The sequence below is a fragment of the Lentzea cavernae genome (assembly GCF_014653695.1).
In the GTDB taxonomy this organism is placed as follows: domain Bacteria; phylum Actinomycetota; class Actinomycetes; order Mycobacteriales; family Pseudonocardiaceae; genus Lentzea; species Lentzea cavernae.
Window position 1 is genome coordinate 686,835 of record NZ_BNAR01000004.1, and the last position, 56,869, is coordinate 743,703.

A 56,869-nucleotide genomic window follows, 5' to 3' on the forward strand; every position below is an offset into this window, starting at 1 on the left:
AGCAGTCGTTGTGGTGTGGGCGATCCCGCCGCGGTGGTCGTGCCCGCGTAGCTCTCCACGTGGACGTGCTCGCGGGGAACACCGAGCTCGTCCAGCGCCTGCCGCGCGGTGTCCGTGAGGGTTTCGGGGCCACACAGGTAGAACCGGGCGTCCGGCGGCAGCGCCAGGTCCGTCGTCCACCGCCGGATGCCGGGGACGTCGAGCCGGGCGTCGCGTGACGTCACCACGTGCGTCAGCGAGAACCGGCCGGGGTGCTGCTCGGCCAGCGCGACGAGTTCGGTGGCGAAGATGGTCTCCTCGGCGGTCCTGTTGCTGTAGAGCAGGGCGATGCGGTCGCCCGCCGGCTCGGCCAGCAGGGTGCGGATCATGCTCATCATCGGCGTCACGCCGCTGCCCGCCGCGATCAGCACCACGTCCCGGCCCGTCTCCAGGTGGAAGGAGCCGGACGGGCCGCGCACCGACACCCGGTCGCCGGGCGCGAGCGAGCGGACGTGGCTCGAGAACCGGCCGCCCTCCACCCGCTTCACCGTGACCTCCAGGCGGGTGGAACCCGGTGCCGACGACGCCGAGTACGGCCGGCGCACCTGCTCGCCACCGACGTCGGTCACGAGCGTGAAGAACTGGCCCGGCCGGAAGTCGAACGGCCTGCCGTCCTCCAGCACCAGCGTGACGGCGCTCGGTGTCTCGTGGCGCACCTCGGTCACGCGCACCTCCCGCAGCGGGTCTTCCCGCGGCACGGCAACGGGAAGCGCGAAGTCGCCCTCGTACCCCTCCTTGCGCAGACCGGAGCGGTAGGCCAGGTTCATCACCGCCCGGAACCACTTCGCCGGCACCAGGTCGGCGACCTTGAGCAGGAGCGAGCGGCCCTTCGCCGTGTTCGCGGCCAGGTGGCGGCCCGCCAGCACCATCAGGTCCGGCACCTCGGTGCGTGCGGCCGGGTTCCACAGCCTGGCGCGCGTCACCGCGTCGTTCGCGGTCAGCTCGGCGGCGTCGACGGCGACGAGCACCGCGGCGTGCGGTGGCGTTCCGCGCAACGACAACGGTTCCAGCACCGCGGGGTCGGTGGTGATCGTTCCCCGGCCGCGGACGTGCAGCACGCCGTTGCGTCCGGGCACGAGCGCGGCGAACGAGAGCCGGTCGTCGCTCAGCAGGTTGTGCAGCGTGTCCGCCCGCCGGTTGCCCCTGCGGTCCGCGATCACGAGCGTGCGGCCGTCCAGGACCCTCGCGACCGCCTGCTGGTCACCGCGCGGGCTGGTGTCGCTGCCGCCGGTCGAGTCCCATGTGGACAGAACGAGGAACGGCGCACTGGCCAGGAAGTCCGCGACACCGGGCAGCGCGAGCGGGCCGTCGAGCACCTCGGGAGCGGGACGCACGGGGGACGGCGGCTGCCACAGCCCGGACCGCAGCACGGCCTGGGCGCAGTGCACGTACACCTCCTCGACGTCGAAACCGCCGCGGCGCACGACACCGTTGACCCGCAACGTCTCCCCTGTGCCCGGCAGGAGGAAGAGCAACGACGCCGGGCCGTCGGCCGCGTCGTGCAGGGGGAAGGAGATCCGCGTCGGTGAGTGCACGCGCGCGAAACCCGGTGTGCCGCCGACGAACGTCGTCCTGCCCGTGCCGTCCGCGTGCCGGTGGCCGAACCCCGCGATCGGGCTGCGGGCCAGCACGTCCACGCATCCGTCGTCGAGCGCGGCGAGCTGCTTCAGCATGATCATCGACGCCGGGCGCCCGACGACGGCTTCCACCCCCGCCACGGTTCCGATCCGGAACGAGCCAACATCTTCGCAGGTCATGACACTATTGTGAGCTATTGCTCACGTCCTGGATACTCGCTTTCGCAGCCCCTCGGAAAGGACGCCATGCCCTCGTCCAGCCGCGACGTCGAACCACGTCGCAAGCCCCGTCAGGTGCGCGCGGAGCTCACCCGCGACCGCATCCTGACGGCGGCTGCTCACGTTTTCTCCGAGCACGGGTACGCGGCGGGCACCACCAACCGCATCGCCGAGCAGGCCCGCGTGTCGATCGGCTCGCTGTACCAGTACTTCCCGAACAAGGACGCGATCCTCGCCGAGCTGATGGTCCGCCACATCGACCGCGGCACGTGGACGCACGCCGACCGGCTCGACTTCTCACCCGGATCGCTCGAGACCGTGGTGCGGGCGCTGGTCCGCGACGCGATCGACAACCACCGCGACGACCCGCGGCTGCTGCGGATCATGATCGAGGAGGGGCAGCTGTCCGGGGAGCTGCGGGACACGATCACCCGGCACGGCGAGCAGCGCGTCGCCGAGGTCCGCGCCGTGTTCGCCCGCCACCCGGACGTGCACGTGCGGGACCTGGACACCGCCGTCGACCTCGTCGTGTTCACCGTCGAGCTGAACACGCACCGGCTCGCCGCCTTCCAGCAGGCGGTCGACGTCTTCGAGGACGAGCTCGTGGACATGGTGACCCGCTACCTGCGCGGACCGTCCTCAGCGGACTGAGATCAGCCGGTGGGCGCCGGCCGCGAGCACGCGCCGGACCTCGGCGGCGGTCTGCTCCGCGTCGAGGTGCCCGCTGTCGACGACGTGGGCTTCGAGGTCGCCGAGCCGCGCGAACGCCGCGTGCATGCCGGTGATCGGCCCGACGTCCTTCAACTCGCCGTCGGCGCGGCCCCTCGCCCGTTCGAGGGTGGCGCCGAGCGCCGGCCTGAGCACCACCAGTTCGCCCGCCAGTGCCCGGAACGGGTCGAGGAACCACGGCCCGACGATCCCGTCGACCACGACGTCGTAACCGCCCCGCGCGTACGTCGCGGTGACCCCCGCGATCGCGTCCACGACGACCTCGTTCTGCCGCTGCGCCTCGGGCAGGAACGGCGGCACGAAGCCCGTCCGGATCGCGCGGTAGAACTGGTCGGTCACGAGGTGCACGGCCGGGCGCTCCGCACCGGTGGCGAGGAGCCCGGCCACCGTCGTCTTCCCCGCGCCGGGCGGGCCGGTCAGGACGAGCACGTCACCGTTCACGTCGGCAAAAGCTAGTCGCGGGCCGCTTCGAAGACCAGTCTTGCGTCCGCGGCGGGCATCATCGCGTGATCGGTCGAGAATTTTCGAAACATTCACGAACGGCGCGGTGAAAAACCACTGTCGATCAGGCCGCCCACTTGCGCATTCGACAGAAATTCGACAGTCGCCGGACCGGTCACCCGTGCTCAGAGCTGGGAGTCCAGCCGGGTGAACAGGTCTTGATCTGGCGAACCGCGTCGGTTGATACTTCCGGCGCCTGAGTCGAGCGGGTTGCGGATTTGGCGCAATCCCGCCCGCTCGAACCGGGGCCGAACGAATTGAAAACCGTCCCACCCGCAGTCGTGCGGGTGCTATTCAGAAAGCGCCACTATGACGCTGACAGCGAAGTCAGTCGCACGAGCAGCGCTCGTGTCCGCCATCGTCGCCGCGACCGCGGGTGCCGCGGTCATCGCGGCGACACCCGCCAGCGGCGCCGCCTCCACCCTCGGGGCGGCCGCCCAGCAGAGCGGCCGCTACTTCGGCACCGCGGTGGCCGCGAACAAGCTCGGTGACTCGACCTACGTGGGGATCTTGAACCGCGAGTTCGACATGGTCACGGCCGAGAACGAGATGAAGATGGACGCGACCGAGCCGAACCAGGGTCAGTTCAGCTACGGCAACGCCGACCGGATCGTGAACCAGGCCCGCAACCAGGGCAAGCGGGTCCGCGGACACGCGCTGGCGTGGCACTCGCAGCAGCCGGGCTGGATGCAGAACATGTCCGGCACCGCCCTGCGCAACGCGATGCTCAACCACGTCACCCAGGTCGCCAGCTACTACCGGGGCAAGATCTACGCCTGGGACGTCGTCAACGAGGCCTTCGCCGACGGCAGCAGTGGCGGCCGCCGCGACTCCAACCTGCAGCGCACCGGCAACGACTGGATCGAGGCCGCGTTCCGCGCCGCCCGTTCCGCCGACCCCGGCGCGAAGCTCTGCTACAACGACTACAACACCGACAACTGGTCGCACGCCAAGACCCAGGGCGTCTACCGGATGGTGCAGGACTTCAAGTCCCGCGGCGTCCCGATCGACTGCGTCGGCTTCCAGGCTCACTTCAACAGCGGCAACCCGGTGCCGTCCAACTACCACACCACCCTGGGCAACTTCGCCGCCCTCGGCGTGGACGTCCAGATCACCGAGCTCGACATCGAGGGCTCCGGCAGCTCGCAGGCCCAGCAGTACCAGGGCGTCACCCAGGCCTGCCTGTCCGTCGCGCGCTGCACCGGCATCACCGTGTGGGGCATCCGCGACAGCGACTCGTGGCGCGCCTCCGGCACCCCGCTGCTGTTCGACGGCAGCGGCAACAAGAAGGCCGCCTACAACTCGGTCCTCGGCGTCCTGAACAACGGCACGGGCACGACAACCCCGACCACCACGACGACGACGTCAGGCAACCCCGGCGGCGGGGGCTGCACCGCGACGTACTCCGAGGGCGAGAAGTGGAGTGACCGCTTCAACGGCAACGTCACCGTCTCCGGCACGGACAACTGGGTCGTCACCGTGACCGTCAGCTCGCCCCAGCGGGTCATCGCGACCTGGAACACCAGCGCCACCTGGGGTTCGGCCAACGTGATGACCGCACGGCCGAACGGCAGCGGCAACACGTTCGGCTTCACCGTTCAGCACGGTGGCAACTGGAACTGGCCGACCGTGTCCTGTCAGGTCGGCTGATGGACCGCGGGAGGCCTCCGGCGGCGGCCTCCCGCACCCATCAACTCAGGCCTTGCGCCCCACGGCGGCCAGCCCGGTGAACCGCTCCGGGTGGTCGTCCACGTCCTCCGGCGACACCGGCCGCCACTCCGGGAAGAACACCACACCGGGCTCGACGACCTCGAAGCCGTCGAACAACCCGGTGACCTGCTCCCGGGAGCGCATGGTCATCGGGGTCGCGGTGCGCTGGTAGAGGTCCTGGTGCGAGTCCGCCTGGTCGGGCTGCCCGTCCTGGCTCGCGTGCGAGAGCACCAGGTAGCTGCCGGGTGCCATGACCTCGCGGTACTTCGCGATGATGGCGGCAGGGTCGTCGCTGTCGGGCACGAAGTGCAGCACCGCGACCATCATCACCGCGACGGGCTCGTCGAGGTCCAGCAGGGCGCGGACGCCGGGGCTGGCGAGGACCTCGTCGGGGCGGCGCAGGTCGGCCTGCACGACGCCGGCGCGGTCGTTGCCGCGCAGGATGTTCTCGCTGTACGCGGCGGCGACGGGGTCGTTGTCCACGTAGACGACGCGGGACTCGGGTGCGGCGTCCTGGGCGACCTCGTGCACGTTGCCGACGGTCGGGATGCCCGAGCCGAGGTCGAGGAACTGGCGGATGCCGGCGTCGACGCAGAAGCGCACGGCACGGCGCAGGAACGCGCGGTTCTGCTGCATGATCAGCGGCAGGTCCGGCCAGAGCCCGATGGCCCGCTCGGCCATCTCGCGGTCCACGGCGAAGTTGTGCGCGCCGCCCAGGTAGTAGTCGTACACCCGCGCCGCGCTCGGGCGGGTCAGGTCGACACCACCAGTCTGCCCAGCAGTCTCGTCAGTCATACCCGCCCCCAACGTGATCGAGTTCGTGACGGCACGCTACCCGCTGGCGCGCGGAGATCAACCCGCCGGGCCATTCGGCCGCCTGGCGGGTGACCGGCGGGCCTGGGCCGGGTGCAATGGCAGTGGAGGTGGGTCATGCGAACTCGGCTCGTGGTCTCGTTGCTCGGACTGGTGCTCGTCGCGGGCGGCGCGCCCGCGCAGGCGGCCCCGGTGGGAGTTCCCGGCGACCAGCCGCTGCCGGGCTACACCGTCAGCAACCCGCCGTTGAAGCCCGAGGTGGTGAACGGGCAGCCGACGCGGGTGCTGCAGGGCGTCCACCAGCACTCGGCGTACACCGTCGAGGTGCCCGCCAACTGGAACGGCCGCCTCGCGATGTGGGCGCACGGCTACCGCGGCACCGGGACCGTGCTGACCGTGGACCCGCCGGGGTACGGGCTGCGCACCCGCATGCTCGGCCAGGGCTACGCGTGGGCAGCGTCCTCCTACTACAGCAACGGATACGACGTCCGGGCCGGCGTGCTCGCGACGCACGACCTCGCGAAGCACTTCGGCAAGCTCGTCGCGAAGCCGAAGCAGGTGCTGATCGCCGGGGTGTCGATGGGCGGTCACGTCATCGGCCGGTCGCTGGAGCAGTTCCCCGGCTTCTACGACGGCGCGCTGCCGATGTGCGGTGTGCTCGGCGACCACGAGCTGTTCGACTTCTTCCTCGACCACCAGCTCACGGCGCAGGCGCTCTCCGGGATCCGCGCCTACCCGATACCCGAGGACTACCTCACGACCGTGGTGCCGCGCATCCAGGAGAAGCTCGGCCTGGCCGGGCTCGTCCCCGGCGGCCCGGACGTCGTGACGGACCGGGGCGCCCAGTTCCGCGCGGCCGTCGTCGAACGCAGCGGCGGTCCCCGCCCCGGCGCGACCCCCGCTTTCGCTTACTGGAAGGACTTCCTGTTCGGCCTGGCCTCCCCGCCCGCCGACGAGGCCACGCTCGCGTTCGACCCCGCCAGGCTCGCGACCAACCTCGGCACCCGCTACCGGCCTTCCGAGCCCGTCGACCTCAACCGCGCGGTGCAGCGGGTGGCGCCGCGCGACTGGCGGTCGCGCCTGTCCCCCGCGCTCACCGAGATCCCGGCGATCGCGGGCAGGCCGGGCGTTCCGGTGCTGTCGCTGCACGGCCTGGGCGACATGTTCGTGCCGTTCTCGATGGAACAGGACTACCGGACCGACGTCGCCCGGCACGGCCAGTCGAGGTGGCTGGTGCAGCGGGCGATCCGCACGGTGGAGCACTGCGAGTTCTCGCCGGCCGAGGCCGGGGCGGCGTGGAACGACCTGGTGAAGTGGGCCGACCGCGGCACGAAACCCGCCGGCGATGCGGTCGGGGACCGCTCCACAGTCGCCTCGCCCGCGTTCGGCTGCCGGTTCACCGAGGCCGCCGCCTACACCGGTCCGGGTACGAGGAGGTTGTTCTCGCCCTGCCCGTGAGCCTGTCACGGGGTGCCTTGGTCGTCCGGTCTTCCTGGCCGGACCGACCGTCACCCCGAGAACAGGACCACACCATGACCAACTCCTCCCGTTCCGCCGCTCTCCTCGCGCTCTCGGCCGTCCTGGTCGCGTTGAGCGTCAACCCGGCCGTGGGCTCCGTCGCCCAGGAGAACCGGTCCCCCAAGCGGCCCACGATCGTGCTCGTGCACGGCGCGTGGGCGGACGCCTCCAGCTGGAACGGGGTCGTCACGAGACTCCAGCAGGAGGGCCACCAGGTCACCGCCATCGCGAACCCGCTGCGCTCGCTCACGAGCGACGCGGCGTACGTGAGGACCTTCCTGGAGGCGCAAACGGGGCCAATCGTCCTCGTCGGCCACTCCTACGGCGGCGCCGTGATCACCAACGCCGCCACCGGGAACCCGAACGTCAAGGCCCTCGTCTACGTCAACGCCTTCGCGCCGGACGCCGGTGAACGGGTCGTCTCCCTGGCGGGGCCGGACTCCGCGCTCTCGGGCGACCCGACGACGGTGTTCGACTTCGTGCCCGCCACCCTCCCGCCGACGCCCTCCACCGACCTCTACATCAAGAGGTCGGTCGTCCTCAGGGCGTTCGCCGACGGGCTGAGCACCGCCGACCGGGCGCTCGTGGCGGCCACGCAGCGACCGGCCGCCCTCGCGATCGACGAGCCGTCCGGTACCCCGGCCTGGCGGACCATCCCGTCGTGGAGCCTCGTCGGCACCAAGGACAAGGTGATCCCGTACAACGCCCAGATGGCCATGGCCAGGAAGGCCGGGGCCACGATCGTCGAGTACGGCGCCGGTCACCTCGGCCCGATGACGGACCCGAGGGCCGTCACGCGGGTCGTCGAACGGGCCGTGCGGGCGACCGTGCAGGCCCGCTGAGGCAAGCCCCTGTCACAGAACGCGCCGCCGTCCGGTCTTCGCTGAGGACCGGACGGCCACGTGTGCCTCCGGCGAACCGAGGGAGCTGCCATGACCGGCGACCGGTACGACCTGGAGCACGCGGTGCAGGACGAGCTCAGGCTCGTGGAGGCCAGTCGTCCCGGCGCGGAACTGGAGCCGATCGCGGACTGGCAGGTCGACCCGACCGAGGTCCAGCGCTACGAGATCGGGCTGCACAGCCTGCTCGACGCGGTCGAGGCGCCGGACGAGGGACAGCACCACGGCCCGCTCCTGGGGCCGTGACTGTCACGGCGGACTCGCGGGCCCGGTCTCCAGTGCAGACCTGAACGGTGACGAGTGCCGTCGGCGGATGGGAAGGCGTGACCATGGACCTGACCCTGTGTCCCAAGTGTTCCGAGGTGAGCGAGATCCAGTGGCTCGCCGTCCTGGACAGCACCGACGGCCCCGTCGAGCACGCCAAGATCTTCTGCGTGAACCGGCACTGGTTCTTCCTGCCGGTCGCGGCGCTCGGCCACCACTCCCCTCTCGTCGGGGACGACTGCCCGGCGGCGCGCCACCAGACCGTGCGGCAGGTCATGAAACCGCCGAAGATCACGATCGAGGCCGGCGCCCACCTCGCCGCCGCCGTGTTCCTCATGAGGCACGCCCGCGACTCGTCGCTCGTCGTGGTGGCCGACAACACCCGCGAACCCGTCGCGATGATCGCCGAGGCCGACATCGCGCACGCGGTGGCACGGGGCCGCGACCTCGAGGACGTGCGCGTCCGCGAGGTCGTCACGGCCAAGCTCGTGACGGTCCCCGCGGACGCCGTCGTCTCCGACGCGATCCGGCTGATGCTGCCCGAGGGCGCGTGGCACCTGCCGGTCGTCGAGCACGGGCGGCTCGTCGGCATGGTCGAGCTCGCGGACCTGGTGCACTCCTACCTGATGCCCGGTCCCGTGACCGTGGCGGAGACCTGATCAGCGGGCCGTCCCGGTCTCGGTCCACCGCCGGAACAGGTCGACCCGCTCGTCGGGCCAGGGCCGGTCGCACGGCATGGAGCCGTCCTGGAGCCGTTGCAGGACGGCTCCGGCATGCGCGCACACGTCGTCGTAGGACCACAGGTCGAAGAACCGCAGCATGGACTGGCGGTCCTTCTCCCGGAACAACGGCTTGATGTCGTGCGCGAACCCGATCTGCTCCTGTGCCATGACTTCCTCCATCGGCGTGGTGACGTTCAGGACGACGTGCGCGCACGCCGGTGCGACCGGGCGTCCTCGACGAGCAGGCGTTCGAGGTGCGGCAGAGCGCCGGTCCTGGCGGCGTCGACGACGGCGCCGAGCAACCTGTCGCAGGTCGCCCGCGCGACCGGCTCGTGCCGCAGTCCCGCCAGGTGCTCGCCGGATCTCCGGCGGATCTGCCGCGCGTTGGCCTCGGTCGTCCCGAGCACCTCGGCGATGTCGCGGAACGGGTAGCCGAACGCCTCGCGCAGCACGAAGACGGCGCGTTCGGCCGGGGACAACCGACCGAGCAGCAGCAGGACGGCCTGTTCGAGGTCCATCGACCGGTCCACGGCCAGCGCCGGGTCCTCGGAGATCGGCACCTGCCCCGGCAGCCAGCGGCCGACCGGGATCTCCCGGCGCACGCGGGCCGAGGCCAGGAAGTTGAGCGTGACCCGCGTCGTGATCGTCGCGAGGAACGCCACGCGGTCGCGCACCACCGCGCGGTCCGTGCTCTGCCAGCGCAGCCAGACGTCCTGGACGACGTCCTCGGCGTCGGCCGCCCGCCCGAGCATCCGGTAGGCGATGCCGAACAGGCGCGGGCGGACGCTCTGGAAGTCCGCCACCGCCTCGGCGTCCTCGCAGGACCGCGGAACGGGCAGGGCCTGCGGTGTGGCTGACGGGCACGCGGTGGTGCTGGTCGTCGAACGCATGACGGGCCCCCGTTTCGTCGTGGCCTCCACTGGCGTGGCAGAGCCACCGTCGTCCCGCGCACGGGGTGGACGCGCCCTTGACCACCCCTGGCGGACCACGGGTCGTGCGGGACCAGGGACACGGGTGCCACTGGCGCCCACCCGGTGGACGACGGTGCGAACGCCGCCGGGGCGGTGCATCATGGGGCGGCCCGGCGTTGATCAACGCCGGATCCCTCGGCACGCGCGGCGGTGGTGATGGCGGACAGCGGTCCTCGGCCCGGGCTGCGCGGCAGGCGCGGTGAGACCGAGGTCCTCGACCGGTTGCTGGTCGAGGCGAGGGCGGGCCGCAGCCAGGTGCTCGTGCTGCGCGGCGAGGCGGGGATCGGCAAGTCGGCGCTGGTGGACCACGTGGTGCGGGGCGCTGCGGGGTTCCGGATCGCGCGGGCCGCCGGGGTCGAGTCCGAGATGGAGCTGGCGTTCGCCGCGCTGCACCAGCTGTTCGCGCCGATGATGACGCACGTCGACCGCCTGCCCGAACCGCAGCGCGCCGCGCTGACCGTCGCGTTCGGACTGAGCACGGGCAGCGCGCCGGACCGCTTCCTGGTCGGGCTCGCGGTGCTCAGCCTGCTCGCCGAGGTGACGGAGGAGCAGCCGCTGGTCTGCGTCGTGGACGACGCCCAGTGGCTCGACCGGGTGTCCGCGCAGACGCTGGCCTTCGTCGCGCGCCGGCTGCTCGCCGAACGGGTGGTGTTCGTGTTCGCGGTGCGGTCCTCCGCCGGGGACGACCAGCTGGCGGGGCTGCGGGAGCTCGTCGTGCGGGGCCTGCCGGACCGCGACGCCCGGGACCTGCTCGACTCGGTCGTGCTCGGCCGGGTCGACGAGCGGGTCAAGGACAGGATCGTCGCCGAGGCCCAGGGCAACCCGCTGGCGCTGCTGGAACTGCCGCGCGGGCTGACCGGCGCGGAACTGGCCGGCGGGTTCGCCCGCCCGGACGTGCGGCCGCTCGCGAGCCAGATCGAGCAGAGCTTCCTGCGGCGCATCGGGTCGCTGCCCGACACGACCCAGCGGCTGCTGCTGGCGGCGGCCGCCGAACCGGTGGGCGACGTGTCGTTGCTGCGGCGCGTCGCCGAACGGCTCGGCATCGGCGCGGAGGCAGCGGCGGCGGCCGAGGCGGCGGGACTGATCAAGTTCGGTGCGCGGGTGCTGTTCCGCCACCCGCTGGTGCGCTCGGCGGCCTACCGCGCGGCGGACAGCGACGACCGGCGGGACGTGCACCGCGCGCTCGCCGCGGCGACCGATCCCGAGTCCGACCCCGACCGGAGGGCCTGGCACCGCGCCCACGCCGCGGTCGAGCCCGACGAGGCCGTCGCGGGCGAGCTGGAACTCTCCGCCGGCCGCGCCCAGGCCCGCGGGGGAATCGCCGCGGCGGCCGCGTTCCTGACCCGTGCGGCGGGCCTGACCCCGGATCCGGCCCGGCGCGGCGCGCGCGTGCTGGCCGCCGCCCACGCCACCTTCGAGGCCGGGGCGCCCGACGCCGCTCTGGAACTGCTCGCCGCCGCCGAGATCGGCCCGTTGGACGCGCTCCAACGCGGGCGGCTGGCCCGGCTGCGCGCGCAGATCGCCTTCGCGCGCCGGCGTGGTGGCGACGCGCTGCCGTTGCTGTTCGAGGCGGCCGGTCGGCTGGAGGACCTCGACGGCGGACAGGCCCGCGAGGTGTACCTGGAGGCGATCGGGGCCGCGGTCTTCGCCGGGCGGCTGGGCGAGAGCGGCGCGCTGGCGGAGGTGGCGAGGGCCGCGCTCTCCGCACCACCGGGCCCACTGCCCGCGCGCCCGGTCGACGCCCTGCTCGACGGCCTGGGCGCGCGGTTCGCCGGGAGCTACGGCGAGGGCGCACCGCTGCTGCGCCAAGCACTCCTGGCGTTCCGGCAGGAGGCGGCGCAGGACGGCGAGGAGACCATGCGCTGGCTGTGGCTGGCGTGGCTGACCGCCGCCGACCTGTGGGACGACGAGGCCTGGCACGACCTGGTCACGCACGCGGTCAGGACGGCCCGCGAGACCGGCGCGCTGCACTTCCTGCCCCTGGCGCTGTCCTACCGCGCCGTCGTGCACCTGCACGCGGGCGAGTTCGACCTGGCCTCGACGCTGGTCGAGGAGTCCGACGCGATCCTGAAGGTCACCGGCAACTCCCACCTCGGTTACCCCAGGGTGGCGCTGCTCGCCTGGCGCGGTGATCCCGAGACGCCCTCGGCGCTCAGGGCCGGCGCCCGGTGGGCGAGCACGTGGGGTGAGGGACGGGCGATCGGCGGGCGCGGTTTCCTGAACGCGGTGCTGTACAACGGACTCGGCCGGCACGAGGACGCACTGGCCTCCGCCGCCGAGGCGTGCGAGCACGACGACCTCGGCCTCTTCGGCTTCGCGCTCGTCGAACTGGTCGAGGCCGCCGCCAGGACCGGTGCGCCCGCCGCGGAGGCGTTGGCCCGGATCGAGGAGCGGGCGACCGCCAGCGGCACGCAGTGGGCGTCCGGTGTGCTGGCACTGGCGAGAGCCCTTCTGACCGACGACCCTGACGCAGAACCGTTGTACCGCAAGGCGATCGAGCACCTCGGACGCACCAGGGTGGCCGTCTACCTCGCCCGCGCCCACCTCCTCTACGGCGAGTGGCTGGCTCGGGAGGACCGGCAGCCAGACGCACGCGAACAACTGCGGACCGCGCACGAGATGTTGCACCGGTTCGGTGCGAACGCCTTCGCCGAACGCGCCCGCCGTGCGCTGGCGGCGGCCGGTGAGGCCGTGCACCAGCACGCGCCCAGGACGCGGGAGGAGCTCACCGCGCAGGAGGCCCAGATCGCCAGGCTCGCGAGCGACGGCAGGACGAACTCCGAGATCGGCGCCGAGCTGTTCCTGAGCCACCGCACCGTCGAATGGCACCTGCGCAAGGTGTTCACCAAGCTCGACGTCGCGTCCCGCAGGGACCTGCGGGACGCGCTGGCCGACGGCTGATCCCTGTCACACCCGTCCCGCCTGTCTTGTCCTTGTTGGTGCAGAGCCACTTCGGGACAGGGCCACTCCGGATCAGGGCCACATCGGGACAGGAGCACGAGATGGGACAGCGCAGAGACAGCAGTCTGCCGGTCGTCGCCGGCGTCGACGGGTCGTCCTCGGCCCTCGCCGCCTCCCGCTGGGCCGCCCGCGAGGCCGCGCGCCGCGGTGCGCCGCTGTACCTGGTCAGCGCGTTCGGCTGGTCGGGGAAGCGGCACCTCGGCGACCCCGGCCTCGGCCGCTACCGGGACGCGATGGTGCAGGAGGCCTGGAGGACGGTCGGCGCGGCGGCCGATGCCGCGCGGCACGCCGCGGAGGGTGTCGAGGTCTCCGAGATGACCGTCGACGGATTCCCGGTGCCGCTGCTGGTCACCGAGTCGCGCACCGCCGAGTTGCTCGTGATCGGGGACCGCGGGCTCGGCGGGTTCACCTCGCTGCTGGTCGGGTCGGTCGCGATCAGGCTGGCGGCGCAGGCGGAGTGCCCGGTCGTCGTCGTGCGGGGTGAGGACTCGGTTGACGCCGGTCCGGTCGTGGCCGGTGTCGACGGCTCCCCGATCAGCGAGGCGGCGCTGGGGTTCGCGTTCGAGGCGGCGGACGCGCGCGGGGTGCCGTTGGTCGCGGTGCACGTGTGGAACGACTACGCGGTCGGTGCCCCGGTGCCGCACCCGGGCGAGTGGGGTGCGGTCGAGGCCGACGAGCACCGGCTGCTCGCCGAACGGCTGGCGGGCTGGAGCGAGAAGTTCCCCGACGTGGTGGTGCGGCGGGAGGTCGTGCGCGACCGGCCCGCCCACGCGTTGATCGAGCACGCGACCAGGACCGGGGCCCAGCTGGTCGTCGTCGGGTCGCACGGCAGGGGCAGCGCCGCCGGTCTCGTGCTCGGCTCCGTCAGCCACGCCGTGCTGCACCACTCTCCCTGTCCAGTCGCGGTCGTGCGGTCGTGAACCGCCGGGAGCAGCGCGCGCTGCGCGAGATCGAGAAGAACATCAGCATCGACGATCCCCGGCTCGCCGAGGAGCTCCGCTCGTTCGGGAGCGACGACGGCGTGCGCAAGCGGTGGTACGCCGGTGCGGGCGCGGTCGCGTTGCTGCTCGTCGGCGCGAACGCGGGTTCGTCCGTGATCCTGCTGGCAGGGCTGGTCATGATGCTGGTGCTCGGTCTCAAGTGGACGTTGGAGGCGACGCGCTGACTGTCATTCCCCATGCGGCAGGGCGTCCCGCAGCTGCCGCCGAGAGGTGATCGACAGCTTGCTGAAGACCTTGCGCAGGTGCCACTCCACGGTCCGGGTGCTGAGGAAGAGCCGGGCGCCGACCTCCGGGTTCGACAGGCCTTCCCGCACCAGCAGGGCGATCTGCCGTTCCTGAGGCGTCAACCTCGCGCCCGGCGGCACCGCGGCGGCGCGCTCGTGGACCCTGTCACCGTTGGCGAGCAGCTCGCGGCTCGCGCGTCCGGCGAACGCCGTCATGCCGATCGACGCGAACATCCCGTGCGCGACGGTCAGCTGGTGCCGCGCGTCGGCTCGCCTGCCCCGCCTGCGCAACCACTCGCCGTACAGCAGGTGCGCCCGCGCGAGGTCGGGACGCAGCAACGTCCGCCCCAGCCGGTCGATCGCCCGGAGGTGGAGGTCTTCCGCCTCGTCCTCGCCCAGCAGCGCGCGGCAGCGGGCCAGGATCCCCTGAGCCCAGTTCGTGTCGCAGTCCTGCGCCGCGTCCGTCAGGCGTTCCAGCGCGTCGCGGGCGATCTCGGTGTCACCGACGCGCACGGCGGCTTCGACGAGTTCCGGCAACACCCACACCGAGACGATCAGCTGGGTGATCCGGGCGCTGGCCTGAGCGGCCGCGAGCGCTTCCTCGTAGCGGCCGAGACCGTTGTACAGCACGGCGGCGGCCCAGTGCGCGGTGGTGACTCCGGCCGCCCGGCGATCCGCGGTGGGCCGTTCGACCGTGGCGGCGACAAGGCGTGCCGCCTCCTCTTCCTTTCCCTGCAGTGCGAGGAGGATGAGCGTCGCGTACGGAGCGACGGGGACGCCTGTGGTGGCGGCGACGGCGTCGGCCTCGGCGATCAGCGTGGCCGCCGTGGTGAAGTCGCCGATCAGCGAGTTCGCCGATCCCAGGCAGACGAGGTAGATCGGCAGCTCGGTGAGGATGCCGGCGGACCGCGCCACCTCGACGGCTCGGGTGTAGGTCTCGCACATGACCTGCTCGTCCCACACGGCGGGGCTGACCCCGCAGGCCGCCCAGCCCCACTTCAGCAGGTCCTGCACGGGCAGGTCGGAGAGCGCGGACATGGCCTCGCGCAACGTGCCGATCGCGGCGCTGCGGCCGTCGGTGGCGAGCAGCGCGCAGCCGGTCAGCACCAGGTCGATCGGACGCGGACCGCCTTCGGGTGGCGGGAGTTCCCTGATCGCCCGGGAGATCGCGAGCAGCCGCCCGCCGTCGGCCGCGGTGCCCCAGGCGAGGAGGTAGGTCTCGCGGGCGAGGTCCATGTCGAACCGTTCCAGCTGCCGCGCGGCGGCCAGCAGCGTGCCCTGCGCCTCGTTGTAGGAACCGGCCGCGTACGCGATGCGCCCGCGCACCAGTTGGGCCCGCACCCGGAGGAACTCGTTGCGGGAGTCGAGTTCGACGATGTCGACGAGCTCCTGCGCGGCGGCCAGGTCGCCGGCCCGGACGCTGGCGTCCGCCGCTTCCACGGCACGTTCGACGCGGTGTGAGGCGTCGGCGGTGAGCGTGACGGACCTGCGCAGGAAGGCGGCGGCCGCGGCCAGCCCGCCACGTGCCTGGGCGCGGCCGGCGGACCGCACGAGTTCGGCGGCGACCTCCTCGTCCGGTTCGGCGGCGGCGCACGCGAGGTGCCAGGCGCGGCGGTCCGGGTCCGTCTGCCGGTCGGTGACCTCCGCGAGCGCGAGGTGCACGGCGCGGCGGTCCTCCTCCTCGGCAGCGCGGTACACGGCCGACCGCACGAGCGGGTGGCGGAAGATCACCCGCACGTCGAACGACAGCAGCTCGTCCACCTCGTCGGCGAGGGCCGCCGCCGAGGTGATCCCGAGCCGTTCGGCGGCGCGACGCACCAGGGTCGGATCGCCCACCGGTTCGGCGGCCGCCACCAGCAGGAGCAACCGGCTGGGGTGCGACAGCTCCCCGACGCGGGTCAGGAAGCTCTCCTCGAGCCGGGTGGGCAGCGCGTCGGTGTGCGGCAGGCCGAACCCGCCCGCCACCCTCGTCACGCTCAGCTCGCGCGGGAGCTCCAGCAGGGCGAGCGGGTTACCCCTGGCCTCGGCCAGGATCCGGTCGCGGATCCGGTGGTCCAGCGGGGCGTGCGTGGCGGAGGTGAGCAGGGTCAGGGCGTCGGGCTTGGTCAGCCCGCCGATCGGCAGTGCCGGCAGGCCGAACAGGTCGGGTGCCTGGTGGCGGGCGGCGAAGACGAGGGCGATCGACTCGGCCAGCAGGCGGCGGGCGACGAACCCGAGGACCTGGGCCGAGGCCTGGTCCATCCACTGCGCGTCGTCCACCAGGCACAGCACCGGGCTGCCCTCGGAGGCGTCCGAGAGCAGGCTCAGCACCGCGAGCCCGACCAGGAAGCGTTCGGGCGGACTGCCCGCGCGCATGCCGAACACCGTCTCCAGCGCGTCGCGCTGGGGTGGGGGCAGGTCCTCCAGCCGGTCCAGCAGCGGCACGCAGAACTGGTGCAGCGTCGCGAACGCCAGCTCCATCTCCGACTCGACACCGGCCGCGCGCAGCACCCGCATGCCCGCGGCCGTGCCCTCGAGGTGGGCCAGCAACGCCGACTTCCCCACGCCCGGTTCCCCGTGCAGCAGGAGCACGCGGCTCTCACCCGTGCGCACGGCCGCGATCATCTGGTCGAGCGCGGAACACTCCGGTTCCCGCCCGATCAGGTCCACCCGCTGTCGCACCGCCGCCCGCCTCCACCCTTGGCGATCAGCGCTGGTCAGCCCCGATCGGCACCGGGGTTCATCCTGGACCGGAACGTCGGAGTGCGAAAGTCCCGCGCCAGCGTGTCGGCGACCGCGCCCCGGTGAGCGCGGATCAGCGCGATCACCGTCTCGGCGGTGCGGTCGAGGTGCGAACGCCCGTCGGGCAGCACGGCCGCCGGGCTGATGTAGCTGCGCGGCCCGACGTGGGTGGCGCCGTCGAACAGCACCGCCGTGACCTTGCCGGCACGCCGGGCCCGGTTCCAGCCGCTGCCGCGCACCAGCCGCCAGCGCTGGGGGAACAACCACGTGCCGACCCGTTCGATCCGGTCACCGGTGCTCGTCAGCTGGTAGAGCTGCTCGGCGCGGGAGATGTCGTTGGCGCCGTTGTGGAACCCGCCGAGGGTGATCAGCACGAGCGGGCACCGCAACGTCGTGTGCAGGACGTCGACCGCGCCCGTGGCGACCTGCGCACCCCCGCTGTAACTCAGCAACACCACGGGAATCCCACTCCCGGCCCGGTAGCCGGCGAGTTCCAGCTGGGTCGCGATCTGGGTGCCGACGGCCCGGTTGTACAGGGGCAGGTACCGGTGGTCGGCGGCCACGAAGATCTGCATCACGTTGTGCAGGAACAACAACAGCCCCGCCCGCCGCCGCAGCCACGTCCACACCGGACGGTCCGCGAGCGGGTCGGCCAACGGCGAGTACGGCTGCACCTGGCCCAGCACCCGCAGCTCCGGCGCCCCGTCGAGCAACGCCTTGACGAGCTGCCCACCGTCCCGGCTGTCGCGGGCCCGGCGCTTGCCGATGCCGTCCAGGTAGACCAGGTAGGCCCCCGGCGGTCGGTCGGCGGCGGCCCCGCGGGCAGGCGGCACCCCCGCCGGGAGCGCGCTGGCCGGGGTCCGCCAGCCCGCGCCGTATATCAGCAGCTCGTAGCGGGCGAGCAGGCCCTCCGCGAGCAGGATCGGCCCGACCACGAGGGCCCAGAGCAGGAACCCGTTCACACGACCACCTCCCGCGCGCGTGCCGCCGTCATCCGCCCGACCAGCCGCCGCACGACCTCGACAGCGACACCGAGCCCGGCACCGGCGACCGCGACGCACGCGGCGGCGGACCACCAGCCCAGGCCGGTCGCCGCGGCCAGCGGACCTGTCAGGCCTACGCCTACGCCTGCCAGCAGCAGGAGGTGCAGTGCGGGCCCGAGCAGGGGGAAGGCGAGCACGGCCGCCAGCAGGAGTGGGGCGAGCAGGCCCGGCGTCCAGACCAGTACGGGGCCTGGGGGTGCGGGCGCTGCCCAGTCGGCCAGGGTCCAGGCGGTCAAGGGCCACAGGGCGAACACCGAGGCCTCGACCAGGCCGCCGGTGGTCAGCAGGCTTACCACGGCCTTGGGCGAGGTGCCCGGTCTGCGCACGAGGAACGGGAGGACGCGGCCGACTGCCTCGGAGAGGCCGGCGCACAGCAGGAGGACGACTACGGCGGGGGTCATCACTCGGCCCCGCTGTGGTGGCTCACCGGGCGCGACTCGCGCGGGTACCGCCCCAACTCGTCGGCGGCATGCCGGACACCCGGCTCGTGCTGGGTGGCGGGCAGCCTGCCCGGCTTGCGCACCGGGAGCCGCGGGGCACGGCCCGCGGCCGCCGACAGGCCGGCGCACAGCAGCGGAGTAGCGACGGCAGGCGACATCACTCGCCCCCGCCGTGCCGGCTGACCGGGCGTGGCTAGCACGGCGGCCCGCATCACTCGGCCCTGCTGTGCTGGCCCACCGGGTGCGACGCGCATGGCGGCCCACACCACTCCATCCCGCCGTGCCGGCTCACCGGACGCAACTCGCATGGCGGCCCCCATCACTCGGCCCCGCTGTGCTGGCTCACCGGACGTGACTCGCGCAGGTACCGCTCCAACTCATCCGCGGCACGCCGAGCCCCACCCGCCTCGTGCTGGGCGGCGAGCAACCTGCTGGCCGAAGCGCGGAACCGCGGGTCCTCCAGCAGGCGGCGGGCGAGGGTGCGCACCGAGTCCTCGGCCACGTCCCGCGTCCGGAGCGACAGGCCCGCGCCCAGCTCGACCACGCGGCGGGCGACCAGCGGCTGGTCCGCGCCCTGGGGCACGACCAGCAGCGGGACGCCGGCGTAGAGGGCCTCGTTGGCGCTGTTCATGCCGCCGTGGGTGACGAACAGCGCGGCGCGGGCCAGGACGTCTGGCTGGGGTACGAAGCGGCGGGCGATCACGTTGGCGGGCAGGGGTTCCAGGGCGGTGGGGTCGGTCTGGCCCGTGGAGACGATCACGGTGCCGCCCAAGGGGGACAGCGCTCCGGCGAACGTGCGCAGCAGCTTCGGGTCGGCGTTGAACACGGTGCCCAGCGAGGCGTAGAGCACGGGGCCGCGCAGCTCGTCCACCGGGAAGGACGGGTCGGACGGACGGGAGCCGATGCTCGGGCCGACGAAGCGGTACGACGCGTCGAAGTCGTCGGCGCCGGGCTGGAAGGCGCGCGAGGTGAACACGAGGTTGAGCGGCTGGCTGATGTTGCCGAGGTCGACGACGGGCAGTCCGCGCGTGTCGAAACGGCGGGCCAGCCGGCGGCGGGATTGGGCGAATCTGGTGAAGTACTCCGGTTTCGCGCCTCTGAGCAGTCCGAGCGACGCGCGGGTCGGGCTCGGGACCTGCCTGCCGAACGCGAACGTCGTGTACGAGGAGGCCGCCGGGACGCCTAGCTCGTTGGCGGCGACGGCGCCCCAGACGCAGGCGTTGTCGTGGACGATCAGGTCGGGCCGGATGCGGCGCAGGTCGGTCAGCACCGGCGGCACCAGGTCGAGGGCGGCGCGCACCAGGCCGTCCACGAGGGTGATCGGCATGGGCGGGTCGGGCAGCGGCTGGTCGCCTCCCGGGTAGAGGTGGACGGTGGCGCCGGCGTCCTCGATCTCGTCCCGGAACGCCGGAGACGTGTGGTAGGTGACGGTGTGGCCGCGCCGGACGAGTTCGGCGACGACGGGCAGCGTCGGGTTGACGCGGCCGTGCATGGCGATGTTGAGGAACGCGATGGTGCTCATCGGCTGACCTCCAGGGCGGGTGCGGTGTCGTCGCGGTACAGGCCGGGGCCGCTGACGCGCAGCCCGTCGAGGAAGCGGCCCGCCGTCCGGGAGGCGGTGGCGATGAGCCGTGCGGAATGGCGGAAGTCCCACGGCGGCGGCCAGTCGTCGACGCCGGTCGGCAGGACGACGACGGGCACGTGGGCGGACACCTCGCGCAGGTCGCGCTCGATCTGGTGGCGGAACGCCAGCACCCCGGCCCTGGCGGCGATCGCACCGGCTCTGCGGCGCGGGGTCCGCACCAGCGGCGAGCTCTCCGGCCCGACCGCGAGCACGACCACGCTGGCCGCCCCTGCCTGCCAGGCCGCGCGCACCGGCACGTAGGCGATGACCCCGCCGTCGACGAGCGTGCGGCCGTCGCGGTCGACCGGGGGCAGGATGCCGGGGATGGCCGCGCTGGCGAGCAGCGCCGACTCGAGGTCACCGCGGTCGAGCAGGACCTCGGCGCCGCTGTCCAGGTCCATCGCGACGGAGGTGAACGGGATCGGCAGCTGCTCGATCCGCGCGGGCAGTCCGGCACGGGCGATCAGCCTGCGCAGGCCGCGGTCGGTGAAGACGCTGGCCCGCGAGGACAGGTAGCCGAACGGGAAGACCTCGCGGCGGCGCAGGCGGGTCCACACGGTGTCCAGCCACTGCGCGGCACCGCCGGGGTGCGCGGCGGCGATCGCGCCGTTGAGGGCGCCCACCGACGTGCCGACGACGAGGTCGGGGACGAATCCGCGCTGCTCCAGCGCGTGTCCGACGCCTACGTGCGCGGCACCGAGCACGCCTCCCCCGCCCACGGCCACCGCTACGGGCTTCGGCAGGGTGTACAGGCCGGTCGAGCCCAGGTGGCCGGTCATCGCCCGGCACCCGCTGGTGCCCGCACCGGCCTGCGGGGACAAGTGACCCTCATGACGACCCGCCTTCCTCACCGCTGTGCCGAATCGGACTCAGCAGCTAGGACAAGGCGGGCACCCCGGGTTGTGACACGGTCTTCGTCACAGAGCGTGTGACGTTTCGCCGCGGAACGCGATGTCCTGGTCGAAGGAGGCTCGTGTGGCGATGTCGGTGAAGTCCCGCAGAGGGCGGCTCGTGTCGGGGCTGGTGCTCGTGGGCGCGGTGATCGGGCTGGTGGTCGTGCTCCAGTCCGCGGCGCAACAGCGGTCCTGGGCCAGTTCCGAGGGGACGGTGCAGGAGCGCCTGAAGTCGGGCAAGAGCGCCTCGGTGCGGGTCGAGTACGCGTTGCCGGACGGCAGCAGGCAGGTGGCGACGCTGTCGGAGAACGGGCCCGCGAGGCAGGCCGGTGAGCGCGTGACCGTCCGCTACGACCTGGTGGACGGCCGGGTCGTGGACGCCGCGCTGGCCGACAACGACGAGGCGTTCTGGGTCATGGGCGTGATGCTCGGCGTGGTGATCCTCGGCGGCATCGGCATGAACCTCATCGCGTGGGCGCCCAGGAGGGATGACGACTGACGAGGGAGCAGGACTGACGCGGGCGCCCTGTGCGGGCGCCCGCCCTCATCTCAGTGCCGGCCCCAGTTCGGCACGTCGTAGCCGTTCATCGTCACCTCGAACTGGTCGTACTTCGCCATCAGGGTCAGCAGCTCGTCCTCGGAGGGCTGGTTGCCGTCGGCGTACATCTCCGCGAGGCCGCGGAAGTACTCCTCGCGGTTGAGCGCGGGGGTGAAGATGATGAGCATCGTGGCCTGGTCCTTGTACGGGTTGTGGAACCCGTGCGAGACCCCCATCGGCACGTTCACGTAGGTGCCGGGAGGCGCCGCGAACGACTTGCCGTCGAGATGCAGCTCCACCATGCCGTGCAGCACGTAGAACGCCTCGAGCTGTTCGTTGTGGACGTGCGGTGAGGCGCCGGGCGCGCCGGGTGCCATCCGGTGCTCGTACAGACCGAGCCGCCCGTCCGTCTCACTGCCCCTCGCCTTGAAGGTCGTGTGGGTGGTCGTGCCGATCTGCACCGACTCGCCTTCGCCGGGAAGCAGGATGTTGGACACTTGCGTCATGTCTGTTCACTCCTCGTTGATGGCGGTGTCGTCCTGGTTGAACCAGGAGAGATAGCGCTCGCCGGTGTCCGGGAACACGGTGACGAGGTTCTTGCCGGCGTACTCGGGCCGTGCGGAGAGCACGCGGCAGGCGTGCGCCGCCGCGCCGGAGGAGACCCCGACCAGCAGCCCCGCCGTCCTGGCGAGCTCCCGTGCCGTGCTGTAGGCGTCCTCGTTCGACACCGTCAGCACTTCGTCGATCAGGCCGACGTCGGTGGTGGGCGCGACGAAGCCGCCGTTGAGGCCGGGGATGCGGTGCAGGCCGCCCCAGCCCTGGCTGATCACCGGTGACCCCTCCGGCTCCACCGCGACCACGCGGACGCCGGGGTTGCGCTCCTTCAGGTACTTCGCGGTGCCGCTGAGGGTTCCGCCGGTGCCGACGCCGCAGACGAAGACGTCGACCTCGCCGTCGGTGTCGTTCCAGATCTCCGGGCCGGTGGTGGCGTAGTGCGCCGCCACGTTGTCGGAGTTCTCGTGCTGGCAGGCGAACCACGACCCCGGCCGTTCGCGGTAGATCTCCTCGGCCTTGGCGATCGCCGCCACGTAGCCCTCCTGGTACGGCGTCAGCACGATCTCCGCGCCGAACGCGCGCAACAGCTGCAGGCGTTCTGTGGTCGCGCTGTCCGGCAAGACGATCACGCACTTGTAGCCGCGAGCGGCGGCGATCGACGCCATGGAGATGCCCGTGTTGCCGGACGTGGCCTCGACGATGGTGCCCGAGCCCCTGGTGAGCTGCCCGCGCTCCTCCGCGCCGTTGATCATGTAGAGCGCGGCCCTGTCCTTGACGCTGGACAGCGGGTTCGCCATCTCGAGCTTGGCGTAGAGGTGCGCTGTCGTCACGCCGAGGTCGAGCCGGACGGTGGGGGTGCCACCGATCAGCTCGTCGATCGAGCGGGCGGGCGGTCGTTTGGTGAGCGGACTGACCCGGGTCTCCACGAGCTCTCCGTTCGGTTGGGTGTCACCAGCTGGGGAAGACGGCCGCGCCCTTGTGCTTCTGCCCCGCCACCACGACGGACTGGCGGGGCCTCGCCGCCTTCGCCACGCTGCGGCTGGACCGCAGGTTCGGGATGGAGAACGGCGCCAGCACGCGCGAGTCCGCCGGCACGTCGCGGATCACGAGTGCCTGCGCGCCCACCACGGAGTCGTGGCCGACGGTGATCGGGCCGAGCAGCGTCGCGTTGGCCCCGACCACCACCCGGTCGCCGAGCTTCGGGTGGCGGCGCGAGCCCTCCGGCCGCTGGTTGTCGTGCCACCAGCCGACGGCGCCGAGCGTGACCTGGTGGAAGATCGTGACGTCGTTGCCGATCACGACCGTCTCCCCGATCACCACGCCGGCGCCGTGGTCGATGAAGAAACCGCGGCCGATCGTCGCCCCGGGGTGGATCTCGATGCCCCCGGTCAGGAGCCTGGCGACGACCATGACCAGACGGGCGCCGCGCCGATGACCCCGCAGGTGCAACCAGTGCGACACGCGATGTCCCCAGATCGCGATGACCGTCGGGTGCAGCAAGGCCTCGCTGCGCGACAGGATCGACGGGTCGCGGTCCATGACCATGTCGAGGTCGGCGGTGATCATGCGGAGCAGCGCCCGAGGGGTCACCGGACCGCTCCCGCGTTCTCCTTGCGCAGTTGCCCGAGGCGGTTCTCCGCGTAAGCCACGCCGACGAGCACCACGAGGCCACCGGCCAGGAGGTTCCACGTCACGGGTTCACCGAGGAACAGCACGCTGACGAGCACCGCGAACACCGGCACCACGTAGTTGACCGCGGACGCCGTGGTGGCGCCGACGTCACCGATGAGGCGGAAGTAGAGCACGTACGCCAGACCGGTGCTGAGCAGGCCGAGCAGCACGATGCTCAACGTCACCGGGCCGGTGAAGTCGGGCGTGCGCCACGCCAGGAACGGTGTCACCAGGGCCTGCAGCACGGCCGCCGCCACGAGCTGCGACGCGGCCAGCGACAACGGCGCCAACCCCAGCGGCGACAGGTACTTGCGGACGTACACGAAGCCGATCGCGTAGCTGACGGCCGCGCCGAAGCAGGCCAGACGTCCGCTGAGCGATCCGAGCGACTCGTGCCACGGCCCGATCAGCAGCACCACGCCGACGAACCCCAGTGCCAGGCCGACGGCCTTGCGGGACGTCGCCCGCTCGGTCGGCAACGCGGCGGTGGCCAGCGCCAGCGTCAGCAGCGGCGTGGCGCCGATCAGGACGCCCGCGATGCCGGCGCCGGTGGTCTTCTCCCCGTAGGACAGCAACAGGAACGGGATCACGTTGCCGAACAGCCCCGCGGCCGCGATGTGCCCCCAGATCTGGGCGGACCGCGGCAGCGCGACCTTGCGGACCGCCGCGATCGAGAGCAGCACGGCCGCGCCCAGGACGAGTCTGCTGAGCACGAGCTGGCCCGGTGTCAAACCCTCCAGGGACACCTTGATGAAGGTGAAGCTGCTTCCCCACAGCAACGCCAGCAGCAGGAAGCGCGCGACGGATGCCTTGTCCATTGCTTCTCGATTCGCGTCATCTGTCAGTAGTCGTTTGGGTACTTCAGCAGAGCTGACTCGTGCCCCGCTGGAGCGAGCCGCACAGTTGCCCGCACTCCGGCCCGAACGCTCGAGCGCGCGGCCGCACATCGTCCACAGTGGACAAACACCGCCGTCTTCGCGTCACGGGTCCCGTCCCCCGTTCCGGCGACTAGGCTCTCGCCATGCTGGTCGGCCGGGACGGGGAACGGGACCACGTCGAACGGGCACTGGGGCTCGCGTCGGCCGGTCGCGGCGCGGCGCTGGTCGTCCGGGGCGAGGCGGGGATCGGCAAGTCCGCGCTGCTCGACCACGCCGTGGCCGCGGCCGGGGACATGCGGGTGCTGCGCGGTGTCGGCATCGAGTCCGAGGCCGAGCTGGCGTTCGGCGCGCTGCACCTGCTGCTGTACCCCTACCTCGACCGGCTCGACCTGCTGCCCGGCCCGCAGGCGGCCGCGTTGCGGGGTGCGTTCGGGCTGAGCGACGACACGGCCACCCCCTTCCTGATCGGCGCGGCGACGTTGACGCTGCTCGCGGAACTGGCGGCGGAGCGGCCGTTGCTGTGCGTGGTGGACGACGCCCAGTGGCTCGACCGCGGGTCGTCGGACGCGTTGCTGTTCGCCGCGCGCCGGTTCCAGGCGGACCCGGTCGTGGTGCTGTTCGCGGTCCGCGACACCGCCGTGCCGTTCCACACCCCCGGCATCGAGGAGCTGCGGCTGCCGGGCCTGTCGCCGGAAGCGGCGGCCGGGTTGCTCGACGACCGCAGTCCCGGCCTCACGGCGCCCGTGCGGGCGCGAGTGCTGGAGGAGGCGGGCGGCAACCCGCTCGCGTTGCTGGAGCTCGGGGCGGCGCGGCTGGCCGCGCAGCGCGAGGGCCGGGCGGAACCGGCGCACCAGGTCGGGCCGTTGCCGGTCACGCGGCGGGTGCAGGACGCGTTCCGCGAGCAGATCGTCGGACTGCCGCCGGCGTGCCAGTCGATCCTGCTGGTCGCCGCCGCCGACCGGTTCGCCGGGATGGACGCGGTGCTGCGCGTCGCCCGTGCGGTCGGCGCGGACGTCTCCGACCTGGACGCCGCCGAACGCGCGGGGCTGATCAGCGTGGCGGACGGGGAGCTCGCGTTCCGGCACCCGCTGGTGCGGGCCGCCGCCTACCAGTGCGCCACCCACCACCAGCGGATCGCGGTCCACCGGGCGTTCGCCGAGGCGTTGTCCTCCCCCGAGGTCCTCGACCGCCGGGCCTGGCACCTCGCCGCGGCCACCACGGAACCGGACGAGGCCGTGGCCGCCGAGCTCGAACGGACCGCGCTGCGGGCCGAACGCCGCGGTGGCGCCATGGCCGTGTCCGCCGCGTACGACCGCGCCGGGCGGTTGAGCGTGGATCCCGAGCTCAAGGCGCGGCGCATCGCCAAGGCCGCGCTCGCCGCCTACGACGCGGGCAAACCCGACCGCGCGGCACGCCTGGCCGTCGAGGTCACGTCCCTGACCGGCGATCCGGCCGTGGTCGCGGACGTGACGCTGCTGCGCGGCCAGATCGAGTACGAGCGGAAGTCGCCGGAAGCGGACGCGGCGCTCGCGTGCGAGGCGGCACGGCTCGTCCTGGACAGCGATCCCGAACGCGCCCTCGTCATGCTGACGGAGATGAGCTGCGCGGGCCGGGACGCGGGCGCCCTGCACCTGGTCGCCGAGGCCGGGCGGATGCTGGCGCGCCTGCGGCTGGAGCCGGACTCGCGGCACCGGGCGTCCGCCGACGCGCAGATCAGCTGGGGCGACCTGCTGCGTGGCAGACCCGAGCACGCCGCCGGTCCGTTGCGCGCCATCCTCGAGATCGGCCGGCTGCCGGACGAGGACGTGATGCACCGGGTCGTGGCCGGGTTCAGCGGCCTGATGCTGGCCGACGACCGGGCGACCGCCGCGGTGATGGAGACGATGATCGCGGAGGTGCGCGCCAGCGGGGCGTTGACCTGGATCCCCTACGCGCAGGAGGTCCTGGCGTTCGCCGAGATGCTGCGCGGCGACTTCGTCACGGCGCAGACCGCCCTCGCCGAGGCGGTGGCGCTGAGCACCGAGTTCGGGATGGACACGGAGGTCGCGCTGCTGCGGGCCACGTCCGTGTGGCTGGCCGCGGTGACGGGCGACGAACGGCGCTGCCGCGCACTGGCCGCCGAGGTGCTGCCGGTCCTCGACGGACGGCACGCCGTCGGCACCGCGCTGACGTTCTGGGGCCTCGGCCTGCTCGACCTCGCCGCCGGGCGGTACGGGACGGCGTTCGACGCGCTGCACGCCGTCTGCACGGGACCGGCCCGGTACGACTTCCCCATCCGCGCGGTCCCGGACCTGGTCGAGGCGGCGGTCCGCGACGGCGACCCCGGCCGCGTCACCGAGCAGCTCGCGGCGTTCGAGCGGTGGGCGGCGCACGTGGACAGTCCGATCGCGACGGCACTGCTGCACCGCTGCCGGGCGATGGCCGAGGACACCGCGGACGCCGAGGAGCACTACCGGGCCGCGCTGGACCTGCACGCCGAGCACGGCGGCCGGTTCGACCAGGCCAGAACCCAGCTGCTGCACGGCGAATGGCTGCGCCGCAGACGGCGCCGAGGTGAGGCGCGCACCGAACTGGCCGCCGCCCTGGCCGCCTTCACGCGCCTGGGCGCGTCCACGTGGGAGGCACGCGCGACGACCGAACTGACCGCGCTGGGCGAACGTCCCGCGCTCGAACCGGTCGCCGCCGACGCGTTGAAGAACCTGACACCGCAGGAGGTGCAGGTCGTCCGGCTGGCGGCGGCGGGCCTGAGCAACAAGGAGATCGGCGCGCAGCTGTTCCTGAGCCCGCGCACGATCGGCCACCACCTCTACCGCGCGTACCCCAAGCTCGGGGTCACCCGGCGGATCGAACTGGCGCAGCTGGGCCTCGAATGACTTAACCGCCCACCCGCCGGCCGCCCTCACGCCAGTCACGTGACCGATGTGGACCCCGGCGGCCAGGTCCTAGTTTCTCCACCGACGACAAGGAGAAGCTCATGTTGCTGGAGAACAGGACCGCGGTGGTCTACGGAGGCGGCGGCACGATCGGCGGCGCGATGGCCGACGCCTTCGCCGCCGAGGGCGCGCGCGTCTTCCTGGTGGGCAGGACCCCGGCGAAACTCGAGGCCGTGGCGGACAGGATCCGCGCCGCCGGCGGCCAGGCCGAGACGGCCGTGGTCGACGCCACGGACGCCTCCGCCGTCAACGACCACATCGACGCCGTCGTGGAGAAGGCCGGCAGCGTCGACATCTCCGTCAACGTCATCACCAGCGAAGGCCTCTTCCAGCCGCTGGCCGACATCCCGACCCCGGACTTCGCCACGGCGATCGCGAACAGCCTCACCGCGCAGCTCATCACCACCAAGGCCGCGGCCCGCCACATGGTGAAGCAGGAGTCGGGCGTGCTGCTGTTCTTCGGCGGGTCCGACGCCGCGAACATCAACGCCGGCATGGGCAACGTGCAGATCGGCTTCGACGCCGTCGAGTCGCTGCGCAGGCAGTGGTCCGTGGAACTGGCACCGCACGGCGTGCGCACCGTGACTCTGCTGACCGGCGGCGTCATCGACTCGTTCCCGGACGTTCCGGAGATGGAGGCCGCGAGGCAGAGCATCATCGACGCCTCCCCGCTCAAGCGCGCCGCGACGACGGCGGACGTGGGCGCGGTGGCCGCGTTCGTGGCGTCGGAGAAGGGGCGCAGCATCACGTCGACGCAGGTCAACATCTCGTTCGGCGCGTGCTACGGCTGACAAAGGGCCTCAAGCGAGCGCGTTCAGCCAGGAGTGGCCTGGGTGGACGCGCTCAAGCCATTCCGCGAGACGGCCGCGCCGGACCGAGCAGCCACCTCGAGGTCGCCGTGCGGCCGGGTCTGCTCCCCGCGGACAGGTCGAGCGCCCAGCCCGCGGCGCTGTACCAGGGGGCACGGACCTCCAGTCGCCCTCAGTTGTCGTACGCCTCGGCGCTGCGCCGCTGCCGCTCACGCTTGAGCCCCTTCTCGAACGCGTGCCGCTCCCCGTCGCCCAGGTCGTCCCGGACGGCGCGCTCGACCTCGCGGAACACCTCGTAGTACATGTCGTCGTACTCCTCCACGACCTGGAACGTCCACCGTCCCGGTAGGACGTTGCGGCCGAGCAGCTCCCGCTGCACGCGTTGCGCGTGGTCGGCGTGGCCCGCCTCGCGCAGGGCCGCGATGGCGTCGCCCAGCTCGAAGTCCGCGGTGCCGGTGAGCTGGTGGAACGAGTAGAGGTGGCCGCGAGCGCGTTCGGTGGTCTCCAGCGCCTTGCGGAGCTTGCCGAGCGCGTCGATCGTCTTGTCGTCCATGACGGTCCGAATACCCCGCCGAGGTTGGTCCCTATCACCGAGGGGTAACCGCTGTCCGCATCCTTCCTGGAAGAGCGGAGATGGGCACTTGCCTGACGCGTGTGCTGACACCGTTGGCGTCGAAGAGGAGTTCCTGCTCGTCGATCCGGCTTCCCGGCGAACGGCGATGCGCGCGGACGCCGTGCTGGCGCGCGTGCGGGACACCGAGCTGACGAAGTTCCACCCGGAGCTCTCCGGGACGCAGGTGGAGGCGGCGACCGGGCCGTGCACGGGGGTGGCCGCGCTGGGCGAGGCGCTGACGCACGCCCGTGAGGTGCTCGCCGGCGCCGCGGAGGAAGAGGGGCTGGAGCTGCTGTCCCGGGGCACGCCTCCCAAGGCCTCGGCGCGGTCGGTGGTGTCGAACGGCGCCCGGTACCACCGGGTGCTCGACACGTACGCGGGGGTGATCGAGGACTACGAGGCCTCCGGGTGCCACGTGCACGTCGGCGTTCCCGACCGGGAGACGGCGGTGGCGGTGGTCAACCACCTGAGGCCCTGGCTGCCCACGTTGCTCGCGCTGTCCGCCAACTCCCCCGACCGCGGCTACGCGAGCTGGCGGATGGTGCTGCAGTCGAGGTTCCCCGGTTCCGGGGTGCCCCCGCTGTTCACCGGCGCCGCCGACTACGACGCCCACGTGGCCCGCATGGTCGCCTGCGGAACGCTGGTGGACGCCTCGCAGTCGTTCTGGCTGCTGCGCCTGGCCTCGAAGTTCCCGACCGTGGAGTTCCGCGCGGCCGACGCCGCCGCGGAGGTCGACGACGCGGTGCTGCAGGCGGCTCTCTGCCGCGCCCTCGTGCACGCCGCCCACCAGGACGTGCAGGACGGCAGGGAGCCTCCCCAACTGCGCGACGACGTGCTGGCCGCCGCCGTGTGGACGGCCTCCCGGTACGGCATCGACGGTGTCGGCATCGATCCGTGGCGGGAGTGCCGGGTGCCCGCCACGGCGGTGCTGGACGACCTGCTCAAGCGGGTGACACCGGCGCTGGAGGAACGAGGCGAACTCGAACTCGTGCATCACCTGCTCGCGCAGCGGGTATGACCCCGGAGTGCACCTTCCCTCACCTCGTGGCCCGTTGTCCGACCAGGTCGTCGCCGCGCTGAGCGGCGACCCCGTCGGACGGCCGATCGCGTTCACCGACGCCGACCCCTACGGCGAGGACCTCACCATCGCCTTGCACACGTTGTACGAGCTGCATTACGGCGGTTTCGACGGCGTGAACCCGGCCTGGGAGTGGGATCCGGAACTGCTGCGGCTCCGCGCGCAGGTGGAGCGGGTGTTCCTCGACGCCCTGCGGTCCGATGTGGACGGTGACGACGACCTCGACGCGAACCTGGACGCGTTGCTGGTCGAGCACGTCCCCGGCAGCGGCGTCTCCCACCACCTGCGCGACGACGGGACCTGGGAGCAGATGTGCGAGTACTTCGCGCACCGCTCGGTCTACCACCACAAGGAGGCGGACCCGCACGCGTGGGTGATCCCCCGGCTGCGGGGCAGGGCGAAGGCCGCGCTCGTGGCGGTGGAGTTCGACGAGTTCGGCGGTGGAAAGGCCGATCGGATGCACTCCCGCCTGTACGCCGACCTCCTCGAGGGCGCCGGCATGTCATCGGAGTACCTGCACTACCTGGACGACGTTCCGGCACCGGCCATCGCGATCGTCAACATGATGTCGCTGTTCGGCCTGCACCGGTCGTTGCGCGGTGCGCTGGTCGGCCACTTCGCGGCCGCGGAGATCACCACGGCGCCGAGCGCCCATCGCATGGCGCAGGCGTTGGCCCGCATGGACGCCGACCCGCGCTGCGCCGAGTTCTTCACCGAGCACATCGAGGCCGACGCGGTGCACGAGCAGATCATGCGCAACGACGTCATCGGCTCGTTGCTGGAGCAGGAACCGTCGCTGCGGGCCGACGTGGTGTTCGGGATCCAGGCGACCGAGCACCTGGAGTCACGCCTCGCGGGCCACCTGCTGTCGTCCTGGTCAGCCGACGAGTCGTCGCTGCTGCGGCGCCTGCGGTGGCTGACGCCGCAGCACTAGCCCGATCCACCGCGCAACCGCGGCAGGTGCCTGCCGCGGTCCGCCGGTGAGGCGGTCGATCACCACGAGGGAGCCGTCGGACGGGTCCTCCGCGGCGACCGACCAGCCGTCGTCCTGGTCCCACAGCAGTGCCACGTCGTGGTCGGGGAAGCCCGCCACCCGCCCGTCGACCGCCACGTAGGCGCTCCGGGACCCGTCCACGTGGTCGGTGAAGCCGTAACCGGACAGCCCGGCGGCGTCGAGGACGTCGTCGACGTACCGGCGCAGCTGACGAGCCGCGGTGTCGTCGAAGTCGAAGTGAAAACCGGTCTGCACACTCATTGGTCCACCGCCGTTGAACGCAGGAACTCGGTGCGCCGACTGTTTGACGTACGAGTTCTCTACCCCGGCCATGTCGCCGTCAAACGGAATGGCTCCCGTGTTTGCCCCTCGAACGCGAGGGCACCCGGCCGATGTCTCTTGATTCCTTTCGAAGTGGAGCCACGATGAAGGCGGTCACCTGGCACGGCAAGCGCGACGTCCGCGTGGACACCGTGCCCGACCCCAAGATCGAAGCGCCGACGGACGCGGTCATCCGCGTCACGTCCACCGGTGTGTGCGGTTCGGACCTGCACCTGTACGAGGTGCTCGGCCCGTTCATGACCGAGGGCGACGTTCTGGGCCACGAACCGATGGGCATCGTCGAGGAGGTCGGCGCCGAGGTCACCGACCTCAAACCGGGTGACCGGGTCGTGGTGCCGTTCAACATCTCCTGCGGCCACTGCTACATGTGCGACCGCGGCCTGCAGTCGCAGTGCGAGACCACCCAGGTCACCGAGCAGGGCAAGGGTGCGGCGCTGTTCGGCTACACCAGGCTGTACGGGCAGGTCCCGGGTGGTCAGGCGGAGTACCTGCGGGTGCCGCAGGCGCAGTACGGGCCGATCAAGGTCCCGGACGGCCCGCCGGACGACCGCTTCGTCTACCTGTCCGACGTGCTGCCCACCGCGTGGCAGGCCGTGGAGTACGCCGAGATCCCCGCGGGCGGCACCGTCGTGGTGTTCGGTCTCGGGCCGATCGGACAGATGTGCGCCCGAGTGGCGTTGCACAAGGGCGCCGGGCAGGTCATCGGCATCGACCTCGTCCAGGAGCGCCTCGCGCGCGCCGAGGCACGGGGCGTGACGGTGCTCGACACCCGCGACCACGACAACATCGGCGACGCCGTCCGGGCGCTCACCGCGGGCCGCGGCGCGGACTCCGTGATCGACGCGGTCGGCATGGAGGCGCACGGCGCTCCCGCTGCGCGGTTCACGCAGAACCTGGTCGCCCTGCTGCCCCAGGCAGCCGGCGCGCTGATCACCGAGAAGGCCGGCATCGACCGGCTGAGCGTGCTGTACGCCGCCATCGACGCCGTGCGGCGCGGCGGCACCATCTCTCTGTCCGGCGTGTACGGCGGCATGGTCGACCCGATCCCCATGATGGAGCTGTTCGACAAGCAGGTCCGGCTCCACATGGGACAGGCCAACGTCCGCCGCTGGATCGACGAGATCGTGCCGCTGCTCACCGGGTCCGAGGACCCGCTCGGCGTGGACGACTTCGCCACGCACCGGCTGCCGCTGGCGGAAGCCCCGCGCGCGTACGAGATGTTCCAGAAGAAGCAGAACGGCGCGCAGAAGATCCTGCTGCAGCCGTCGGTCTGACGTGAGCGCGGTGGCCGGCTCACCCGGTGCAGTCGACCACCGCGAACACCGTCTTGCCCGTCTCGCCGCGCGGACGCGTCCCCCAGTTGCGGGAGATGTTGTCCACCACCACGATCCCCCTGCCGCGGTTCTCCCCCAGCCGGGACCGGCCGTACACCGGTTCGGTCATCGACTCGTCGTCGACCTCGACGATCACCGCGCACGGGTCCTGGCCGTGCAGGATCCGCAGGTGCCCGGTGCTGCCGGAGGTGTGGTCGAGGACGTTGGTGACGAGCTCGGTCACCACGAGCTGCACGTCGTAGAGGTGGTCCTCGCCGAGCTCGCCCAGCGCCTTGGTGAGGTCGCGCCGCAGCGACGACATCGACATGCCCGGCAGCACCGGCACGTCGAGCACGAGGGCCGTCACGCCGGCCGCCGCAGCACGAGCAGGGCGATGTCGTCCTGCTTGCCCTGGCCCAGCTCGGCCAGGAGCCGATCGGCGAGCACGTCCATGTCCTCCGTGTTCGACACGGCTGCGCGCAGCTTCTCCATGCCCTCGTCCAGGTCGACGCCCCGCCGTTCGACCAGACCGTCCGTCGTCAGCAGCACGGTCGTGGCGGGTGGTAACGGGATCTCGGTGGCCTCCGGCCGCGCCAGACCGATGCCCAGCAACGGGCCGTGCACCGGGACGTAGTGCGCGCCCTCGGCGTTCGCGACCAGAGGCGGCACGTGGCCCGCGTTCGCGACGGCCATCGTGCCGGCCTCCAGGTCGACCTGCAGCAGGCACATGGTGGTGAGGCCGCCCGTCGGGTGGAAGCGTTCGAGCAGGGCGTCGACCCTGCGCAGGACCTCGGCGGGCCGGTGCCCCTCGACGGCGTAGGCGCGCAGGGTGTGCCGCACCTCGGCCATCACCGTCGCGGCCTCGATCGAGTGGCCGCAGACGTCGCCGATGGCGATCAGCACGTGACCGTCGAGCTCGATCACGTCGTAGAAGTCGCCACCGATCTCGGCGTTGCTCGACGCGGGCACGTACCGGGCCGTCATCGGCAGTTCCGGCCGGCTCGGCAACGTGCGGGGCAGCAGGCTGCGCTGCAACGTGAGCGCGAGCGAGTGCTCCTCGGCGAAGGTGTGCAGGCCCTCCGCGGCCAGCGCCGTGGCCTGGGCGAGCTGGCGCAGCAGGTTGCTGTCGTCGTCGTTGCGCACGGCCCAGGGCGCGACGGCGATGCCGATGGGCGGCCTGCGCGGTTTCGTGCGCGCGAGCACGGACACCGCCGGTGCCGTCGGGTGCCACGGCACCGTGTCGGGCTCCACCACCACGACGCCGACACCGGGGTTGAGGGCCGACATCCACTGCTCGACCTCGGCGTCGTCCGGACGCGTCGAGCCCTCCGGCCACCGGACGCCGACCGTCGCGAGGCAGACGGAGCCGGACGGAGCGGTGAGAACGGCGGTGGCCTCCGTGTCGAGCACGTCCGCGGCCCCGATCGCCGCGGCCTCGACCAGCGCGTCGAACGTCGTTGCCGCGTTGATGGCGAACGTGGCCGTGGCGAGGCGGGTCAGCCGGGCGGCGAGGTGCTCGGCCAGCGCGCGGGCGCGGTGGTAGCGCAGCGCCGCCTCGACGTTGGCCAGCAGCTCGCCGGGGTCGACGGGTTCGGTGAGGTAGGCGTCCGCGCCGCGGGTCAGGCCGGTGACCTTGTCCTCGGGTTCGATGTAGGTGGCCGAGAGCATCACGACGGGGATGGAGCTGGTGCGGGGATCGGCCTTGATCCGCTCGGTGACGTCGTACCCGCTCATGTCGGGCAGGTGCACGTCGAGCAGCACCAGGTCGAACGAGTCGGTCTCCAGCGCGATGAGCGCCTCGGCCGCCGTCGTCGCCTCGATCACCGTGTGACCGCTGCGGCGCAGCCAGCTGCAGGCGATGAACCGGCTGGCCTCCAGGTCGTCCACCACGAGGACCCTCGCTGGTCCACCACCCATGGCCGTCGGGTTCATCGGGTGTCCGTTCTGCGCGCTGTGAGCTGTGCGTCCCTGATAGCACGGCTCACCGTTTCCGGGGAGATCCGAGCCTCGTGCAGCATCGCCGCGCCGAGACCGTGCACGCTGCGTGCGAGACCGCCGGGGTCGTCGCCGCACACGATGACCACTGGTACCCCGGCCAGGTCCGGATCAAGCCTCAGCACGGACAGCACCGCGCTCCCGCTCATCAGCGGCGCGCTCGCGCTCAGCAGCACCAGGTCGGGGCGCCGTTCCTTCGCGAGGTTCAGGGCGCTGCGGCCGTCCTCGGCCTCGACGACCTCGGTGGCGATGCCGGCCAGCGCCTCGCGCAGCTGCTCGCGGCACTTCTCGTCGCCGTCCGCGATCAGCGCGCACTCGACGGCCGCAGGCTGGACGAACTCGTCGGCGGCGGAGGGCAGGGTCAGCACGACCTCCGTGCCCTCGCCGGGGGTGCTGCTCAGCGACAGGGTGCCGCCGAGGATCTCGGCGAGTTTGCGCGCGTAGGACAGGCCGAGGCCGGTGCCGCTCGCACCGATCTGCAGCGCGTTCGGCACCTGGTAGAACTCCTCGAAGACCCTGCTCTGCTCTTCGGGCGGGATGCCGATGCCGGTGTCGGTGACGACGAACCGGATCTCGTCGGGGCCGGGGCCCTCGGCGGCGGTGAAGCGGATCTCGCCGCGCCGGGTGAACTTCACGGCGTTGGACAGCACGTTGCGCAGGATCCGCACGAGCATCGTCTCGTCGGTGACCAGCGGCCGCAGCGCGGGCAGCGCGTCCACCACCAGCTGCACGTCGCCGGAGCGCAGCATCGGCCGCACCGCCGAGCGCAGCTGCGTGACGACGTAGTCGAGCGCGACGGGCGCCATCCGCGGCTGCAGGCTGCCCGACTCGGCCTTGGCGGTGTCGAGGAGCTCGTTGACCAGCGCGAGCAACGTCGCCGCGGACTCGTTGATCAGGTCGACGTGGTGGCGCTGGTCGTCGGTCATGGGGTCGCCGCCCGGCCCGCCGAGCAGCCGGGTCAGGCCGACCACCGAGTTGATCGGGGCGCGCAGCTCGTGGCTGATGTTGGACCAGAACCGGATGCGCGCGGAGGCCGCGTCGCGCAGCTCGGCGGACTTGGCGTCGAGCTCGGCGTAGAGGGCGACCACGCCCTGGTTCGTCTGCTCCAGCTCCTCGGACAGCTCCTGGTAGAGCGCGACGACGCCGCGGTTGGTCTCCTCCAGCTCGTCGTTGAGCCTTTCCAGCTCCTTGCTCTTCCCCTCGAGGTTCTCGAGGGTTTCGAGGAGCTCCTGGTTCTGGGCGCGCAGTTCGTCCAGCGCGGAGGTGCCGGTGGAGGTCTCGCGCAGTTCGCCGAGCAACCCCTCGTCGAGCACGATCCCGTGCGGCACGTTCTTCACCAACGTCACGCCTGTGCTGGTCATGACCAGGGCGTTCATCAGCCGGCGGGCGGTGTCCCAGCCCGGTCCCGAGCCGGACACGACGGCCTGCCAGGTCAGTTCGACGAGCAGTGCCGGCGCCGATCCGCGGCGCGTGCGGAAGACGGCCGTGGCCCTCACGTCCTGCCGCACCAGTTCGCGACCGATGTCGCTCAGCGCCGTCGCCACCCTGACCTGGTCCTGCCCGTCGAGCCCGATCGCCGCCGCGACCTGGCGACCGCGCTGACGGAGCAGGAACACGTCCCGCTCGTCGCTGATCACCAGCCGCAGCAGCTCGGAGGGGGTCATGCCGGTCTGGCCACGAGCACGCAGGCGTCGTCGTTGCGCACGCCCGCTTCCCTGAGCAGCGTCGCCGCGATGAGGACCGGCTCGTCGACGGCCAGGTCGCTGCCGTGGTCGACGCCCCAGCGTTCGGTCAGGCCGTCGGAGTGCATGACCACGACCGCCCGTTCCGGCAGCGCGTAGTCGAACGTGCGGATGGTGCGCGCCTGGTGGCCCGCCACACCCGGCACCGAGATCATGCCGTGCTTGCGGCCGTCGGCGAGGACGGCCGCGGCGATGTTGCCGAGGCCGGAGTACCGGATCTTCCTCGTGACGAGGTCGATGGCGGCGACCGCCACCGCGCCACCGCGGGTGCCGCGCAACGCCTTGTGCAGCCGCTCGACCTGCTGGTCCGGTGGTAAGAACGGCTGCTCGCGGAACAGGCGCACGGCAGCGTCGGACGCGGAGGCCGCCAGCGGTCCGTGCCCGGAGCCGTCGCACATCATCAGCGCCACGCGGTCCGCGGTGCGGCAGAACGCGTAGGCGTCGCCGCACACGTCCTCGCCGCTGATCGGCCTGGTCACCCCTGCCGCGCTTTCCTCACCCCACTCGGGTGCCCAGTCGATCCGAGGTGCGAACCGCGCCACCAGGGAGGTTCCGAGGCCGGGGCGGGAGGTCATCGAGCAGCTGGTGGACAGGCGTGCGATCGCGCCGAGCCCGACGCCCAGGGTGCCGGTGGTGGACTGCCCGTCCTGCCAGGCCAGGGCCATGTCGGCGATGCCGGGACCGCGGTCGATCGCCACGACCTCGACGGCCGCGTCGTGTTCGCCGCGCACGGAGCGGATCAGCACCACGCCCTGTTTGGCGTGCTTGTGCAGGTTCGTGCCGATCTCGGTGACGGCGAGGCCGATCTCCGCCGTGCGCGCCGCCTCGAACCCCAGCTTCTCGGCGAGTGCAGTGGCCGTGCGCCGGATCCTGCCCACCTGGGCGGTCTCCTCGACGGGCAGCCAGGACTCGTCGCGCACGAGCGGCAGGCAGTTCGCGGTGGTCACCTCTTCCACTTGGTCACCGTCACGACCGTGCCGCGGCCGACCTCGGTGTCGAGGTCGAACTGGTCCACCAGGCGGCGGGCGCCGCTCAGGCCGAGACCGAGACCGCTGCCGCTGCTCCAGCCGTCGGCCAGCGCCAGGGTGAGGTCCGGGATGCCGGGACCCTCGTCGTGGAACGAGGCGCGCACTCCGGCGCGGCGGCCGTCGCTGACCTCCTCGACGCGGGCGAACCCTCCCCCGCCGTAGATCAGGGTGTTGCGGGCGAGCTCGCTGGCCGCGGTGACCAGCTTCGTCTGGTCGACCAGGGAGAGCTTGGTCTGCTGCGCGTACGTGCGCACGAGCTGGCGCACGCGGACGACGTCGTCATCGGCGTCGATGGGGATCTGTTCCGGCCCATCGGACCGGGGCGGCATCAGGCGTCCCGTCCGCGACCGAGCTGACCGAGGATCTTCATTCCGCGTTCGAGGTCGAGGGCCGTGCGCACCCCACCCAGCGTGAGACCCAGTTCCACCAGCGTGATCGCCACGGCCGGACGCATTCCCACGACCACGGTGTCGGCGTCGAACAGCCGGGAGATCGACGCGATCGTGGCGAACATCCGCCCGATGAACGAGTCGACGATCTCCACCGCGGAGATGTCGATGACGACACCGTGCGCGCCGGTCGAGCTGATCTTCTCGGCCAGGTCCTCCTGCAGCGCCAGAACGCTCTGGTCCTGCAGGTCGATCTGGATGGAGACGAGCAGCACGCCGCCGATCTTCAGGATCGGGACGCGTTCCATCAGCGCACCTCGCGGTGCACGAGGTCGACACCGTCACGGCGCAGCGCGTACCGCAGCGCGTCGGCCAGCGAGGCCTTGGTCATGATGTCGCCGAACTCGATGCCCAGCGCCACGATCGTCTGCGCGATCTGCGGGCGGATGCCGGAGACGATGCACTCCGCGCCCATCAGCCGGGCCGCGACGACCGTCTTGAGGAGGTGCTGCGCGACCTGCGTGTCGACCGCGAAGACGCCGGTGATGTCGATGATGGCGTGCTCGGAACCGGTCTCGACCAGCGCCTCGAGCAGCTTCTCCATCACGACCTGGGTGCGCGCGGAGTCGAGCGTGCCGACCAGCGGCACCGCGAGCACGCCCTCCCAGATCTTCACGACCGGCGTGGTCAGCTCGAGCAGCTGCTCCGACTGCTCGCGGATGATCTCGTCACGGGCCCGCGCGTAGAACTCGAACGTCAGCAGGCCGAGCGCGTCCAGCAGCCCGGAGAACACCATGACCTGCCGGAAGAGCTCGGGGTCGTTCTCGTTCTCGGTGAGGGCGAACACCTCCCGCTTGAGGGAGAAGACGCTCGACGCCGTCTCCGACGGCGTGAAGCCCGCCCGAACCCTCGCCCGCGAGTACTCCTCGGTCAGCGACCGGATCTCGGCGAACTCGGGCGCACCCGTGTCCTTGCCGTCGTTGCCGACCAGGGGCAGCAGAGCCGCGAAGAACTCCCTGAAGTCGGCCTCGAGCTCGGTCCTCGTCGCCCGCCCGCGCAGCAGGGACGCGACCTCCCCCACCCACCTGTCGATCAGGGAATCGGCGTTGGCGCGCAGCAGCTCGGTCAAGCGCTGGGCATCCCCTGCGTCGGTCACTCAAGTCTCCTCGGGCACTCTTACAGCTGACGAACAACGGTGAGGGCACCGCCGCTGTGCAGCAGGATGATGCGCCGACTGCTTGACGAGTGCACCTGCTGGCGTCGAAGCCTACAGGCGGCGATCTAGCTCCAACGCGGCGAGAGCGCGCACAGTTCGGGCTGGAACAGGGGGAACGTCACGACCTCGTTCCGCGCCAACGGGATCGGGCGGGGGCGGTCCGGACGCGACGGCGTCGGTGGTGTCCGACGCCACAGGCGCTGACGGCCGTGTGGGGCGGGCGTGTGGGGCGGGCGTGCGTGCGCGGGACGCGCGTGTGGGCCAGGCCGCGTGTGTGAGGCGGGCCGCGCGCGTGAGGCGGGCCGCGCGTGAGGCGGGCCGCGCGCGTGAGGCGGGCCGCGCGCGTGAGGCGGGCCGCGCGCGTGAGGCGGGCCGCGCGTGTGAGGCGGGCCGGGTGTGGGGCGGGCGTGTGTGCGCGGGACGCGCGCGTGGGCCGGGCCGCGTGTGTGGGGCGGACCGCGCGTGTGGGCCAGGCCGCGCGTGTGAGGCGGACCGCGTGTGTGAGACGACATCCCGTGCGCGCAAGAGCGGCCACGCACGCAACAACAGCCGTGCGCTTGGCGAAGCCGTGCAGATGGCGAGCGCCGCGCGTGGCGGGTCCGGGAGCCGCGACCGTCATCGCCGCCCCGATGGACGCGTCTCGGGCACCAACGGCCCCACCCAGCCGTCACCCCACCCGGCGAACAGGCCGGCGTCACCACCCGTCCTCCCCCACCGCTGGGCGACCCCCAGCCGAACCCCCGGCAGAGCAACGCATATCCGGGAAGATCCCGGGTACAGCCTCCTCGACGTCTACGTCCGAGGAGGATCAGTGGCAACCCGCAAGCCCGGCAAGGTCGTCAAGGCCGCACTCGAGAAGGCGGCCGACAAGGTCACCGAGCTGGTGAACCCGCCCGTCCCGGGCGTTCCGAACAGCGAGCCGCCGTCGCTCGAGGAGCCGACGGACCCGCGTGGGCCGTTGCCCCCGAAGGCCGACCAGACGGGACCGGAGACGGTGTCGCCGACGGGCGCGCCGACCGGTGCCCCGAAGGTGGCCATGGGGCAGCAGGGCGAGTTCCTCACCACGTCGGCCGGTGCGCGGCTGTACGACACCGACCACTCGCTGAAAGCGGGTGAGCGCGGTCCGACGTTGCTGCAGGACCACCACCTGCGCGAGAAGATCATGCACTTCGACCACGAGCGGATTCCGGAGCGCGTTGTCCACGCACGTGGCTATGGCGCTCACGGCACGTTCGTCGGGTACGGCACGGGTGCGAACGTCTGCAAGGCGGCGTTCCTGGGCGACGGTGTCGAGACGCCCGTGTTCGTGCGGTTCTCGACGGTGCTGGGGTCGCGCGGGTCGGCGGACACGGTGCGCGACACCCGCGGGTTCGCGACGAAGTTCTACACCCAGGAGGGCAACTTCGACCTCGTGGGCAACAACATCCCGGTCTTCTTCATCCAGGACGGCATCAAGTTCCCGGACGTCATCCACGCCGGCAAGCCGCACCCGGACCGGGAGATCCCGCAGGCGCAGAGCGCGCACGACACGTTCTGGGACTTCGTCTCGACGCACACCGAGGCCACCCACCACGTCATGTGGAACATGTCCGACCGCGGCATCCCGCGCTCGTACCGGACGATGGAGGGCTTCGGCGTCCACACGTTCCGCCTGGTCAACGCCGAGGGTGAGACGGCGCTCGCGAAGTTCCACTGGAAGCCGAAGCTGGGCGTGCACTCCCTGGTGTGGGAGGAGGCGCAGATGCTCAACGGCATCGACCCGGACTTCCACCGCCGCGACCTCGCCGACGCCATCGAGTCCGGCGCGTTCCCGCAGTGGGAGCTGGGCCTGCAGCTCTTCCCCGACACGCCGCGGCAGACCTTCGAGGGCATCGACCTGCTCGACCCGACGAAGATCGTGCCCGAGGAGCTCGCGCCGGTGCAGCCGGTGGGCATCCTGACCCTGAACCGCAACACGATGAACTACTTCGCGGAGACCGAGCAGGTCGCGTTCCACCTCGGGAACCTGGTGCCGGGCATCGACGTCACCGACGACCCGCTGTTCCAGGCGAGGCTGTTCTCCTACCTCGACACGCAGCTGACGAGGCTCGCCGGCCCGAACTTCAACCAGATCCCGATCAACCGCCCGCACGTGCCGGTCAACGACATGTTCCGCGACGGGTTCCACCAGCAGGCGGTGCACGCGGGCGTCGCGCCCTACCGGCCGAACACGCTCGACGGCGGCAACCCGTTCGTCGCGAAGGCGGAGGACCGGCCGTTCGTCGAGGTGGCGCAGCCGTTGCCGAAGTCGGCGAAGGTGCGGCAGTCGCCCGCGTCGTTCGCGGACCACTTCACGCAGCCGCGGCTGTTCTGGCTGAGCCTCACGCCGGTCGAGAAGGAACACGTCGTGCGCGCGTTCACGTTCGAGCTGGGCAAGGTCTACGAGCAGGCGATCAAGGAACGCCAGCTGCGGGTGCTGGCCAACGTCGACCCGACGTTGTGCGCCGAGGTGGCCAAGGGCCTCGGGCTTCCGGTGCCGGCCACCGAGGCGCGGCCGAGGAAGGTCACGCCGAGTCCCGCCCTGTCGCAGATCGGGCAGGAGTGGCCCACGGACGGGCGCATGATCGGGATCGTGGTCGACCCCGCGAACCTCGACGGCGTGCGGACGGTCCGCGAGACGATCCTGGCGGGCGGCATGGTGCCGTTGCTCATCGCGCCGACCGGCGGGCCGATCGGGGACAGCGGCCTGGTCGCCCAGCGCACGTTCCTCACGGCGCGTTCGGTCGAGTTCGACGCGCTGCTGCTCGCGGGCAGCCCGCCTCCCGGCCCGGACGCCGTGCCCGCCCGTGACGCCAAGGCCGGCGCACCGGGTGACGCCGTCGACCCGCGCGTCGTGCTGATGGTCCAGGAGTGCTTCCGCCACGCCAAGGCCATCGGGGCGTGGGGTGCCGGTCGCGCCGCCGTCGAGGCGGCCGGGTGCACGGGTGCGGGCGTCGTGCTGGACGACGACGCCTCGAAGGTGCTCTCCGCGGCCACCGAACTGCTGGCCCTGCACCGGGTGTGGGACCGCTTCCCCGCGACGATCGCCTGAGGAGCCCGGCCGTGACGCTGACGGAGCAGGAGCTCACCTTCCTGCAGTCGATGTTCGACCTCGCCCGCGCCGGTGACGCGGACGGGCTGGCCGAGGCGGTCGACGCGGGGATCCCGGTGAACCTCACCAACTCCTCCGGCGACTCCCTGCTGATCCTCGCCGCCTACCACTGCCACGCGGACACCGTGGCGGCGTTGCTGGAGCGGGGCGCCGACACCGGGCGCGTCAACGACCGGGGCCAGACAGCGCTCGGAGCGGCGGTCTTCCGCCGCTCCGAGCGGATCGTCGCGCTGTTGCTGGACGCCGGCGCGGACCCCGCCCTCGGGCCCAGGTCCGCGCTCGACGTGGCCCGCTACTTCGAGCTGACGCCGATGCTGGAGCTGCTCACCGCGCCCCGGTGAGCCTCACGCGCCGGCATCGGCGGTCCGGCCGGGTTCGCCTCGGCGAGCCCTGACGGGCGTCTCCACTAGTTCGGCGTCGGTGTGCTGGGAGTCCTCGCGCAGTGGCGCGAGCCTCTCAGCCACACCGGGAACCGTCCCGTAGAGCCGTTCCACCCCGACGGCGACGTCCGGCCACGAGTGGCGGGCGTTCACCCTGTCGACGGCGGCGATCCCGCAGGCCGTCCGCAGCGTCTCGTCGTCGAGCACCTCTCGCAGCGCCCTGACCAGCTGCTTCATCCCGCCCGGCGGGACCAGGACCCCGGTCACGTCGTCGATCACGGCGTCGGTGAGTCCGCCGACGGCGCTCGCGACGACCGGCGCGCCACACGCCATCGCCTCCAGCACCAACGGGCTCCACGACGTGCGGCGCGGTACGCACGCCACCACGTCCGCCGAACGCAACAACGCCGGCATGTCCTGCCGTGCGACCGGGCCCACCAGGTGGGTCCGCTTCTCCACCCCGTGCCTGCGCGCCCACTGCGCGAGCCGGCTCGCGGCCGCACCCGCCACCACCAGCTCCACGTCCGGCAGCCGCGGCAGGGCCGCGACCAGGTCGGCGACGCCGTTGTCCGACAGGGGATCCACCGCCGTGACCACCCGGCGCAGCTTCGTGCGCCTGGCCACGACACCCAGCGGCTGGAACAGGCCGGTGTCGACCCCGCGTGCCACGACCTTGATCCGCGGCCGCGGCACACCGACGGCGGCGAGGTCGAGCATCTCCTCCTCCGCGCTCGCGATGACGAGCGCGGATTCCTTGCCCACCAGGCGTTCTACCCCGTTGCGGTCGGTGGGGGCGACACCGTGGAACGACTGCACGACCGGCACGCCCGAGCGTTGCGCGGCCAGCAGTGCCGCGAGGCCGGACGGCAGGAAGTGGGCGTGCACCAGATCCGGTTTCTCCCGTTCCCACGCCGCGCGCAGGGCGTCGACGTGATCGCCCAGGTGCAGCTCGTCGCCGCCGGCACGCGGGGCAGGCACCCGGTGGCGGGGGCCGTGGACGGTCACCTGGTGACCCCGGCGCGTGAGTGCCTGCGCGAGGCTCGCGACGTGCGCCGCTCCCCAGCCGGGCGCGTCGTCCACCAGCACCATCGCGATCTTCATGAGCTTTCGGTCAACAGGAAGCACAACAGAACCCCCGTCCGCACGGCATGACTGTGACGAAGGGCTACAGGCTTAACCCGGCTTCGAACGTAACTCGTGCGCGCGGGGGCTGCATGACGAGTCGGCCCCGGGCGAACTGGGAGTCGCCGAGCGGCGAGCGCTACCGCCGCTCGTTGAGGATTCGCGTCTGCTCGCGCAGGACGGCGATCGTGCGCGTCACCCAGTCCCCGATGACGGCCTGCTCGGCGGGTGTGTAGCGCTCGGTCAGCCCGGCCATCGCCTCGGCCAGGCCGGAGAAGGCGTCTCCGAACGCACCGGGCACCGCGGTGATCACCAGCCGGCGGCGGTCCTCGGGGTCGGGCTCGCGCCGGGCCAGTCCTGCCCGCGCGAGCCGGTCGACCACGCCCGTGACCGCGCCGGGGGTCAGTCCGATCTCCTTGGCCAGCTCCCCCGCGGACACCGATCCGGCGCCCATGATCACGGCGAGCGCGCGCTGGTCGACCGCTGTCACGCCGAGGGTCGCGCCCACTGCCTCGTGGAACGCCACGACGGCGGTGCTGAGCTCACGTCCGGCATCTCGATCTTCCACGCCGGTCACTTTACCTCGCACGATATTTCAGTATGCTGAACTAAATTGTTCAGTCGACTGAAGTGTTCAGGGGGATCCGATGAGTGAGCTGAAGCTGGCGCTCGAGGTGCCGAGATGGACGTGGCAGTGCTACACGCGCCACCTCGGGCTGGTGGTGGGGCTGTCGCTGATCGCCTCGGCCCAGCGGCTGGTCGTCGTGAACTGGACGGGCGAGATCGACCCCGCGCTCGCGACGGCGTCCGAGGTCGTGGTGGTGGCGGCCCGCGTCCTGCTCGTCGTGCTGGTGTGGCGGATCGCCATGGCCGGTCGCACGATGCGCTCCGGGCGCGAGTTCGTGCGGCGGCACTGGGGCAGCCTGCTGTGGCAGGTCGTCTTCCTGGGTGCGGCGTTCGCCGTGTTCGAGGTGGTCGCCGAGCACCTGGTGTCGGCGCTGCTGCCGCCCTCGGCCCGGCAGACCTACCTGGCGGTGCTGCTGTTCGTGAAGAACCCCACGGTCATCGGGCTGACGTTCGTCTGGATGATCGGGGTCATCCGCCAGGTGTTCTCCGCGGAGGTCACGTCAGATCGGCCAGCCGTTCCACGTCGGTGACCTTCCCGGCGACGATGAGCACGTCGCCGCGTTCGATCACGGTCTCGGCGGTGGCGTAGGTGAAGCCCTGGCCCAGGCGTTTGACGCCGACGACGGTGACACCGTACTTGCCGCGCAGCTTGCTCTGGCCGAGCGGCTTGCCGATCGCCTCCTTCGGCGGCCGGGCCTTGATCATGGCGTAGTCGTCCTCGAACTCGATGTAGTCCAGCATCTTGCCGGTGACGACGTGCGCCACGCGTTCGCCCATCTCGTGCTCGGGCAGCACGACGTGGTGGGCGCCGATGCGTTCGAGGATGCGGCCGTGCTCGCGGCTGATCGCCTTGGCCCAGATGTTGGTGATGCCGAAGTCGACCAGCACGGCGGTGGTCAGGATGCTGGCCTCGAGGTTGGTGCCGATGCCGACGACCGCGCGCTCGAACTCGTCGACACCGAGCTGGCGCATGACCTCGGCGTCGGTGGTGTCGGCGACGACGGCGTGCGTGAGGTCGTCGGCGTAGCGCTGGACCAGCTTCGGGTCCGAGTCGATCGCCATGACCTCGACGCCCTGCGAGACCAGTTCGAGCGCGAGCGAGCTGCCGAAGCGGCCCAGCCCGAGCACGACTACGCGGTGTTCCTGCCTATCCGACAATGGGTCGCTCCTCGGGTAGTTCGTAGCGCCGCCGGCGTTCCCGCAGGGCCAGGGCCGACACCAGGGTGATCGGCCCGACCCTGCCGATGAACATCAGCACGATGACGACCAGCTGTCCCGTGACGGACAGGTCTGCGGTGATGCCACTGGACAGGCCGACGCCACCGAACGCCGCCGTGGTCTCGAACAGGACGTCGTCCAGCCGGAACGAGCTCGTGGCCAGCAGGACGAGCGTCGCCGCCATCACGACACCCACCCCCAGCAACGCGACCGTGACGGCCTGGCGCTGCACCTCGGCGCTGATCCGGCGGCCCATGACGTGCACGCTGGGCTCCGCGCGGACCTCCGCCAGCAACACGTACGCGAGCAACGCGAACGTCGTCACCTTGATGCCGCCGGTGGTCCCGGCGCTGCCGCCGCCGATGAACATCAGCACGTCCCCGGCGAGCATCGTGGCGGGCTGCAGCTGCGCGACGTCGACGGTGTTGAACCCGGCCGTGCCGAACATGACGCCGTGGAACAGCCCCACGAGCACCTTGTCACCGAAGCCGAAGGGCCCCAGCGTGCCCGCGCGCCCCCACTCGACGACCAGCACCACCAGCGTCCCGAACGCCATCAGCCCCAGGTACACGGGCACCGTGATCCTGGTGTGCAACGACCACCGCTTCCGGCGGCGGCGCCGCAGCAGCTCGAACAGCACGGGGAACCCGAGTCCACCGAGGACCGCGACCACGACGATCGGCAGGCACACCCAGGGATCCGTCGCGTACCGCACGAGGCTGTCCGGGTAGAGCGCCAGACCGACGCTGTTGAACGACGACACCGAGTGGAACACCCCGGAGTACAGCGCCCGCCCGAACGGCTCCCCGTACCCGAGCCAGAACCGCAGGGCCAGCACCACCGCCCCGACCGCCTCCACCACCAGGCTGATCGCGACCACCCCGGCCACGACCGCGCGCACCTGCCCGAGGTTCAGCGTGTTCGTCTCAGTCTTCACCGTGAGCTGCAGGTGCAGCCCCAGCTTGTGCGAGACCAGCAGCGCCAGCACCGACGTGAGCGTCATGATGCCGAACCCGCCCACCTGCCACAGCACCAGCAGCACGACCTCGCCGAAGGTCGACCAGTGCGACCCGGTGTCCACCACCGCGAGACCGGTCCCGCTGATGCCCGAGGCGGCGGTGAACAGCGCGTCCATGAACCCGGTCATCCGCCCCGACTCAGCCGACATCGGCAGCATGAGCAGCGCCGTGCCGGCCGCGGTGGCCGCCAGGAAGGCGAGTACGACGAGGCGGGCGGGGTGCCGCCACCCGGTGATCACCGCGCCAGCCTAGATCGTCCTGTCCGGACTCGTCCGGTCAACGTCCCAGACCGGGCGAACCGGGCAACGGCAGGCGCCTGACGTGGGCACTGGAACAGCAGACCCCGCACAACGCCAAGGCGCGGCCCCACCGAAACCCCGGCGAGACCGCGCCCCTGCCTACCGGCTACCGACCGGCGGCCTGCCGGTCCAACTGCTCGCGGACGCTGCGCGGCCGCATGTCCGTCCAGTGCTCGTTCACGTAGTCGAGGCAGGCCTGCCGGGTGTCCTCGCCGTGGACCACGGTCCACCCGTCGGGCACGGTGGCCAGCGTCGCCGGCCAGAGGGCGTGCTGGTCCTCGGCGTTGACCACCACGAAGAAGCGGCCGTCCTCGTCGTCAAAAGGGCTCGTGCGCATCGGGAATTCCTGACTAGTAGATGGTGCGGTCGTCGGCGGTGCGGCGGTGTGCGCGCGACTTGCGGAGGTCGCGGGCGATGTTCAGGCGCGTGAGCCAGCGGTCGGTGCCGTCGAAGCGGGCCGTGAACGGCTCACGGCCGTGGGTGCCGCGGTAGTTGTCGAGGAACAGGACCTCGCCGGGCTTCAACGCGTAACCGGTGATGGCGGCGTCGATGGCCTTGACGATGGTGTCGAGTGCGGCGGCTGCCTCGGGGTCGGAGGCCGGGACCTCCATGAAGTACGGGTCGAGGCGCAGGTACGGGTCCTCCTGCGGGCCGAACAGGACGGCGATGGGCTCGGGGTTGACGTCCAGGCCGGAGATCCACTCGTAGCTGCGGTCGCGCAGGCGGCGCAGTTGCTCGTCGCCGTCGTCGTTCTGGCGGTTGGCGGCGAGGTGGGAGCGGTCCGGGCGGATCGGGAAGCGTTCCTGGCGCAGGACTTCCACCACGTCGTCGGGCAGCGAGACGCCGTCCAACGAGCCGTAGGTGGTGTTGACGCCGTCGGGGTTGCGCAGGCACATGAGGCCCACGTAGTCCGTGCGCATCGGGTGGAACGCGTCCTCGATGTGCCACGTCAGCAGCTCCTCGCTGCCGGAGCCGAGCTGCTCGTACTGGTGCTCCTTGATGGGAAACACGTCGTGCAGCAGCCGGCCGTCCTGCTGGGTGGACCACGCGATCGGGTCGCCCAGCAGGGACGCGCACAGGTAGAAGAACAGGTCCTCCGCCAGCGTGGGCCTGCCCGCGCCGCCGCAGTCCTTCCAGTGCGCGGGCGTCGGGCCGATGGCGTCGTCGTCGATCTTGTAGCCGCCGATGACGCACAGCGGGTGCGGCTCGGTCAGGCGGAACTCCAGCAGGCCCGCGCGGAGGGCGCGGGGCAGTTCGTGCGCGATGACCGTGGCCTCGCGGACGAACGCGGGGTCCTCCACCGTGCCGTACCTCGACGCCAGTGAGGCGACCAGGGCGTCGGCCTCGGCGACGTCGGATGCGGACAGGTCAATTCTGAACACGGGCCTTCTCCCCCACTAGTGCGAGCGTTTCGAGGCCTCGGGCGAACGAGGCGGCGGGACCGCCGTAACCCAGCCGGACGCGGGTCGGGTCCCCGAAGCACGTCCCCGGGACGAGGAGCGTGCGGTGTTCTCGGGCCAGTTCGTGGCAGAAATCGGTGGTGTCGGTCTGGCCGAGCAGCCGCGGGAACGTCGTGACGCCGCCCATCGGCTCCGGCAGGTCGACGAGGTCCGGGTGCTCGGCGGCCCAGGACCGCAGCAGCGCCAGGTTCTTCCGCGCGTTGTCCATGCGCGGCCCCACCAGCAGATCGGCCTTCTGGGCGACCCGCGTGGCGAGGAGCTCCACCAACGGCGAGAGGTGCAACGTCATGCGGTCGCGCAGGTCGAGCGTGCCGCGCAGGACGTCCTCGGGCCCGATGGCCCAGCCGACCCGCAGCCCCGGCAGGCCGTAGCCCTTCGACAGCGTGCCGATCGAGATCGCCTTGTCGTAGTCGTGCACCGGGTCGACCAGCGGCTCGCCCTCCACGACCATCTCGCGGAAGGCCTGGTCCCACACCAGGTACGCGCCGGCCTCGCGGCAGATCTCGACGAATTCGTCGCGCTGCTCCGGCGTGAGCGACGCGCCCGTCGGGTTGTGCGGGAAGTTCACGACGACGGCCTTGGCGCCGTCGACCACCGCGCGCAGGTCGTCCAGGTCAGGGCGGAAGCCGTTCTCCGGCCGCAGCGGCCACACCCGCAGATCGCACCCCATGGACCGGGCGATCGACGTGTGCGTGTGGTAGGTCGGCTCGGTCACGACCACGGCGTCCGAGGGGTCGAGCAACGTGCTCAGCACGAGGTAGATCGCCTCGCTGCCGCCGTGCGTGACCATGACCTTGTCGGGGTCACCGGTCCCCCACTGCCGCGCGATGGCAGTGCGCACTTCCTCGCTGCCGAACGACGTGCTGTCGCGGAACACCACGGAGTCGAGCTCGTCGGTGCTGATGCCGAGCATCGCCCGCAGGTCGGCGAGCGAGTAGTCCTCGACCCCGCTGCTGCCGATGTCGTCGTCCACCGCGAAGTAGTACAGACGCATCCAGTCCTCGAGAGGTGCTGGTTCGAACTTCATCAGGACGGCTCCTTTCAGCGGTAGGCCGAGGACTGCAGGTCGTACAGCTCGGCGTAGAGGTCGGGGTGGGCCATGAGTTCGGCGTGGCTGCCCACCTCGCGGATGCGGCCGCCGTCGAGCACGACGATCAGGTCCGCCATGCGCACGGTCGAGAACCGGTGCGACACGAGGAGAGTCACGGTTCCCCGCGACTTGCCCTCACGAGCGGCCTCGGCGAACCGTTCGAACAACGCGTGCTCGGTCTGCGGGTCGAGTGCCGCGGTCGGTTCGTCGAACACCGCCAGCAACGGGTCGGTGCGCAGCAGGCCGCGGGCGAGCGCCAGCTTCTGCCACTGCCCGCCGGACAGCTCGACACCGCCGTCCCACTCCCGGCCCAGCTGCGTGTCGAGGCCGTGCGGCAGACCGTCCACAACGGACGTCGCCCCGGCCCTCGCGAGAGCCCCCTGCAGCGCGGCGTTGTCGTTGATCGAGCTGGTCTGCGCCACACCGATCGCCTCACGGGCGGGCAGCCGCAGCTCCACGAAGTCCTGGAACGCACCGGTGAGGCGCGAACGCCAGTCCGGAACGGGGAAACGGCGCAGGTCGACGCCGTCGACCTGGATCTCGCCCTCGTCCGGCTCGTAGAAGTCGCACAACAGCTTCACGAGCGTCGACTTGCCCGCGCCGTTCTCGCCCACCAGCGCCACCACGGAGCCCGCCGGCAGGTGCAGCGAGACACCGTCGAGGACGGTCCGCTCACTGCCCGGGTAGCGGTAGGTGACGTCGACGAGGTCGATGCCGTGGTTCAGCGACGCGGGCGGCGCGACCGGTTCGTCGGGCTGCTTGGCGGCGGAGGCGGCGAACCGCTCGAGCCACAGGTAGCGCTTGGCCTGCTTGAGGCACCACAGGAAGTCGCCGCTGTAACCGACGGACGTGGCGACGACCGCGGCCATCTCGATGGTCAGGCCCACCACCATCACGACGTCACCGGGAGTCGCGCGACCGTCGACGGCGAGCCAGACCACCAGTGCGATGGCACCGAAGAACCCCGCCGCGTTGATCACGGCGTCGATGCTCTTCAACGCCGCCCCGCGCCAGGCGGCCCGGTTGCGGGTGTCGAGCACCTCGTCGGACACGGCGTGGTGCCGGCGGACGAGTTCCCTGGTGAGCCCGAAGATCCGCAGCTCCTTGCCCGCACCGGCGGTCGTGCCGATGTCGAACAGGTGGCGGCGCAGCCGCTCGGGTTCGCCGGTGTCCTCCTGGGCGTCGACCGCGAGGTCGTTGGCCCGGCTGGTGATCCACAGCGAGATGAACGCCAGCAGTGCCAGGGAGATCAGCGCCGGGTGGACGTCCGCGAGCAGCAACGCCGTCGTGCCGAAGCCGACGATCGCGCTGATCAGACCGGCCGTCGCGTTGGTCATCTCGGCGAGGCTCTCGCGCTCCTCGCGCAGGAGCTGGATCTGGTCCAGGTACTTCGGGTTCTCGTGCGGCGCGAGGCTGCCGATCCCGCCGAGCAGGCGCATCAACGTCCTGTCCGACAACGCTTGCGTGCGTTCCAACACTGCGAACACGCAGTGGGCGTTGTAGTACTGGGCGACGATGAGCAACCCGGTCGCGGCGGCGATGCCGAACCCGGCGGTGAGCGCCTGCTCCAGGTTCCCGTCCTTGGCGGCGTCGACGAGCTTGCCCGCGCTGTAGGCGATCAGCGGGCCGGTGAGCGCGAGCGCGATCTCCGTGACGATCTGGAAGACCGCGTGCCAGCGCGCCGCGCGGAACCCGAAGCTGATGGTGGTGAGGAAGGCCTTCCAGGTGTCACGCATCGGTGCCTCCCACCGGCTGGAAGCGCTCCGCCTGCAGGCGGAACAGGTGGGCGTAGCGGCCGTCGAGCTCCATCAGCTCGTCGTGGCCACCGGCCTCGACGGCCTGCCCCTCGGACACGACCACGATCCGGTCCGCGCGCCGCACGGTGGAGAAGCGGTGCGAGATGATGATCGTGGTGAGGCCCTGGGTGAGGTCCAGGAACCGTTCGTACAGCTCGGCTTCCGCGCGCACGTCGAGCGCCGCGGCGGGCTCGTCGAGCACGAGGACCTTGGCGCCCGCCTCGACGGCGAACATCGCACGCGCCAGCGCGACGCGCTGCCACTGCCCGCCGGAGAGGTCCACGCCGTCGCTGTAGGCCTGCGACAGCACGGTGTCCCAGCCGTTCGGCAACGACTCGATCAGGTCGCCGATCCCGGCTCGTTCGGCGGCGCGGCGCAGCATGTCCTCGTCGCCCGCGTGCTCGGGAGCGCCGAGACCGATGTTGTCGCGCACCGGCAGGTGGTAGCGGGTGAAGTCCTGGAACAGCACGGCGACGCGGCCGCGCCACTCCTCCGGGTCGAGGCTCGCGAGGTCGGCGCCGTCGACGGTGATCTTGCCGCCGGTGGGCTCGTAGAACCCGGCCAGCAGCTTCACCAGCGACGTCTTGCCCGCGCCGTTGTCCCCGACGATCGCCAGCGACCGCCCGGCGGGGATGACGAGATCCAGTCCTCTGTGGACGTCCCGGTCACCGCCGGGATAGCGGAAGTGCACGCCCTCGTAGCGGATCTCCTGCGCCGGCACGTCCGCGCCGACCGGGAGCCCGGACTGGGGAGGTCCGCTGTCCGCGAGCCGCTTCTCCAGGGAGAGCAGCTTCGGCACGGTGACGGCGGCGTTGGACAGGTACAGGTGCTCGTCGCCGACCGCGTACTCGTTCGCGTTGGCCAGGGCCTCCACGAACACCGCGAGAGCGGCGAGCGTCAGGTCGCCCTTCACCGCCGCGTAGGCCAGCAGGCCGTACGACAGCACGTTGATGACCATGATCGCGGACGCGGAACCGAGCACCATGCCGGCCCTCGGGCGCCGTGCCTTGCGGATCGGCCCGATCCCCGCCGCCCACAACGTGTCGAACCGCGTGACGAGCCAGTCGAGCACACCCCACAGCCGCACCTCCTTGGCGGGCGGCGGGTCGAGCGCGAGGTCCCTGACGTACTCGGCCTGGCGGAGCTGGGCGCTCTGCCCGAAGCCCTCCTCGCCGACGCGCAGGTAGTCGCGCTGCATCCGGTAGACGATGATCGGCCAGACCACGAGCCACAGCGCGCCGAGCCACCAGTGGAACCAGGTGAGCACGGCCGCCGAGCCGACGGCCCGCAGCCACGACGTGAGCACCTCCGGCAGGGCCTCGACGGTCTGGCCGGGCCGGTGCGCGCTCATGCCGAGGCCGCGCACGATGCGGACCTCGTCGATGACGTCGGAGTCCTCGAGGTGGGAGATGCCCCGCGGCCTGCCCAGCGCGGTGAGCACGACCTCCTGCAGGTATCTGTCGACGTCGCGCCCGAGCGTCGACACGGCGGCCCGCAGCAGCGGCGACGTGAGGCGCTCCAGGAGGATCGCGACCGCGACGGCGATCAGCAGGCTGCCGACCCGGTCGGCGGCCGCCGAGCCGGCACCGTCCCTGGTGGCGTCGGGGATGGCGCCGATGAGCAGTCCGGTGAGGACGGCGATCCCGATGGGCAGGACGGCGCCCACCACCACGCCACCCGCCAGGAGCACCGTGCGCGGCCGGCTGACCCTGGGCAGGACCCGGAGGACGGCGATGATGCCCTTGGCGGTGGGCGGGAGGCTGTGGAGCGGGTTCGGCATGACTTCCGTATCCGTCAGATGAGGCGGGCGGTCGCCGAGGCGCGCCGCTCGTGGGACTTCCGCAGGTCGGTCGTGATGCTGACCCGCTTGAGCCAGCGGTCCGTGCCGTCGTAACGGGCCTGGAACGCCTGCCTGCCGTGCGCGAGGCGGTGGTTGTTGATGATCAGCACGTCACCGGGCGTCAGGGCGACGTCCAGGCAGGACGCCTCCAGGAGGTCGCTGACGGCCTGCAGCGCCCTGCGCGCCGCCGGGTCCTTCGGGATCTCCATGAAGTACGGGTCGATGCGGATGTACGGGTGCTCGCGCGACCCGTAGAGCACCGCGACGCGGTTGTCGTCGGCCTTCATGTCGTCGATCTCGGAGAACTCGGCGTCGACGCCCTTGGTGACGTTGTGCTTCGCCAGGTGCGAGTCGTCCGGCCGGATGAGGAAGTTCGGCTCGTGCAGCAGCGTGAGTACGTCGGCGTCGAGCGACCGCAGGTCCGGCTCCGACACGATCGTCGCGACCTGGTCGGGGTTGCGCAGGCACTCCAGCAGCAGGTAGTCCGCGCGCCACGGGTGGAACGCGTCCTCGGTGTGCAGCGTGAGCGTGTCGGTGCTGCCGATGCCCATCTGCTCGGTCTCGAAGCCCTGGATGGGGAAGATGTCGTGCACGAGCCGGGCGTCCTGCTGGGTCTTCCAGCCGAACGGCTCACCGAGCAGGGACCCGTGCAGCAGCAGGAGGATCTCCTCGGCGAACTCCGGGGTCGGCACCGGCCGGCCGCGCCAGTGCTCCGGCGTCGGGCCGATGCGCGCGTCGTCGATGTTGTGGCCGCGGACCACGGCGTAGCCCAGCTCGTCCTCGAGCGCGAAGTCGCGCAGGAAGCGGCGCTGGCCCACGGGCAGTTCGGCGGCGAGCAACGGCAGGTCGCGCAGCAGCTGCTCGTCCGCCGGGCCCGAGTACTCCTTGGCGAGGCGCAGCGTCAGGTTCTCGGCCTCCGCGGCCTCTTCCGACGACAGGGTGTAGATCCGTTTGGGCGTGGACAAGGACTGCTCCCCCTCAATTGCTGTTCGGGAGTGCGATCAGGGCCGCTGCGGCTTCCCGGAAGCGGGATGCGACCCGTCGCACGGTTTCGGTGCGGTGCAGGTTGGTGCTGTGGTGCCATTCGACGAGGAGCTCTCCCTCGCCGGTGCGCTCGATCTCCAGGTGCAGCGCGTACGGGCGAACACCTCCGCTGGTGCTCTCGCCGCACAGGTCACCCGGTAGTTCGTCGACGATGAGGCCCCTGACCTCGTCGTCGCTCACGGCGTCAAGCGCCGCGGCCGTCAGCCTTTGCCCCGTATTTCGATGGTCAGACGGTCGCATCGCGGTGCCGGCCACACGTCCCTGTACTGGCTGTACCGGGGCGTGGGGCCGGTGCCGCGAGGCGGCCTGCTGAGCGTCGGAAGACGCGGCGAAGGTTGACGGCCGCGGCGCTGGTCCGCCCGTGAAGTTGATGTTGATCTGACGGTCGGGGGCGGCTCGCAGACGACGCACGTCCGCGTCCTCGACCGTCAGGTGGCGCAGCGCGCCGTACCCGACTCCGTGGCGTGGCACGGACTTGAGGCTCTCCCTTGCCGCGGCGACGACTCCGGCGCCGTCGGTCAGGTCGTCGTGCCGGAGCACCAGCGGGTGCACCGAGGTGAACCAGCCGACCGTGCGGGACAGGTCGGTGCCCGGTGCCACGCTCTCGCGGCCGTGGTGTTCGAGGTCGACGACGACGGTGTCGGTGCCGGCCCACTCCCCCAGCGTCTGGTGCAGCGCGGCCAGGACCACGTCGAGCACCTGGGCGTTGGGCAGGTCTCCGGCTTCGAGCGCGACCTCGACGACAGCCGCCGAGTCCTCGGTGTTGGCGCCGGTGGCGTCGACCGGCAGCGTGAAGGGCGTCTCCGCCTTCTCGAGCCAGTACGGCAGTTCGGCGCGGACCTCGTCGCTGCCCGCGAAGGTGTTCACGGACTCGGCCCACCTGCGGAACGACGTGGTCTTCGGCGGCAGTTCCTCGCCCTGGTAGGCCGCGTCGAGGTCATCCAGCAGGACGTTCCACGACACGCCGTCGACCACCAGGTGGTGCACGACGAGGCCGAGCCACGCCGGTTCGTCGCCGCGGTCGAACAGCACCGCCGCGACCAGGGGGCCGTTCTCGAGGTCCAGGGAGCGTTGCAGCGCGTCCATGTTGTGCTCGACATCGCCCTGCACCACCGAGAACGCTGCCGCCTCACCCGGTTCGACGACGTGCTGGTGCCAGCCGTCGGGGCCGTGGTGCAGGCGGGTGCGCAGGGCGTCGTGGTGGGTGACGAGGGTGGTGAGGGCGGCGGCGAGCCTGTCGGCGTCGACGTCCGGTTCCAGCTCGAAGAGTCCCGACCAGTTCCAGTGGTTCCGGTCGTCGATGGTGGCTCCGGTGAACCACCGCTGGATGGGCGTGAGCGGCACCGGTCCGGTGGCCGGGCCCTCGTCGATCACGGCGGGAGCCGTTGCGACGGCGGCGAGTTCGGCGACCGTCTGGTGGGTGAACAGGTCCGCGACCGCGAGGCCGAGGCCCGCGGCACGGGCCCGTGCCACCACCTGCAGGCTGGCGATCGAGTCGCCGCCCAGGTCGAAGAAGTTGTCGTGCACGCCGACCCGGTCGGCTCCGAGCAGTTTCGCCCAGATGCCGGCCAGCGCCTGTTCCTGTTCGGTGCGCGGGGCGACGTACGCGCCGTCCGCCTCCGGTGCGGCCGGTTCGGGCAGGGCACGGCGGTCGAGCTTGCCGTTGGCGGTCAACGGAAGCGCGTCGAGCGTCACGAACGCCGACGGCACCAGGTGGTCGGGCAGCCGCTCACGCAGGAACGTGCGCAGCTCTGCCGTTTCGGCATCGGTGACCACGTACGCCACCAGGCGCTTGCCCGTCCCCGATGCCGTGGCCACGACGGCGGTGGCCCGCACGTCCTCGTGGGTCGCCAGCAGTGCCTCGACCTCGCCCGGCTCGACCCGGAAGCCCCGGATCTTGACCTGGTCGTCGGCGCGGCCGAGGAACTCCAGCGTGCCGTCGGCACGCCAGCGGGCCCGGTCTCCTGTGCGGTACAGGCGTTCGCCCGCCTTCGCGGGGTCGGGCACGAACCGTTCCGCGGTGAGGTCCGCGCGGCCGACGTAGCCGCGGGCCACGCCGGGACCGCCGACGAACAGCTCGCCCGCGACACCGGCCGGGAGCACCTGGAGCCACGAGTCGAGCACGTACGCCCGCATGCCCGCGAACGGCCTGCCGATCGGCACCTGCGTGGTGACGCCGTTGAGGGTGTGGACGGTGCACGTCATGGTCGTCTCGGTCGGACCGTAGGCGTTCACGATCCGCAGGTCCGGCCGGCGTTCGCGGGCCGTGCGGGCGTGCTGGGCCTGCAGTGCGTCACCGCCGACGACGAGCAGCCGCAGGCCGTCGAGCACGTCGGGCGAGGTCTCCACCAGCTGGTGGAAGAGGCCCGTGGTGAGCAGCGAGGCCGTGATGCCGTTGTCGCGCAGGAACTTGCCGACGTCCATCCGTTCGGCGATGTCCGCCGGGCCGACGACGAGGGTGGCGCCGTTGAGCAGCGCCAGCCAGATCTCGAACGCGCCGGTGTCGAAGGCGATGCCCGCGAGGTGCGACACGACGTCGCCCGCCTCGACGCGCACGGCCGGGTCGGTGCAGACCCTGGCCACGCCCTCGTGGGTCAGCGACACGCCCTTGGGCACACCGGTCGACCCGGACGTGAACAGCACGTACAGCTCGCTGTCCGGTCCGCCGGCGACCGGCAGCGGTCCCTTGGCCTCCGGCAGGTCGAGCACGCCTGCACCGGTCGCCGGGCTCACGTCGAGCACGCGCACCCGAGGGATGTCCAGCGGCCACTCCCCTGCCGTGACCACGACTCCGACACCTGCCGTGCCGATCATCTGGGCGAGGCGGGCCGTGGTCTGCACCGGGTCCAGCGGGACGTAGCTGCCGCCCGCGCCGATCACG

General features: G+C 71.8%; 53 protein-coding genes (2 of these 53 only partly in view). 18 read left to right on the forward strand and 35 right to left on the reverse strand.

The genetic code is table 11. The features are described 5' to 3' along the window. On the reverse strand, positions 1-1,796 hold the 5' portion of the coding sequence (locus tag IE307_RS17090; protein ID WP_191298917.1) for an FAD-binding oxidoreductase. It extends 226 nt beyond the left edge of the window; only the first 1,796 of its 2,022 coding nucleotides appear in the window; its start codon is at positions 1,794-1,796; the stop codon falls past the left edge of the window. A 66-nt stretch (positions 1,797-1,862) separates the two neighbouring features. Here IE307_RS17090 and IE307_RS17095 point away from each other — a divergent pair, with 66 nt between their 5' ends. Further along, positions 1,863-2,486, forward strand: a complete 624-nt coding sequence (locus tag IE307_RS17095) for a TetR/AcrR family transcriptional regulator (protein WP_191298918.1) — start codon at positions 1,863-1,865, stop codon at positions 2,484-2,486. On the opposite strand, the gene IE307_RS17100 is transcribed toward IE307_RS17095, so the two are convergent. Next, the gene (locus IE307_RS17100) at positions 2,475-3,005 is read right to left on the reverse strand and encodes an AAA family ATPase (RefSeq protein WP_191298919.1); all 531 of its coding nucleotides are present in this window, start codon (positions 3,003-3,005) and stop codon (positions 2,475-2,477) included. The genes IE307_RS17095 and IE307_RS17100 overlap by 12 nt on opposite strands. Positions 3,006-3,374: 369 nt before the next feature. Between IE307_RS17100 and IE307_RS17105 the strand changes: the two genes are divergently transcribed. After that, positions 3,375-4,715 (forward strand): glycoside hydrolase family 10 protein, encoded by a 1,341-nt coding sequence (locus tag IE307_RS17105; protein WP_191298920.1) that lies wholly within the window; start codon positions 3,375-3,377, stop codon positions 4,713-4,715. Between the two features lie 45 nt (positions 4,716-4,760). Here the strand turns inward: IE307_RS17105 and IE307_RS17110 are convergent, their stop codons facing one another. Beyond that, positions 4,761-5,570 (reverse strand): SAM-dependent methyltransferase, encoded by an 810-nt coding sequence (locus IE307_RS17110; RefSeq protein WP_191298921.1) that lies wholly within the window; start codon positions 5,568-5,570, stop codon positions 4,761-4,763. 135 nt (positions 5,571-5,705) lie between these two features. On the opposite strand from IE307_RS17110, the gene IE307_RS17115 reads away from it, so the two are divergent. The 4 genes from IE307_RS17115 (at position 5,706) to IE307_RS17130 (ending at position 8,928) form a co-directional block, all read left to right on the forward strand. Continuing rightward, complete coding sequence (locus IE307_RS17115; protein WP_191298922.1) at positions 5,706-7,046, forward strand: alpha/beta hydrolase family protein; 1,341 nt, start codon at positions 5,706-5,708, stop codon at positions 7,044-7,046. 74 nt (positions 7,047-7,120) lie between these two features. Beyond that, positions 7,121-7,948 (forward strand): alpha/beta fold hydrolase, encoded by an 828-nt coding sequence (locus IE307_RS17120; RefSeq protein WP_191298923.1) that lies wholly within the window; start codon positions 7,121-7,123, stop codon positions 7,946-7,948. 90 nt (positions 7,949-8,038) lie between these two features. After that, positions 8,039-8,251 (forward strand): hypothetical protein, encoded by a 213-nt coding sequence (locus tag IE307_RS17125; protein ID WP_191298924.1) that lies wholly within the window; start codon positions 8,039-8,041, stop codon positions 8,249-8,251. Between the two features lie 116 nt (positions 8,252-8,367). Continuing rightward, the gene (locus IE307_RS17130; RefSeq protein WP_191298925.1) at positions 8,368-8,928 is read left to right on the forward strand and encodes a CBS domain-containing protein; all 561 of its coding nucleotides are present in this window, start codon (positions 8,368-8,370) and stop codon (positions 8,926-8,928) included. Here IE307_RS17130 and IE307_RS17135 read toward each other — a convergent pair whose 3' ends face one another. Together IE307_RS17135 and IE307_RS17140 are read right to left on the reverse strand one after the other, a co-directional pair. Continuing rightward, entirely contained in the window at positions 8,929-9,159 is a 231-nt protein-coding gene (locus IE307_RS17135) for a hypothetical protein (RefSeq protein ID WP_191298926.1), read from the reverse strand. Between the two features lie 26 nt (positions 9,160-9,185). Further along, positions 9,186-9,881 carry a sigma-70 family RNA polymerase sigma factor gene (locus tag IE307_RS17140; protein ID WP_191298927.1) on the reverse strand — a complete coding sequence of 232 codons (696 nt, stop codon included), beginning with the start codon at positions 9,879-9,881 and terminating at the stop codon, positions 9,186-9,188. A gap of 237 nt (positions 9,882-10,118) precedes the next feature. On the opposite strand from IE307_RS17140, the gene IE307_RS17145 reads away from it, so the two are divergent. The 3 genes from IE307_RS17145 to IE307_RS17155 all read left to right on the forward strand — a co-directional run bounded on the left by IE307_RS17145 (position 10,119) and on the right by IE307_RS17155 (position 14,088). Continuing rightward, positions 10,119-12,863 (forward strand): ATP-binding protein, encoded by a 2,745-nt coding sequence (locus tag IE307_RS17145; RefSeq protein ID WP_191298928.1) that lies wholly within the window; start codon positions 10,119-10,121, stop codon positions 12,861-12,863. A 101-nt stretch (positions 12,864-12,964) separates the two neighbouring features. After that, positions 12,965-13,843: a universal stress protein gene (locus tag IE307_RS17150; protein WP_191298929.1), complete on the forward strand. Its 879-nt coding sequence runs from the start codon at positions 12,965-12,967 to the stop codon at positions 13,841-13,843. Continuing rightward, positions 13,840-14,088 (forward strand): DUF3040 domain-containing protein, encoded by a 249-nt coding sequence (locus tag IE307_RS17155; protein ID WP_191298930.1) that lies wholly within the window; start codon positions 13,840-13,842, stop codon positions 14,086-14,088. The genes IE307_RS17150 and IE307_RS17155 overlap by 4 nt, the downstream gene beginning before the upstream one ends. 3 nt (positions 14,089-14,091) lie before the next feature. On the opposite strand, the gene IE307_RS17160 is transcribed toward IE307_RS17155, so the two are convergent. The 6 genes from IE307_RS17160 to IE307_RS17185 form a co-directional block, all read right to left on the reverse strand. After that, positions 14,092-16,809: a helix-turn-helix transcriptional regulator gene (locus tag IE307_RS17160; protein WP_229904779.1), complete on the reverse strand. Its 2,718-nt coding sequence runs from the start codon at positions 16,807-16,809 to the stop codon at positions 14,092-14,094. 35 nt (positions 16,810-16,844) lie between these two features. Then, positions 16,845-17,831, reverse strand: a complete 987-nt coding sequence (locus tag IE307_RS17165) for a hypothetical protein (RefSeq protein ID WP_229904780.1) — start codon at positions 17,829-17,831, stop codon at positions 16,845-16,847. Further along, positions 17,828-18,313: a hypothetical protein gene (locus IE307_RS17170; RefSeq protein WP_191298931.1), complete on the reverse strand. Its 486-nt coding sequence runs from the start codon at positions 18,311-18,313 to the stop codon at positions 17,828-17,830. The genes IE307_RS17165 and IE307_RS17170 overlap by 4 nt, the downstream gene beginning before the upstream one ends. After that, a complete protein-coding gene (locus IE307_RS17175) occupies positions 18,313-18,510 on the reverse strand; it encodes a hypothetical protein (RefSeq protein ID WP_191298932.1) in 198 nt (65 codons plus the stop codon). Before IE307_RS17175 ends, IE307_RS17170 begins: the two co-directional genes overlap by 1 nt. A gap of 161 nt (positions 18,511-18,671) precedes the next feature. Then, entirely contained in the window at positions 18,672-19,874 is a 1,203-nt protein-coding gene (locus IE307_RS17180; protein ID WP_191298933.1) for a macrolide family glycosyltransferase, read from the reverse strand. Then, positions 19,871-20,755: a patatin-like phospholipase family protein gene (locus tag IE307_RS17185; protein ID WP_191298934.1), complete on the reverse strand. Its 885-nt coding sequence runs from the start codon at positions 20,753-20,755 to the stop codon at positions 19,871-19,873. Before IE307_RS17185 ends, IE307_RS17180 begins: the two co-directional genes overlap by 4 nt. A 196-nt stretch (positions 20,756-20,951) precedes the next feature. Here IE307_RS17185 and IE307_RS17190 point away from each other — a divergent pair, with 196 nt between their 5' ends. After that, entirely contained in the window at positions 20,952-21,368 is a 417-nt protein-coding gene (locus IE307_RS17190; protein WP_191298935.1) for a DUF3592 domain-containing protein, read from the forward strand. Positions 21,369-21,418: 50 nt separating this feature from the next. Here IE307_RS17190 and IE307_RS17195 read toward each other — a convergent pair whose 3' ends face one another. Genes IE307_RS17195 through IE307_RS17210 form a run of 4 tightly spaced genes read right to left on the reverse strand, consistent with a single transcriptional unit; the run spans position 21,419 to position 24,451 of the window. Then, positions 21,419-21,913, reverse strand: coding sequence for a cupin domain-containing protein (locus IE307_RS17195; RefSeq protein ID WP_189153337.1), 495 nt, complete (start codon positions 21,911-21,913; stop codon positions 21,419-21,421). A gap of 6 nt (positions 21,914-21,919) precedes the next feature. Continuing rightward, the gene (gene cysK / locus IE307_RS17200; protein WP_191298936.1) at positions 21,920-22,888 is read right to left on the reverse strand and encodes a cysteine synthase A; all 969 of its coding nucleotides are present in this window, start codon (positions 22,886-22,888) and stop codon (positions 21,920-21,922) included. A gap of 22 nt (positions 22,889-22,910) precedes the next feature. Beyond that, entirely contained in the window at positions 22,911-23,552 is a 642-nt protein-coding gene (epsC, locus tag IE307_RS17205; RefSeq protein ID WP_229904781.1) for a serine O-acetyltransferase EpsC, read from the reverse strand. Further along, positions 23,549-24,451 (reverse strand): DMT family transporter, encoded by a 903-nt coding sequence (locus tag IE307_RS17210; protein ID WP_191298937.1) that lies wholly within the window; start codon positions 24,449-24,451, stop codon positions 23,549-23,551. Before IE307_RS17210 ends, epsC begins: the two co-directional genes overlap by 4 nt. 203 nt (positions 24,452-24,654) lie before the next feature. Here IE307_RS17210 and IE307_RS17215 point away from each other — a divergent pair, with 203 nt between their 5' ends. Together IE307_RS17215 and IE307_RS17220 are read left to right on the forward strand one after the other, a co-directional pair. Beyond that, positions 24,655-27,384 (forward strand): helix-turn-helix transcriptional regulator, encoded by a 2,730-nt coding sequence (locus tag IE307_RS17215; protein WP_191298938.1) that lies wholly within the window; start codon positions 24,655-24,657, stop codon positions 27,382-27,384. Positions 27,385-27,485: 101 nt separating this feature from the next. Beyond that, complete coding sequence (locus IE307_RS17220) at positions 27,486-28,235, forward strand: SDR family NAD(P)-dependent oxidoreductase (RefSeq protein ID WP_191298939.1); 750 nt, start codon at positions 27,486-27,488, stop codon at positions 28,233-28,235. Positions 28,236-28,425: 190 nt separating this feature from the next. Here IE307_RS17220 and IE307_RS17225 read toward each other — a convergent pair whose 3' ends face one another. Then, positions 28,426-28,806 carry a hypothetical protein gene (locus IE307_RS17225; RefSeq protein ID WP_191298940.1) on the reverse strand — a complete coding sequence of 127 codons (381 nt, stop codon included), beginning with the start codon at positions 28,804-28,806 and terminating at the stop codon, positions 28,426-28,428. Between the two features lie 88 nt (positions 28,807-28,894). On the opposite strand from IE307_RS17225, the gene IE307_RS17230 reads away from it, so the two are divergent. Together IE307_RS17230 and IE307_RS17235 are read left to right on the forward strand one after the other, a co-directional pair. Further along, on the forward strand, positions 28,895-29,884 hold the full coding sequence (locus IE307_RS17230) for a carboxylate-amine ligase (RefSeq protein ID WP_191298941.1): 990 nt from the start codon (positions 28,895-28,897) through the stop codon (positions 29,882-29,884). Between the two features lie 34 nt (positions 29,885-29,918). After that, positions 29,919-30,878 (forward strand): iron-containing redox enzyme family protein, encoded by a 960-nt coding sequence (locus IE307_RS17235; RefSeq protein ID WP_229904782.1) that lies wholly within the window; start codon positions 29,919-29,921, stop codon positions 30,876-30,878. On the opposite strand, the gene IE307_RS17240 is transcribed toward IE307_RS17235, so the two are convergent. Continuing rightward, the gene (locus IE307_RS17240) at positions 30,822-31,199 is read right to left on the reverse strand and encodes a DUF6292 family protein (protein ID WP_191298943.1); all 378 of its coding nucleotides are present in this window, start codon (positions 31,197-31,199) and stop codon (positions 30,822-30,824) included. The two genes, IE307_RS17235 and IE307_RS17240, sit on opposite strands and share 57 nt — an antisense overlap. A gap of 164 nt (positions 31,200-31,363) precedes the next feature. Here IE307_RS17240 and IE307_RS17245 point away from each other — a divergent pair, with 164 nt between their 5' ends. Continuing rightward, positions 31,364-32,554: a zinc-dependent alcohol dehydrogenase gene (locus IE307_RS17245; RefSeq protein WP_191298944.1), complete on the forward strand. Its 1,191-nt coding sequence runs from the start codon at positions 31,364-31,366 to the stop codon at positions 32,552-32,554. 19 nt (positions 32,555-32,573) lie between these two features. Here the strand turns inward: IE307_RS17245 and IE307_RS17250 are convergent, their stop codons facing one another. From IE307_RS17250 to IE307_RS17280, 7 genes are read right to left on the reverse strand one after another with little or no spacing between them, the layout of a single operon-like run. Beyond that, the gene (locus IE307_RS17250) at positions 32,574-32,960 is read right to left on the reverse strand and encodes an ATP-binding protein (RefSeq protein ID WP_191298945.1); all 387 of its coding nucleotides are present in this window, start codon (positions 32,958-32,960) and stop codon (positions 32,574-32,576) included. Then, entirely contained in the window at positions 32,957-34,525 is a 1,569-nt protein-coding gene (locus IE307_RS17255; protein ID WP_229904783.1) for a fused response regulator/phosphatase, read from the reverse strand. The genes IE307_RS17250 and IE307_RS17255 overlap by 4 nt, the downstream gene beginning before the upstream one ends. After that, positions 34,522-36,252, reverse strand: coding sequence for an ATP-binding response regulator (locus IE307_RS17260; RefSeq protein WP_191298946.1), 1,731 nt, complete (start codon positions 36,250-36,252; stop codon positions 34,522-34,524). The genes IE307_RS17255 and IE307_RS17260 overlap by 4 nt, the downstream gene beginning before the upstream one ends. Further along, entirely contained in the window at positions 36,249-37,286 is a 1,038-nt protein-coding gene (locus IE307_RS17265; protein WP_191298947.1) for an ATP-binding SpoIIE family protein phosphatase, read from the reverse strand. Before IE307_RS17265 ends, IE307_RS17260 begins: the two co-directional genes overlap by 4 nt. Next, positions 37,274-37,687: an anti-sigma regulatory factor gene (locus tag IE307_RS17270; RefSeq protein ID WP_191298948.1), complete on the reverse strand. Its 414-nt coding sequence runs from the start codon at positions 37,685-37,687 to the stop codon at positions 37,274-37,276. The genes IE307_RS17265 and IE307_RS17270 overlap by 13 nt, the downstream gene beginning before the upstream one ends. Then, entirely contained in the window at positions 37,687-38,055 is a 369-nt protein-coding gene (locus IE307_RS17275; protein WP_191298949.1) for an STAS domain-containing protein, read from the reverse strand. Before IE307_RS17275 ends, IE307_RS17270 begins: the two co-directional genes overlap by 1 nt. Beyond that, on the reverse strand, positions 38,055-38,903 hold the full coding sequence (locus IE307_RS17280) for an STAS domain-containing protein (protein WP_229904784.1): 849 nt from the start codon (positions 38,901-38,903) through the stop codon (positions 38,055-38,057). The genes IE307_RS17275 and IE307_RS17280 overlap by 1 nt, the downstream gene beginning before the upstream one ends. An 871-nt stretch (positions 38,904-39,774) precedes the next feature. Here IE307_RS17280 and IE307_RS17285 point away from each other — a divergent pair. Further along, positions 39,775-42,033, forward strand: coding sequence for a catalase (locus tag IE307_RS17285; RefSeq protein ID WP_229904785.1), 2,259 nt, complete (start codon positions 39,775-39,777; stop codon positions 42,031-42,033). Positions 42,034-42,044: 11 nt separating this feature from the next. Continuing rightward, a complete protein-coding gene (locus IE307_RS17290; protein ID WP_229904786.1) occupies positions 42,045-42,434 on the forward strand; it encodes an ankyrin repeat domain-containing protein in 390 nt (129 codons plus the stop codon). Between the two features lie 3 nt (positions 42,435-42,437). Here IE307_RS17290 and IE307_RS17295 read toward each other — a convergent pair whose 3' ends face one another. Both IE307_RS17295 and IE307_RS17300 read right to left on the reverse strand, forming a co-directional pair. After that, positions 42,438-43,574 (reverse strand): glycosyltransferase, encoded by a 1,137-nt coding sequence (locus tag IE307_RS17295; RefSeq protein ID WP_191298950.1) that lies wholly within the window; start codon positions 43,572-43,574, stop codon positions 42,438-42,440. Between the two features lie 160 nt (positions 43,575-43,734). Then, complete coding sequence (locus tag IE307_RS17300) at positions 43,735-44,163, reverse strand: MarR family winged helix-turn-helix transcriptional regulator (RefSeq protein WP_191298951.1); 429 nt, start codon at positions 44,161-44,163, stop codon at positions 43,735-43,737. Positions 44,164-44,242: 79 nt separating this feature from the next. On the opposite strand from IE307_RS17300, the gene IE307_RS17305 reads away from it, so the two are divergent. Next, positions 44,243-44,752 (forward strand): hypothetical protein, encoded by a 510-nt coding sequence (locus IE307_RS17305; protein WP_191298952.1) that lies wholly within the window; start codon positions 44,243-44,245, stop codon positions 44,750-44,752. Here IE307_RS17305 and IE307_RS17310 read toward each other — a convergent pair. The 9 genes from IE307_RS17310 to IE307_RS17350 form a co-directional block, all read right to left on the reverse strand. Continuing rightward, positions 44,718-45,380, reverse strand: coding sequence for a potassium channel family protein (locus tag IE307_RS17310; RefSeq protein ID WP_191298953.1), 663 nt, complete (start codon positions 45,378-45,380; stop codon positions 44,718-44,720). The genes IE307_RS17305 and IE307_RS17310 overlap by 35 nt on opposite strands. After that, on the reverse strand, positions 45,370-46,698 hold the full coding sequence (locus IE307_RS17315; RefSeq protein ID WP_229904787.1) for a TrkH family potassium uptake protein: 1,329 nt from the start codon (positions 46,696-46,698) through the stop codon (positions 45,370-45,372). The genes IE307_RS17310 and IE307_RS17315 overlap by 11 nt, the downstream gene beginning before the upstream one ends. A 166-nt stretch (positions 46,699-46,864) precedes the next feature. Then, positions 46,865-47,095 (reverse strand): MbtH family protein, encoded by a 231-nt coding sequence (locus tag IE307_RS17320; protein ID WP_191298954.1) that lies wholly within the window; start codon positions 47,093-47,095, stop codon positions 46,865-46,867. 13 nt (positions 47,096-47,108) lie between these two features. Continuing rightward, positions 47,109-48,140, reverse strand: a complete 1,032-nt coding sequence (gntD, locus tag IE307_RS17325) for a guanitoxin biosynthesis L-enduracididine beta-hydroxylase GntD (RefSeq protein ID WP_229904788.1) — start codon at positions 48,138-48,140, stop codon at positions 47,109-47,111. Continuing rightward, on the reverse strand, positions 48,127-49,245 hold the full coding sequence (vioD, locus tag IE307_RS17330) for a capreomycidine synthase (RefSeq protein ID WP_191298955.1): 1,119 nt from the start codon (positions 49,243-49,245) through the stop codon (positions 48,127-48,129). The genes gntD (IE307_RS17325) and vioD overlap by 14 nt, the downstream gene beginning before the upstream one ends. A gap of 14 nt (positions 49,246-49,259) precedes the next feature. After that, positions 49,260-51,044, reverse strand: coding sequence for an ABC transporter ATP-binding protein (locus IE307_RS17335; RefSeq protein WP_191298956.1), 1,785 nt, complete (start codon positions 51,042-51,044; stop codon positions 49,260-49,262). Further along, positions 51,037-52,884 carry an ABC transporter ATP-binding protein gene (locus IE307_RS17340; RefSeq protein ID WP_191298957.1) on the reverse strand — a complete coding sequence of 616 codons (1,848 nt, stop codon included), beginning with the start codon at positions 52,882-52,884 and terminating at the stop codon, positions 51,037-51,039. The genes IE307_RS17335 and IE307_RS17340 overlap by 8 nt, the downstream gene beginning before the upstream one ends. Before the next feature lie 14 nt (positions 52,885-52,898). Continuing rightward, positions 52,899-53,909 (reverse strand): guanitoxin biosynthesis L-enduracididine beta-hydroxylase GntD, encoded by a 1,011-nt coding sequence (gene gntD / locus IE307_RS17345; protein WP_229904789.1) that lies wholly within the window; start codon positions 53,907-53,909, stop codon positions 52,899-52,901. Positions 53,910-53,922: 13 nt separating this feature from the next. After that, a protein-coding gene (locus IE307_RS17350; protein ID WP_268250380.1) for a non-ribosomal peptide synthetase crosses the window boundary here: on the reverse strand, positions 53,923-56,869 show its end. The gene runs 9,041 nt beyond the window's last position; only the last 2,947 of its 11,988 coding nucleotides appear in the window; its start codon lies beyond the right edge, outside the window; it ends in the stop codon at positions 53,923-53,925.

Bases quoted from the DNA above. Each gene is read 5' to 3' on its own strand.
- IE307_RS17095 (WP_191298918.1), top strand. From the start codon at position 1,863: ATGCCCTCGTCCAGCCGCGACGTCGAACCACGTCGCAAGCCCCGTCAG.
- IE307_RS17105 (WP_191298920.1), top strand. From the start codon at position 3,375: ATGACGCTGACAGCGAAGTCAGTCGCACGAGCAGCGCTCGTGTCCGCC.
- IE307_RS17110 (WP_191298921.1), bottom strand. From the start codon at position 5,570: ATGACTGACGAGACTGCTGGGCAGACTGGTGGTGTCGACCTGACCCGC.
- IE307_RS17115 (WP_191298922.1), top strand. From the start codon at position 5,706: ATGCGAACTCGGCTCGTGGTCTCGTTGCTCGGACTGGTGCTCGTCGCG.
- IE307_RS17120 (WP_191298923.1), top strand. From the start codon at position 7,121: ATGACCAACTCCTCCCGTTCCGCCGCTCTCCTCGCGCTCTCGGCCGTC.
- IE307_RS17125 (WP_191298924.1), top strand. From the start codon at position 8,039: ATGACCGGCGACCGGTACGACCTGGAGCACGCGGTGCAGGACGAGCTC.
- IE307_RS17135 (WP_191298926.1), bottom strand. From the start codon at position 9,159: ATGGCACAGGAGCAGATCGGGTTCGCGCACGACATCAAGCCGTTGTTC.
- IE307_RS17140 (WP_191298927.1), bottom strand. From the start codon at position 9,881: ATGCGTTCGACGACCAGCACCACCGCGTGCCCGTCAGCCACACCGCAG.
- IE307_RS17145 (WP_191298928.1), top strand. From the start codon at position 10,119: ATGGCGGACAGCGGTCCTCGGCCCGGGCTGCGCGGCAGGCGCGGTGAG.
- IE307_RS17150 (WP_191298929.1), top strand. From the start codon at position 12,965: ATGGGACAGCGCAGAGACAGCAGTCTGCCGGTCGTCGCCGGCGTCGAC.
- IE307_RS17170 (WP_191298931.1), bottom strand. From the start codon at position 18,313: ATGACCCCCGCCGTAGTCGTCCTCCTGCTGTGCGCCGGCCTCTCCGAG.
- IE307_RS17175 (WP_191298932.1), bottom strand. From the start codon at position 18,510: ATGTCGCCTGCCGTCGCTACTCCGCTGCTGTGCGCCGGCCTGTCGGCG.
- IE307_RS17180 (WP_191298933.1), bottom strand. From the start codon at position 19,874: ATGAGCACCATCGCGTTCCTCAACATCGCCATGCACGGCCGCGTCAAC.
- IE307_RS17185 (WP_191298934.1), bottom strand. From the start codon at position 20,755: ATGACCGGCCACCTGGGCTCGACCGGCCTGTACACCCTGCCGAAGCCC.
- IE307_RS17195 (WP_189153337.1), bottom strand. From the start codon at position 21,913: ATGACGCAAGTGTCCAACATCCTGCTTCCCGGCGAAGGCGAGTCGGTG.
- IE307_RS17210 (WP_191298937.1), bottom strand. From the start codon at position 24,451: ATGGACAAGGCATCCGTCGCGCGCTTCCTGCTGCTGGCGTTGCTGTGG.
- IE307_RS17215 (WP_191298938.1), top strand. From the start codon at position 24,655: ATGCTGGTCGGCCGGGACGGGGAACGGGACCACGTCGAACGGGCACTG.
- IE307_RS17220 (WP_191298939.1), top strand. From the start codon at position 27,486: ATGTTGCTGGAGAACAGGACCGCGGTGGTCTACGGAGGCGGCGGCACG.
- IE307_RS17225 (WP_191298940.1), bottom strand. From the start codon at position 28,806: ATGGACGACAAGACGATCGACGCGCTCGGCAAGCTCCGCAAGGCGCTG.
- IE307_RS17240 (WP_191298943.1), bottom strand. From the start codon at position 31,199: ATGAGTGTGCAGACCGGTTTTCACTTCGACTTCGACGACACCGCGGCT.
- IE307_RS17245 (WP_191298944.1), top strand. From the start codon at position 31,364: ATGAAGGCGGTCACCTGGCACGGCAAGCGCGACGTCCGCGTGGACACC.
- IE307_RS17255 (WP_229904783.1), bottom strand. From the start codon at position 34,525: ATGAACCCGACGGCCATGGGTGGTGGACCAGCGAGGGTCCTCGTGGTG.
- IE307_RS17260 (WP_191298946.1), bottom strand. From the start codon at position 36,252: ATGACCCCCTCCGAGCTGCTGCGGCTGGTGATCAGCGACGAGCGGGAC.
- IE307_RS17270 (WP_191298948.1), bottom strand. From the start codon at position 37,687: ATGCCGCCCCGGTCCGATGGGCCGGAACAGATCCCCATCGACGCCGAT.
- IE307_RS17275 (WP_191298949.1), bottom strand. From the start codon at position 38,055: ATGGAACGCGTCCCGATCCTGAAGATCGGCGGCGTGCTGCTCGTCTCC.
- IE307_RS17295 (WP_191298950.1), bottom strand. From the start codon at position 43,574: ATGAAGATCGCGATGGTGCTGGTGGACGACGCGCCCGGCTGGGGAGCG.
- IE307_RS17305 (WP_191298952.1), top strand. From the start codon at position 44,243: ATGAGTGAGCTGAAGCTGGCGCTCGAGGTGCCGAGATGGACGTGGCAG.
- IE307_RS17320 (WP_191298954.1), bottom strand. From the start codon at position 47,095: ATGCGCACGAGCCCTTTTGACGACGAGGACGGCCGCTTCTTCGTGGTG.
- vioD (WP_191298955.1), bottom strand. From the start codon at position 49,245: ATGAAGTTCGAACCAGCACCTCTCGAGGACTGGATGCGTCTGTACTAC.
- IE307_RS17335 (WP_191298956.1), bottom strand. From the start codon at position 51,044: ATGCGTGACACCTGGAAGGCCTTCCTCACCACCATCAGCTTCGGGTTC.
- IE307_RS17340 (WP_191298957.1), bottom strand. From the start codon at position 52,884: ATGCCGAACCCGCTCCACAGCCTCCCGCCCACCGCCAAGGGCATCATC.